40 protein-coding genes and 1 pseudogene (2 of these 41 cut by a window edge) are annotated in these 57,671 nt (G+C 43.8%); 7 read left to right on the forward strand and 34 right to left on the reverse strand.

The genetic code is table 11. From position 1 onward, the window contains the following. The 20 genes and pseudogenes from ISX59_RS09680 to ISX59_RS09775 form a co-directional block, all read right to left on the reverse strand. Positions 1–526: the beginning of a hypothetical protein gene (locus ISX59_RS09680; protein ID WP_032530408.1), read on the reverse strand. It extends 1,007 nt beyond the left edge of the window; 526 of the gene's 1,533 nt are visible here — the first part of the coding sequence; its start codon is at positions 524–526; its stop codon lies beyond the left edge, outside the window. A 40-nt stretch (positions 527–566) separates the two neighbouring features. Beyond that, entirely contained in the window at positions 567–1,523 is a 957-nt protein-coding gene (locus tag ISX59_RS09685) for a fimbrillin family protein (RefSeq protein ID WP_032543979.1), read from the reverse strand. Then, positions 1,520–2,587, reverse strand: a complete 1,068-nt coding sequence (locus ISX59_RS09690; protein ID WP_122296371.1) for a fimbrillin family protein — start codon at positions 2,585–2,587, stop codon at positions 1,520–1,522. Before ISX59_RS09690 ends, ISX59_RS09685 begins: the two co-directional genes overlap by 4 nt. Before the next feature lie 43 nt (positions 2,588–2,630). Continuing rightward, positions 2,631–4,202: a hypothetical protein gene (locus ISX59_RS09695; protein WP_220575859.1), complete on the reverse strand. Its 1,572-nt coding sequence runs from the start codon at positions 4,200–4,202 to the stop codon at positions 2,631–2,633. Between the two features lie 18 nt (positions 4,203–4,220). Continuing rightward, a complete protein-coding gene (locus ISX59_RS09700) occupies positions 4,221–5,147 on the reverse strand; it encodes a fimbrillin family protein (RefSeq protein WP_122296369.1) in 927 nt (308 codons plus the stop codon). A 15-nt stretch (positions 5,148–5,162) separates the two neighbouring features. Next, positions 5,163–6,218, reverse strand: a complete 1,056-nt coding sequence (locus tag ISX59_RS09705) for a fimbrillin family protein (RefSeq protein WP_032537458.1) — start codon at positions 6,216–6,218, stop codon at positions 5,163–5,165. A gap of 22 nt (positions 6,219–6,240) precedes the next feature. After that, complete coding sequence (locus ISX59_RS09710) at positions 6,241–7,233, reverse strand: fimbrillin family protein (RefSeq protein WP_122296368.1); 993 nt, start codon at positions 7,231–7,233, stop codon at positions 6,241–6,243. A gap of 24 nt (positions 7,234–7,257) precedes the next feature. Further along, positions 7,258–8,217, reverse strand: coding sequence for a fimbrillin family protein (locus ISX59_RS09715; protein ID WP_182424403.1), 960 nt, complete (start codon positions 8,215–8,217; stop codon positions 7,258–7,260). A 12-nt stretch (positions 8,218–8,229) separates the two neighbouring features. Then, entirely contained in the window at positions 8,230–9,231 is a 1,002-nt protein-coding gene (locus ISX59_RS09720; protein ID WP_122130680.1) for a fimbrillin family protein, read from the reverse strand. 16 nt (positions 9,232–9,247) lie between these two features. Then, entirely contained in the window at positions 9,248–10,186 is a 939-nt protein-coding gene (locus tag ISX59_RS09725) for a fimbrillin family protein (RefSeq protein ID WP_005808946.1), read from the reverse strand. Between the two features lie 27 nt (positions 10,187–10,213). Next, positions 10,214–11,191, reverse strand: coding sequence for a fimbrillin family protein (locus ISX59_RS09730; RefSeq protein WP_122296367.1), 978 nt, complete (start codon positions 11,189–11,191; stop codon positions 10,214–10,216). A 20-nt stretch (positions 11,192–11,211) separates the two neighbouring features. Next, positions 11,212–12,180, reverse strand: a complete 969-nt coding sequence (locus ISX59_RS09735) for a fimbrillin family protein (protein ID WP_005808949.1) — start codon at positions 12,178–12,180, stop codon at positions 11,212–11,214. Between the two features lie 28 nt (positions 12,181–12,208). Beyond that, the gene (locus ISX59_RS09740; protein ID WP_186993304.1) at positions 12,209–13,321 is read right to left on the reverse strand and encodes a hypothetical protein; all 1,113 of its coding nucleotides are present in this window, start codon (positions 13,319–13,321) and stop codon (positions 12,209–12,211) included. A gap of 18 nt (positions 13,322–13,339) precedes the next feature. Further along, positions 13,340–14,912, reverse strand: a pseudogene (locus tag ISX59_RS09745) (fimbrial protein). 26 nt (positions 14,913–14,938) lie between these two features. Beyond that, entirely contained in the window at positions 14,939–15,862 is a 924-nt protein-coding gene (locus tag ISX59_RS09750) for a FimB/Mfa2 family fimbrial subunit (protein WP_005808954.1), read from the reverse strand. A gap of 96 nt (positions 15,863–15,958) precedes the next feature. Next, positions 15,959–17,608 carry a DUF5029 domain-containing protein gene (locus tag ISX59_RS09755; protein WP_122330289.1) on the reverse strand — a complete coding sequence of 550 codons (1,650 nt, stop codon included), beginning with the start codon at positions 17,606–17,608 and terminating at the stop codon, positions 15,959–15,961. A gap of 234 nt (positions 17,609–17,842) precedes the next feature. Then, a complete protein-coding gene (locus ISX59_RS09760) occupies positions 17,843–18,979 on the reverse strand; it encodes a clostripain-related cysteine peptidase (protein ID WP_122330290.1) in 1,137 nt (378 codons plus the stop codon). Between the two features lie 4 nt (positions 18,980–18,983). Continuing rightward, entirely contained in the window at positions 18,984–20,096 is a 1,113-nt protein-coding gene (locus ISX59_RS09765; protein WP_005808957.1) for a DUF3868 domain-containing protein, read from the reverse strand. A gap of 14 nt (positions 20,097–20,110) precedes the next feature. Continuing rightward, positions 20,111–20,677, reverse strand: a complete 567-nt coding sequence (locus ISX59_RS09770) for a DUF3575 domain-containing protein (RefSeq protein ID WP_005808958.1) — start codon at positions 20,675–20,677, stop codon at positions 20,111–20,113. Positions 20,678–21,300: 623 nt separating this feature from the next. Continuing rightward, positions 21,301–22,515 (reverse strand): site-specific integrase, encoded by a 1,215-nt coding sequence (locus tag ISX59_RS09775; protein ID WP_005808960.1) that lies wholly within the window; start codon positions 22,513–22,515, stop codon positions 21,301–21,303. A 1,655-nt stretch (positions 22,516–24,170) separates the two neighbouring features. Between ISX59_RS09775 and ISX59_RS09780 the strand changes: the two genes are divergently transcribed. The 4 genes from ISX59_RS09780 to ISX59_RS09795 all read left to right on the forward strand — a co-directional run bounded on the left by ISX59_RS09780 (position 24,171) and on the right by ISX59_RS09795 (position 29,023). After that, a complete protein-coding gene (locus tag ISX59_RS09780) occupies positions 24,171–25,022 on the forward strand; it encodes a LuxR C-terminal-related transcriptional regulator (RefSeq protein ID WP_122296358.1) in 852 nt (283 codons plus the stop codon). A gap of 83 nt (positions 25,023–25,105) precedes the next feature. Further along, the gene (locus ISX59_RS09785; RefSeq protein WP_005808963.1) at positions 25,106–25,711 is read left to right on the forward strand and encodes a DUF3575 domain-containing protein; all 606 of its coding nucleotides are present in this window, start codon (positions 25,106–25,108) and stop codon (positions 25,709–25,711) included. A gap of 10 nt (positions 25,712–25,721) precedes the next feature. Next, complete coding sequence (locus tag ISX59_RS09790; RefSeq protein ID WP_220575860.1) at positions 25,722–27,851, forward strand: type IV pilus biogenesis/stability protein PilW; 2,130 nt, start codon at positions 25,722–25,724, stop codon at positions 27,849–27,851. Between the two features lie 5 nt (positions 27,852–27,856). Next, positions 27,857–29,023 (forward strand): hypothetical protein, encoded by a 1,167-nt coding sequence (locus ISX59_RS09795; RefSeq protein WP_005808973.1) that lies wholly within the window; start codon positions 27,857–27,859, stop codon positions 29,021–29,023. 245 nt (positions 29,024–29,268) lie between these two features. Here the strand turns inward: ISX59_RS09795 and ISX59_RS09800 are convergent, their stop codons facing one another. Next, positions 29,269–30,120, reverse strand: a complete 852-nt coding sequence (locus ISX59_RS09800; RefSeq protein ID WP_005776538.1) for a CPBP family intramembrane glutamic endopeptidase — start codon at positions 30,118–30,120, stop codon at positions 29,269–29,271. Between the two features lie 104 nt (positions 30,121–30,224). On the opposite strand from ISX59_RS09800, the gene ISX59_RS09805 reads away from it, so the two are divergent. Then, positions 30,225–31,271: a leucine-rich repeat protein gene (locus ISX59_RS09805; protein WP_005808974.1), complete on the forward strand. Its 1,047-nt coding sequence runs from the start codon at positions 30,225–30,227 to the stop codon at positions 31,269–31,271. 138 nt (positions 31,272–31,409) lie between these two features. On the opposite strand, the gene ISX59_RS09810 is transcribed toward ISX59_RS09805, so the two are convergent. From ISX59_RS09810 to ISX59_RS09825, 4 genes are all read right to left on the reverse strand, one after another. Then, complete coding sequence (locus ISX59_RS09810) at positions 31,410–32,477, reverse strand: hypothetical protein (RefSeq protein WP_005808977.1); 1,068 nt, start codon at positions 32,475–32,477, stop codon at positions 31,410–31,412. 20 nt (positions 32,478–32,497) lie between these two features. Continuing rightward, a complete protein-coding gene (locus tag ISX59_RS09815; protein WP_005808978.1) occupies positions 32,498–32,920 on the reverse strand; it encodes a hypothetical protein in 423 nt (140 codons plus the stop codon). Continuing rightward, a complete protein-coding gene (locus ISX59_RS09820; protein WP_005776534.1) occupies positions 32,917–33,480 on the reverse strand; it encodes an RNA polymerase sigma factor in 564 nt (187 codons plus the stop codon). The genes ISX59_RS09815 and ISX59_RS09820 overlap by 4 nt, the downstream gene beginning before the upstream one ends. A 196-nt stretch (positions 33,481–33,676) precedes the next feature. Beyond that, positions 33,677–35,290, reverse strand: coding sequence for an ABC-F family ATP-binding cassette domain-containing protein (locus tag ISX59_RS09825; protein WP_005776533.1), 1,614 nt, complete (start codon positions 35,288–35,290; stop codon positions 33,677–33,679). Between the two features lie 234 nt (positions 35,291–35,524). On the opposite strand from ISX59_RS09825, the gene ISX59_RS09830 reads away from it, so the two are divergent. Then, positions 35,525–36,112, forward strand: coding sequence for a nucleotide exchange factor GrpE (locus ISX59_RS09830; RefSeq protein WP_005776532.1), 588 nt, complete (start codon positions 35,525–35,527; stop codon positions 36,110–36,112). A 50-nt stretch (positions 36,113–36,162) separates the two neighbouring features. After that, on the forward strand, positions 36,163–37,347 hold the full coding sequence (gene dnaJ, locus ISX59_RS09835) for a molecular chaperone DnaJ (RefSeq protein WP_220575861.1): 1,185 nt from the start codon (positions 36,163–36,165) through the stop codon (positions 37,345–37,347). 735 nt (positions 37,348–38,082) lie between these two features. On the opposite strand, the gene ISX59_RS09840 is transcribed toward dnaJ, so the two are convergent. From ISX59_RS09840 to ISX59_RS09880, 9 genes are all read right to left on the reverse strand, one after another. Beyond that, positions 38,083–39,714, reverse strand: a complete 1,632-nt coding sequence (locus ISX59_RS09840) for a RagB/SusD family nutrient uptake outer membrane protein (RefSeq protein ID WP_032530392.1) — start codon at positions 39,712–39,714, stop codon at positions 38,083–38,085. A 15-nt stretch (positions 39,715–39,729) separates the two neighbouring features. Then, positions 39,730–42,474 carry a SusC/RagA family TonB-linked outer membrane protein gene (locus ISX59_RS09845; RefSeq protein WP_220575862.1) on the reverse strand — a complete coding sequence of 915 codons (2,745 nt, stop codon included), beginning with the start codon at positions 42,472–42,474 and terminating at the stop codon, positions 39,730–39,732. Between the two features lie 95 nt (positions 42,475–42,569). After that, on the reverse strand, positions 42,570–45,071 hold the full coding sequence (gene galB, locus ISX59_RS09850) for a beta-galactosidase GalB (RefSeq protein WP_220575863.1): 2,502 nt from the start codon (positions 45,069–45,071) through the stop codon (positions 42,570–42,572). A gap of 13 nt (positions 45,072–45,084) precedes the next feature. Then, the gene (locus ISX59_RS09855) at positions 45,085–47,334 is read right to left on the reverse strand and encodes a GH92 family glycosyl hydrolase (RefSeq protein WP_005808986.1); all 2,250 of its coding nucleotides are present in this window, start codon (positions 47,332–47,334) and stop codon (positions 45,085–45,087) included. Positions 47,335–47,396: 62 nt separating this feature from the next. Next, on the reverse strand, positions 47,397–49,469 hold the full coding sequence (locus ISX59_RS09860; protein WP_044299626.1) for a family 20 glycosylhydrolase: 2,073 nt from the start codon (positions 49,467–49,469) through the stop codon (positions 47,397–47,399). A 67-nt stretch (positions 49,470–49,536) separates the two neighbouring features. Beyond that, the gene (locus tag ISX59_RS09865) at positions 49,537–50,751 is read right to left on the reverse strand and encodes a cyclically-permuted mutarotase family protein (protein WP_032536301.1); all 1,215 of its coding nucleotides are present in this window, start codon (positions 50,749–50,751) and stop codon (positions 49,537–49,539) included. 10 nt (positions 50,752–50,761) lie between these two features. After that, positions 50,762–53,086 carry a family 20 glycosylhydrolase gene (locus tag ISX59_RS09870; RefSeq protein ID WP_044299624.1) on the reverse strand — a complete coding sequence of 775 codons (2,325 nt, stop codon included), beginning with the start codon at positions 53,084–53,086 and terminating at the stop codon, positions 50,762–50,764. Between the two features lie 19 nt (positions 53,087–53,105). Then, complete coding sequence (locus ISX59_RS09875) at positions 53,106–55,676, reverse strand: glycoside hydrolase family 2 protein (protein WP_044299623.1); 2,571 nt, start codon at positions 55,674–55,676, stop codon at positions 53,106–53,108. A 21-nt stretch (positions 55,677–55,697) separates the two neighbouring features. Continuing rightward, positions 55,698–57,671, reverse strand: partial view of a GDSL-type esterase/lipase family protein gene (locus ISX59_RS09880; protein WP_220575864.1) — the 3' portion only. 99 nt of this gene lie beyond the right edge of the window; the window shows 1,974 of its 2,073 coding nt (coding positions 100–2,073); its start codon lies off the right edge, out of view; it ends in the stop codon at positions 55,698–55,700.

A 57,671-nucleotide genomic window follows, 5' to 3' on the forward strand; every position in this document is an offset into this window, starting at 1 on the left:
TACCGGACAAAGCGGCCGGAGCTGTATTGGTTCCGTATGAATAGAAGACAAATGCATACGTCCCGGGCCTTAACACCCACTGTCCGGAAACACCTGCGGGAGTGGCTGTATTCGCTACAATCGAGGCAATGCCGGAAGCATTGGTACTATAAACCGCTGTACCCGCATAATTAGCAGCCGTTATGGAATTGTTTTTATAGGCTACAACCCGAAACTGCATATTGGCCATATTGCTACGCGTCTGCACCGGATTAACGGGAAGTAAAGATTCAATTGTCGTTTCTACATCATAGCCCGAATCATAAGTACTGTCCAAAGGCTGCACTATCTTTGTCAAAATCTCTCCGGAACGGGTAACCGCACCACCTAAAAACTCATCTACCCCATCTACTTTTACGTTGATAGATACCATCTCCCCATCTCCCTCTATCGGATCATGATGTCCCGAAGGAAATCTTTCATCTTCCTCCCTGTCACATCCTGTCACTGCAAGCAAAATCAAGAACAAAGAACATGAACGAGCCATTAGGCGAATCATACTTCTAAGTATTCCCGTTTGCGTCCTGTCAATTATGCATCTCATATTTATAATCAAAATTAGTATTCCCTTGAGTCCCGTAATCATTCACTGTCAAAGCATTCGTAGGTACCATCTGTATATCTGTAATCGTCAGAGATACATTGTAGTATGATCCGGCATCCAACGAACTGCCGAATCCCGTAATATTCAAAAAACGCACTTCACCGTCCACCGTCACAAGAACTGTTAATGTATTGCCGGCAAGTGGCTGTGGAGGCAGCAGGAAGTCATAGCTCAATTGCCCCCCGATCGCTATATCCACATTTGGATTATAAACATAGCCTGTTGCGACGGCAGTTCCTTCGGTTGCGCCGGCTACCGTAGCGATATTCAAATGACGTTGCAGATAAAAACTTGTATTATTAGATTTCAAAGTAATATTTTTGATATTACATGCCTTACTCTTATCATAATTCGTTCCGCGCAGCAATGTCAGTTTGAGCCGGGCATAAGCGTGTTTCATAGCTGTAAAGTCCACTTCCGGAGCATCATTATTAATCAGGCTTGCACTCCCCACAGGTAGCCCCTTCCCATAACACATATCTTTGTCCGCACTGTAAAGTTGCGCATTCAGGACGGCTGTTGTCGTATTATCTACAAAGGAAACGGATTGATAAGGATAATAAGCATACAAACTCACCCCGCGATGATCCACCTTCACTTCTGTAGAAGCCGTCCATCCGGTTGCTGTATACGTATAAGGCGCATCATACTGAGGAGGGTAACCTTTGTCACCGGTACGAAACAGTCCCAATCGATAAGTGGCGTTAGCAATCAGCCCACGCGTAGTCTCCGCACCGTATTCAGGAACAGCAACAGTCGATATTCCTATAGGAATCTGCCTGTCGGATAATACTTCGGATGAAGTATCCGTTGTAATCTCTGCCCCGCATGATATAAACAATCCGCACATGGCAATAAAAAACATATTATTAATTTTCATGACCAAAAACAGTTTAAAACAGAATTTGTATGTATAGTAGCCTCACCTATCAAGTCTCCCGAAGCCTCTTGGGGCGTAGGCCAGTCAACAGTAGAAACTCCATTCGCCCCAATGACGATTCCATGCGCCCCCTGTACGGTAATCTCAATCAAATATTTTTTCCCGGCTTCCAATTGAGACAATTTAGTAAGCGGAATCCCCAATGTATATACATCACCATCTACTGTAAGGTCTACTTTCATGCCACAGTCAGCTACTCCCAGAATGGTTCCGATCGATCCTAATGTGCAAGGCGCGATAAGGAAGCCCACCTCTACATAATCAGTTTCCAGTTCCGGAATCGTTTCGTTCACTTTCTCTGCGATTCCCGGCTCCGGAGTGGCTTCAGAGGCGGCATAAGTTCCGTTTGTAATATTCAGAGTAGTGTATGTCAACACATTGGATACTTTTATTTTTGACAGCTTAGCATCTTTGGTATACTTATGTCTGTTGACCTGAAAAACGACCCAGCTATAAGCATGCTCCATATTTAAAAAAGAAATATCTACAGGAGTTTTACTTTCTGCAGGCTGAGTAAAACTGGTCTCTTTGGCTATTCCGGTTCCCGGCCCATAGCACAAATCTTTCTCAGCCGAATACAGTTTTGACTTTAGAGGAATGGCCGTCCGATCCGTATAATCCAATCCGTTTTCCTTATCGGCATGATAAGGATAGATTGCCCAAAGGTTTGCATATACATCTTCAGCCAGTGACACTGTGTTTTCATCGTCAATCGGAGTCCACTTTCCTGATAGCTTGGTATATTTACAATTATTCCTGTCCGAATATTTCCGGCTGTTACCTGCATTCTTCGCCACATCGTCAGTCAAAAAGACCCCGATGGATTCTCCGTCATTAAGTGCGGCACGAGTATTGACCTTATACGGTTCGATTACACTCACGCTATTGACAGTGCAAGGTACGGTGGCATCATCGGGTATACCATCCATATTGTCATCCTGGCTGCAGGCGACCAAAACCAGTAGCAGACACCAAATCCTGATCAGATCATTTAAATTATTCATTATTCATTTTTTACGACATTACACTTCACCATTTTCAAAATTTTCATCTTTTGACGCATCTTATCGGGAATGCATCCCAATACCAATAATAGTTATTTTTAACAGCATAACTCTGATTAAACTCCAGATAATAGCAACGCTTATTACTGGCGCCCGTACTGCTTCTATAATACCCCGTTCCAGGCCAATAGTTTACATTATTTTTACCTCTGTTTCCCATTGCAGGCAGAAAAACTTTATCACCGCCAAAAAATCCTCCGCTCTTACCATTCATACTTCCAGACCTATATCCACTATTTCCCAGATTCTGTAACTGGTTGGCAGTCGGAGTACACCATGTTCCTTGGGGAGCAACCTGATAGCAAGGATCATTATTGGAAGAAAAAGAGCTTCCTCCATACGTATTATTACTGGAAGAGAGCGTATTCCAGCCGAAAAAAGATCCACCTTCTGTACCACTGTGATAACCACTTTGTGAAGACTCTAAATAAAAATTACTCCCACTCCTGTAAACGTTCCCTTTCGCCCACGTAGCTCCTCCCACAGTAATACCGTTTCCGGTTATCTTAACAGTTATCTTATAATTACCTCCTGCCACAAATTGACGTCCGGTGACATTAACCGTCACTCGGTTGTTGTATTGTATATTGCCAATTCTCAAAGTCGTGAACTTAATGGTTAATGTACGGTTGCTCTGAGGGAGCACCTTATATACATTACTATGAACCGTAGCCGCATTCAAGCTGCTCCAGGAAAAGTTTACAGCTCCTCCTGTGCCGCCTGTTGAAAGGGTTGCCTGACCGGCATTCCAGGTTATGTTATTGCTATTCAAATTGGATACAGTGGCTGCACATTGTTGAACCGTATTATTAGAAAAATCATTGGCCGTGACAGCCAGTTGGAGTAGAGCGCACTGACGTGTAAAGCTGATTCCTCCCAATGTAAACTCTCCCCTATCATCGGGAGCTACTACAACTCCTTCTTTCCGGCAAAGCATAAAATCCTGATTGTACGAAACGGTTGCGGACCAATTACCGGACAGCATCGCCGGTGTACTATTCACTCCATAAGAATAGCACACAAAAGTATATGTGCCCGGCCCCAATATCCATTGTCCGGCACTATTGACAGGAGTAGCTGTCTTGGCTACAATAGCCGCGACTCCCGAACCATTTGTCTTGTAAACAGCTGTCCCCGCATAATTAGCGGCAGACGAAGCATTTGTTCTGTAAGCCACTACACGAAACTGTACATTACCCAAGTTGGCACGGGTCGACACACTATTCTCCAATGGAACCGACTCCACTGTTGTCTCCACATCATATCCGGTATCATAAGTAGAATCCAAAGGCTGCACTAAACGAGCAACAGTTTCTCCAGAACGCGTCACTGCCCCTCCGTAAAATCGATCAACCCCGTCCACACTCAATTGTATCGGAACCATCCGGCTTTCATCCACAGCGGGCTGTTCTTCATCCGGAATCGATGGATAAAACGTATCGCTTTCCTGACTGCAACTCATTACGAGAAGAGAAAACGACAGGCTCAAACAAACCATTTCCATGTACCGTCTCATTCCGCCATTTACTTTTAGTTTATCTTTCAGTTGTATCATCTTTATTCTCCGTTTATGTTATAATTCCGTATCTATCGGAGTATTTCCTTGTCCGCCAAAATCATTGACAGTAACAGCCGCCGATGACAGGATGATTCCCACATCCGTAAATGTCAGCGATACTCCATAATATTTCCCCGAATCCAAAGAACTGCCTAACGTTGAAATGTCACAACTCCGAGTCACCCCGTCGACAGTGACAAGAATAGTCAATTTACTACCGGCAAGTGGTTGCGGAGGAAACATATACTCATATGTCACGCTTTTACCGGCGGCAATATTAACGTTAGGATTATGAACATACCCGGTAGTCACAGCGCTTCCTCCGGTAGCTCCGGCAGTTGAAGCAATATCGAGGCTACGTGTCAGGTAAAAATTGGCATTATTCGATTTGAAAGTAATATTCTGTATATTACATTTCTTAGTCTTATCAAATTTTTCCCCGCGGGTCAGTGTCAACCTCAACCGGGTATACGCGTGTTTCATATCCAGAAACTCAACAAACGGATTGTATACACTAACCGGACCTCCACCCAAGGCTCCACCTGCTCCATAGCAAATATCCTCTCCGGCATTGAACAGCTGTGCTTGCAGGGTCAAGGTAGTGCCACTTGCCAGTCCGGCATAATTTCCGGTCGCTGTATGATAAGGATAATAGGCAAAAAAAGAAGCATTCCGATAATCTACCTTGATTACATCATCAGATCCCCACTCTCCTCCTGAATAAATATGCTTCACATTGAATAAAGGCATATAAGTACCGGCAGTGGTCCGAAAAACCCCTAAAGCGTATGTATCATCGTTTATAATTCCGCGTGTTGAGGGCCTATCATCGGAAGAAGCGGACACTACAGCCAGTGCCTTCTCTCCGGACACCTTGTCTTCTTGTTCACAAGAGACTAATGCAAATAGGATGCAAATAAAAAATAATAGGTTTGTCTTCATACGTTTAATATTAAATTACAGTGCTCCTGATCCATTTTCTGTAGGATCCGACGCCCAATCTTCTGTTCCCACTTTACCACCATCAATAATGATCTCTGTTGTATCTTTAATAGTAGTGGCATCACCACCGTCAAATTCTGTTGATTGCCACTCTGTCGTGGTAACCTCCACTATATTAATCGGTATTCCCCCTCTGATATCCAATCGGACTACGTGGCGCTTTCCTGCTACCAGCCCGCCAAGATCCTCCAGTGGCACAATCACACTGAAATCACGTTCATCGATGGTCAAAGTCAGTTTCAACCCGGACGCGAGAGTCTGAGGAACAAACAGATAGTTACAAGTGGTATCTCTCGCCGCTTCTCCTACCCCCAATCCCGTGTCATGCATAGGTCCGGAGGTTGGATATGAATAAGAAGTAACATCCGTTGTGTTTTGCAGGCTCCCGTCTTTTATATCGAACGTCCCGGTGTCAACCATCGAGTCCCCGTTTTCCAATTCTATACGTACATTGGTTATTTTACACTGCAACGGATACCTTCCGTTACGAATCATCTCCAAAGAGAGCTGAGAATAAGGTTTCTCTAATAAAAATTCTATCTGTGGTGACAGATTATTGACTGTGACAGCCGCATTGTCTTTGGCATACCACCAATCCGCATCCTCCGTGTAAGCTTGGTTTTTTAATGTGGTCTGTGTAACTGCGGAAAAAGTAACTCTACCATATGGATAATAAGCACACAGACCGGCTCTTACCCCGCCCACCCAAACAGGGGTCTCTGACGTCCATTCGTCATCAGGCTGATAAGTGTATTTCACATTACTCTGAGGGATAACATAGTTAGCATCCGCTATCAAAAAAACTCCGATACTGCTCCCTTCAGGCAAGGGTTGAGCGGTGGCTCTTGTAGTCACATCCGCCTTGAACGAAGTGAATACGCTTAAAGGCACACTGTCCGTTTTTTCTGTCGGAAATAAAGTTCTTTCCTGCGAACAGGCAACCAATAATAACATCATTGCATATATGGCAGCCACAGAAGTATTTATATTCATATTGAGTTTCATAATCATGCTGTTCATTTTTGTATAATCATTAAGGTCGGGGAAGCGGTTCGTAATCTATACCTTCATTCAGTATTTTCTCATCCCAGTCAGTAGTGGTTACGGTCACCGATTTAATTGCAATCCCTCTCAATTTCAAAGAGACAACGTATTTTTTACCACTCTCGAAATCAGAGAGATCGTCTATCGGAATGATCACCGTTGCCGGAAATCCGCTTACATTCACTATAATGCTAAGCCCTTTAGTCGGTTCAAAAGGGTCAGGCAATAATTTTGTAGGAATCATAAGCAGATCAGCCTGGTATTTTTTAGTAGGACTGTCTAAAACATAAGGAAGGCCTTTTGTAATGTTATATCCACCCCTGAATTGTTTCTCCGTATCATCCGGATGGATGCCAACAGTACCACTCGTAATATCTATCACCGCTTTTCGAAACAATGAGTCGTTTGCCAAAGCCACCGAATTAATACTACATGTAGCCGGATAAGCATCTTCGACCCCTATATTCAATACTAAACGTGAATAAGCATGCTTAAAACGCATATTTACAAAATATTCCTTAGCATCAACTTCCTGGTTAGTCACATAATACAGTTCTTTTAAAACGTCATAGTTTTGTGTCTCCATAGGAATTTTAGTACGGTCCTTATAAAGCTCATCCACTGTTTCTTCCGTATAGGGATAATACCCGCACACATCCGCCTTCTCGCTACCTAAATAAATGGTACTCGCCTCCGACTCGGCTGTCCATTGACTCTCACCGGCATTTAGCGTATATTTTCTGTTATTCACAGGCGTATAACTCGTTTCGGCAGCCTGCCCATGACAAAACAAAGCAATGGAACTTCCGGGCGTAAAAGCTGCATTGGCACGGGTCTGTAGATTGCCTTCCACAATGGAAGCAGACGCAATCTCCAACTCAGTACGGGCTGTTTTGTCTTTTTTCCAATCCGGTAAGCTATCACCATCGCTGCACCCCAGTAACATGCAAACTAAAAAACTTATGTATAGTACTCCTTTCATAGTAGCTCAGTTTTAAATATGATTTTATTCAACAGGATATTTATCCCCGCCATTGACCTTATCATCTTCCCATTCCAATGCTTTGACGGTAGGCACGATTTCTGTTCCTTTGATCTTTAATCCGATAACATACTTCTCTCCCTGCCTGAACTCTCCAAGTTCGGAATACGGGATCTCCACGAGCATCTGTTGTCCATCTACCACAAGGCTGACAGACAGCCCGAATTGTCCTCCTTCCGCATCTGTCCGCTCAATTTTAAGCGGAACCGGAATCATCAATACACGGCGTACATAAGATCCGCCAACAGCCAATGTATAAGGTGAAGCCGCAGTTACTGTTGTCAAATCATAATTCCCTGTTTCCGAAGCCTGTATGCTTCCGTCAACGGCAATGTTAATAGTGCCTTTTTTTATTAAAGCAGAATTCATCAAGGTTATTTTACTAATTTCACAAGGCATGAAGTAGTTCTCACGACTGATCTTTAGCTCCACCAAAGAATAAGCATGCACCATATCAAAAGTAATCGCAGGAGTAAAACCATTTATCATTGTATTCAATGCATAATAGATATCTTCAGTATCCACATAATCCTGTGATTGTAATGGAATGACCGTCTTATCCGCATACGAATCTTTATAAGGGTAGTAAGCGCAGACATCAGCATCGTTACCCACTAAATAAATTGTATCATTAGCCGTCGGAGGTCCCCAATGACCTTCGCTGTAAACGTATTTACGGTTGTCAATAACTTTATATCCGCTTTCAGGTTCTGTGCCCGACAGAAAAATCCCTATGGCCCCTTCCGTCAAAGATACCGGATCGGGAGCTAAACGTGTAACCACCTCCTGCTTAATGACTGCCGAAGATACCTCGAGCGGTACTCGAAGTGCAGATGCTTTCCATCTCCCGTCATCCATCTCACTGTCATCAGAACAGCTACTCAATAAAATACCTCCCACCAGGATCAATAATAAACGTTTCATAATCTTCATATTCTAATTAAAACTGGTATCATAATCACTGCCACTGCCTCCGGTCCCTGTCTGCACCTCTGTCCAATCCCTGTCAATCAAGATTTTGTTACTCAGCAAAGTTAACTTTCCACCTTTGACAACCAATGACACAGTATATTTAGTACCTCTTACAAATGTGCTCAGTTTATCGACCGGAATAGTGACGGAATAATCCATGCCATCCACCGTAAGTGTCAAGACTACGCCTTCGGAAAAAGTTTGTTGGGGCAGCAGCCAGTCAAAACTCGTATCATCTGTAACCCCTATTGCAAATCCGTCTTTTAAACCGGTCGTCACAGTGTGAATATATTGAGGTGTTTGTGTTCCGCTTCCTTCGGTTCCGGTACTGATGTCAACCGTATTGGCTGTGATTATATTTCCGGCAGAAGCCTCTATTTTTGCTTTCGTTATCTTACACGTGTTCGGATACGTAGCATCCCGTACCACAGACAATACCAAACGGGCATACGCACGCTTCAATTCAAAATTCGCAGTAGGAGTCTTTTTCCAGACTTCATCTCCCCCACTGACAGCAAAACGCATATCTTTCTCCGCCGCATAAGTCTGCATTGTCAGGCTGGCTTCTGTTTTCAACGAACTATTTTTAAACTCTACAGAGTTATAGGGAGCATAAGCACATAGCCTGGCGTAAGTGGCACCGACATATATCACAGTAGAAGCCGGCTTCCAGTTTTCTCCCGCAACACGGTTATAACGAATATTTTCCAATGCCGTATAATCCGTCTCGGGTAAACGGAAAATTCCTAATGTTCCTTCAGTCATTTCTACAGCAGTAACAGCACGAGTGTCGACCTCTGCACCGGTTGTAGCCCGGATTTCAAGAGGTATCTCTCCGTTCTCACCCCCTACAGAGTCTGCAACCTCTACTTGTGAACAAGAGCTCCAGCCTACTATTAAAAGCCACATCAGCCACAAGCGTCTTGCCAAGTGAGAATCCGGATTATGCGTATAAAGTCGTTTCATGATTCATCCTTCCTTTTTATGGTTCCGGATTATATTCACCATCTACCGGTTGATTATCCCACGGAGTATCTTTCACACTCAGTTCAAGTGCAGTACCTTTTAGTTTCAGGCTGATCTGATGAATAATGCCTTTGGTTAATGCGCCCAATTTAGTATACGCAACCGGAACTGTCATCAGTTGACCGTCCACCGTCAACTCCAGTGTCACTCCTGTATCTCCATTGTTGGCCAATGTACAGGGAATCATCAGTACATTACTTTTTATAGTCCCCGATTCAGGAACCACAATGCCATCTGCCTGCTTTGCCACATTTGTCCAATAACTGAACGCAGCATTGATTTTAGTCGATGTATAAACCGCTGTTGCCAGGTTCAGCGTAGCATTCTCAATTATATTCGCGTTCTTTATGGCTATTTTAGTTACTCTGCATGTATTAGGATAATTCTCCCGGCTAAAGACAAATTCGATTTGCGAATAAGCATGTCCCATGATAAACTCAACGCTCTTAGCGGCAGAAGTACCATTCACTGTTTTCTTACCTGCATATACCAAATCAAGTTCGGCGTCAAAAATCTGAGAAGTCAAAGAAACAGCTTCTTTAGTTGCCAAATCTAATTTCGTTGTTTTCTTATAAGCACACACATTGGCATTCTCTCCACCCAGATAAATTGTTTCCGTGTTGGGTTTCCAGCCGGAGTTATAGTCATACTGTATATTGTCTTTTTTTACATAACTGGTTCCGGATTCGCCTTCCAGAAAAACTCCGATCGAACCTGATGTAAGTAATTGTGGCGTGACGGCACGTGTCTGCACGTCACCTGTTACAAATGCAGAAGCAATCTCTAAAGGAACTTTTTGTTCTTCTACCGGAAAATCATCATTACCACAGCCCGCCAGTAAAATCAGCGATAAAGTGGCTATTATAATTGGTTTCATATCAGACTTGGTTTTCATTACTATCCTTTCTGTTACAATCAGTTATTAATCTAAAGTCGCATCGTTATCACCACCGGGTACAACAGAGGTATCCCATGGATATACTTTCACTCCCGAAATATCTACTCCCGTACCCTTGACCTCCAGGAAAATGGTAGATAAATACCCGGCTTTCAGAGCTTTCAAAGTCTCGTACGGAATCGTTACCGAATATTCACTTCCATCAATTGTCAATATCAGTTGGGTATCGTCCTCAAAATCCTGTGGAGGAAACAATTTGCTGATACTTACATCCGTACTCCCTTGGGCTATCCCTGCTGTCCCCATAGCAAGCGCAGATGTATCCAGCGTCCAACCGGAAGCTGTGCTCCCTCCCAACTGTCCCGCATCCGCAGCGGATTTACTGATATCCATGCTACGTTCCACATAAAACGTCTTTCCGCTCGTTGCGGGTTTCATCACAATCTTGGTTAACTTGCACTTCAACGGATAAGTCGAATGACAAGCAATGCTGAACTTCACACCGGCATAAGCATGCTTCAGCAAAAAGGAAGCAACCGGATTGCGGTTATTGACTGCCGCTAAAGGAGCATCGGCATAACAAAAATCATTATCCGCCGTATTATCTTTCACTGTCAAAGCAGTAACCGTACTATTATCACCATTAAAAGTGACCTTACCATACGGATAATAGACATGCAAAGAGGCGTCCGTACCGCCAACATATAGTTTATCTGCCAAACTCCATCCGGTTCCGTCGTGAGTACACTGTACATCATATTGTTGCGGAAACGTAGCAGTGTAAGGTGCCGTGCGAAATATTCCTATACTGGCATTTGACAAAGCAACCGCACGTGTTTCAACGCCATTATCCTCAACGGTTTCCACTCTGACAGGAACATACTCGTCCTCCCCGCCGTTATCCACCGGATCCATCCCTCCGTTGCTACAGGCAATCAATACTATTGCCATCATCATATTTGCCAGAATGTGTTTCATCTTTCTCTGCTTTCTTAAAAACATATTTATTCCTTTCTGTCTCTTTATTGCGGCACAAACGGATCACCGGAGTCTCTGACTGCCTCTTCTATCCATTCCTCCACATCCACAGTTCCTATCTCTACTTCAGTGGGACGAATAATGACATCTATCTCATACTTTGTCCCTTCCACCATTTTCTTGTTCGTACCACAAAGCTCGGCAGCGCCAATCTTACCTTTCATCTCCTTTCCATCTACCATTAGTGTAAAAGAAAGATCCCCGGTGAAGTCAGCAGGCACTACCATATAATCCAGGACGGCAGGAGCTGCAACGGTTCCGATAGTTATCGGAACGGTATAGCTGAACATCACCCCCTGCACTCCTCCTTCAACGATCCCTGTAAACAGATCCAGTGTTCCGGTGATCCGTAAAGCCGCAGAAAATGTAAATGAGCTGATCTCACCGTTCCCGGTATACTCTCCTTTATTCAGAGCCACATCCGTTACTCCCCTGATAAAATTGAATCTCAGGAGCGAATAGGCTCTGCGTAAATTCAGCGTTACGGCACCTGTTGTATTCGAAGCCTTAAAAGGGCAATAATAGATTTCTTTTGAAGCCGCATAGAGCTCACTGTTCATCACCACACTACTTGTCCGATCCTCTTTATAAGGATAGTAAGCCGTCAGTTCCGCCGGCCCATCGATCAACACCAGTTCTTCCCCATCCGTCTTCCAGTATGGAGTTCCATATGTATATTTTCTGTTATGAATGGCTTCGTAGCCATTCGCGATATCTTTTTTCTGAAAAATCCCGATAGCGTCGGTTGCTGTAGTAAGCTCAGCAGCCGAACGCGTAAGTACCTCTAACCGCCCTGTTGAAACTCCTCCTATGCATAAAGAAGTGCGCTCTCCTTCTCCTGTCCTTCCGTCATCCGGAACAGCGCAGTCATACTGCGAACAGGAGAAGAGCGCAACACACAGAAGAATGCAGGACTTCTGAAAACAATCTATTTTACACTTCCTTATTATCATCGTTCTCATTATCTTTTTATGAAATCATTCAATTCACTTCTACATCCGGTGGAGTTACTATCCCATCGGGAACTTTCCAATCGGTAGGGACAGTAACCGTTCTTATACCAAAACTACCCGCTCCGTATGCCTCATCGGGAGTGTCAGCCCCCTGACTCAAAACATCTTTAATAACCACCGTATAAGCATTGTTACGTCGTAAATACTGCACATCATTTTTATCGATATTAATATTCACCCGATACCATCCCTTATAAGGAGACTTTTCACATTGCAGCAGCAGACATACCGCCTGTGTCTGTAGCAGATAGGGAGTATGAAGGGTACGCAACACCTCAGTGGCATACAAACCGCCTATGATACTGAATTGCTCCGGTGCATTTTTTTCATTTGCATAGGTCAACGGCAGGAAAGCCATATCCTGCGGATCATTAAATACAGGTATTACCGGTGAAACATTACGAAGCATAGCCGATTTCAAGAGAACCGTCCCCCTTTTATCCTCAGCCACCCGGACATCTATGCGTACGGCGGCACGCAGTAGCTGTACACTCATATCTTTCCCTGCTTCTTTAAATGTTGTTCCGCTCATAAGTAAACTGTTATCCGTAACGGTATATGTTCTGTCCGTTATTGACTGCAACGGCATATCTCCCCGGAGTTGCACCCGCACTGCATTTTCAGTCTGTCCGGAGCAATAAGTATCAAAATCCATTCCGGGAAAATAAGCAGAAGCATTGGCAAGCACCAATACATTATAATCCGTATGATTGTCGATGCTTCCACTTTCCGGTATAATCACCGATATTTTCCCTGTCTTAGCCAGATGATTGCCATCGACGGTTCCCTGCAAGGAACCGGCATACAACCCGTTGCCATGTTCATCGTAAATGAAAAATAAGAGCTTTACATCATTTATCACACTTTCCTCCGGACGGGCCACAGGTATTTTCCCTCCTGTATCGGATGCCCTTGTTTCCGGATCATCAGCATCGGGGATGGTATAGTTCAGCGTGAAAGCGACAGGCTTGACAGGCTGCATATCACGTCCCTCTTCACTTGAACAGGCTGTAACCCCCATCAAGCAAAATACGCTTAGAAGCATACATCCTTGCCGTATATTTCTTTTAAATCGTTTCATAAGCCAACTAATCTATGTTTAATTATGCAGTTCATCTTCCTGGCTTCCTCCGTTTCCCCAATCATCGGGAGAACGGTCTACCTGAGTCAGTTTATAATGCACTGTCAAATTCTTTACTTTTATATAGAAGTCATCGTCATAAGCCTCACCGGTGGCAAGGTCTCCATAAGACTTTTTGGCCTTTACGGTAAGCGTACCCGCAGTGACGGTTATCTCATAGCGTTCATTAGAGATTACGGCCGACACTGCACCGTCAGATACCTTTACAGGTGCAACCGTCGCATTACCGTTAACCGGACTCGACGCATCAAAACTCAACTCCCAGAAAGGACTGAACGCGACATCGCTTTCTATGGGAATGGATTTCAGCGAACCTGCGTAACCGGATAAAACGAGCTTCTTTGTACCCGAAGAGAACCAGTTCTCACGGTCAAAGTCAATTTCCGTATTCACGTCTATCCAGTCAATCACTTTCACATAGATATTCATCGGTACCCCCCGTAGCGGCATCGTCAGGATTGTCATACCCCGGACCCGAGACATTCATAATCTGAAAAGTGTACTTATGATTGCGCAATAGTTCAACCAGTTTTTTCGGATCGTCCGGATCCGTCAGATCAATCCGGTAATAAGTGACATCCGCATCGTCTCCATAAATTCCGCCTACCACCAAACGAGTGGTAGCCACTTTGTCGTTGCCGGCAATATATCCGGGCTGATCAAAGCCGTTATCCGAGTAATAAGTGTTTTCGTATAGATAGAGCGGTCCGGCAAGGGGCAAAGAAGACTCACTCTTCAAAAAAAGCTTGTCACCTATCGGGCGAACCCCTAATTTGGCGGGTAAAGTCGTTTTAACCACATTACGGGTCTTTTTCTCGTCTTCTGAACCTGCGGTAACCACTTCATAGGCCTCCTTTAACGGAGCCAACCTACCGCTATCCGCCGGGAAATAAGCATAAAACTCACGCAACTTAAAAATCACCTTACCATCGCTATCCAACAACTCACCCGGATTTCCCGTATGCGCGTCATCCACTTTTGCCTGTACAGCGGCTACCGAACGCAGCACCGGTACACTAAGCGTTTGTCCTACCGACTCTTTCGAAACAGTCACTCCTGACAAAAAACCATGCATAGGCAAACAGTCTATCCCGGACGGATTATTCTCCACTTTGGATACCATTTTTTCCAATAATGCATTCATCTCCATCCCTAAACCTTTATAGGCACCGCTACGCACCAACTCTGCATGGCTATTCGTAAATACATGCACTTCCAATCCTTCTCCCACAGGCATAGTCACCTGAAACGTATTTTTACCGGCAACCGGAGTTCCTTCGGATGCTGATTTCAGATACAGCCGGTTCCGGTCGGACACTCCCGGAGCAAATACCAATACGTCAATGCCATTGATCACCGTCTCTTTATTATCCGTCCCATCGGCTCCGGAAGCATAAGTGCGGGGAACATTCACACGGAGGTACATGTCTTTATCCGGGTTCTGAGAGATACTTTCGGAAGTATCATCCGAACACGAAACCAAAGCCACGGCCAGAAATACCATCAGTTGACATATCAGAATTCTTTTCATGCTATACTCTCCTTTTATCAGCTTACTTACATATTACTTTCTATTGCCGCCACTTTCCATCCGTTGACACGAACTTGCATAACGGGCTTCACATAATGTCCGTCAATCACCAAGTCAATATAATTGCCCGGAACAGAAGTCAACTCAATAGGAGCACAATCAAACGAAGCGACCTGTTCATCACGAATAAACACGTCTACTCTCAGGAACTTTCCTTCCGAAGAAAAAGAACCGAACCAGGGAGTCAGTACATTTCCGGTACTTTCTTCGTAATAACATTCAGGTTCAAGTATCACTTCGTCCGTATTTGCTTTATTATTATAATCTACACCACTACGCGTACCGTAAAGGTGGAACTTAAAATCTTCGGGGGAAGGAATAATACTGCTTGCGGCACGTGTTGCTCCTCCTTCTTCAACGACCTGATCCTCTACTGTCTGAGGAATCATTGTTATACGCGTACGGCATACGGCACGCACAAACGGAATAGTCACAATATTGCGGTTTTCACGCAGGCCGGCATCTATGGCAATGCGTCCGTACAACAGATCGTCTACAGGCCGGCAGATTCCGCTGCCGTCGGTAATTTCTTTTAATTTCACATACCCCTCTCCTATGGGAGTATCAGGAGTATCTACATAATCAATTGCCTCATCATATGTCCAGGCTATCAGTTCCAGACTGTCTATATCATCAAAGGTTTTCAAGAATCGATAAGGTTCGGTCAATCCTACTTCATCCAAACCTATTTCCAGTTCCCGATATTTATGCTTCTGTTTATAAAAATGAAGTTGCGTAGGAGTAGAAACCGTTTCAAAAAAACGATTGGCTCCACCATAAATATAGCTGAAATAGATGTGCATATATCCGGCACAAGCATCCATATCATCTTTAATACATGAATTCAGCAATAGGGCAACCCCCAGAAGTATCGGTAGCAGTTTCTTCATTTTAGTTTTGTATTCTTCTCTTTCCGAAAAAGAAAGAGATATAAACCGGAGCGGATTTTCCATCCGCCCCGGATCATATAAAAAAAGAGATTCTGATTACATATTTATATTGTTAACAACATATTTCCATGGCTTAACAACTACCTGTACAAGCATGTCAATATTATCCGAATTGATAGCATCTTCAATACTCTTGGCACCCAAAGTAGTAATAGTACCTGTAATATGATAGAATGTGTTGCGTTCGGTAATCTTCATTGAGGTTGTTTCGTCATCGCTATAGTTGGCAACATCAGCACGATAGTAACGTTTGTCGTTAGGTTTAATCGTAATAGCAGCTTCTTTCTTAGCTTGTTCCGTTTCACCTCTCAACGCAAGTTTATACGTCTCATTCGTTTCCAGGAACGCAACCAATGCTGTTACATTATCAGCCTTATCCCAGAAATCAGCAGCCAATTTATCATAGGTGACAGATCCGTCAGTAGAAGTAGCACCTTGGAAAGTGCCATCTGCCAAAGCTTCTTTCAACATTTGCTCCGTAATAGTCGGTTCAAGCAGGGTATGTGTACCGATATAAGTAGCCTGGGTAACTACCACAGTAGCACAACCGGCATTATCGGCATAGTTAGGAGTTACATAAAAATAAGGAGAATATAACTTGTCACTCTTAACGTATACCATCGAAGCAGCTGCAGGAGTACCTCCATCAGCCAGCGCCTTTTCACCAACAACCCATGTCAGACGATATTCTTTCGCGTCAGCATTGTATTCTCCCTTATTCAATGCAGGAGTCGTTCCAGGAACCTCCGCAATAGTAGGCGCAGATTCTTTCTCACCTGCAAATGCTTTCAACCAGCCTTCCACATCCCAGTCTTTAGCAGTTGCATCCGCGCTCTGCGGGAAATACCAGTCACGAGTCTGTGCTGTGAACGGAGACACACGTCTCGGGATACGCACTACGACAATACCATCAGGATCTTTAGTACTTGTCGGATTTTCCCATTCTGCATCTTTGATTTCCATCTTACCATAAGCCTCGTATACGGGGTTGGTAGTAACGGAAGCATTAAAGAATACTTTCGCTAATTCACGATTCAGAGGAATCGAAACTTTAACGGTAGATCCGTTCGGGATATTCGGGTTGGTAGGAATAGCCGATACACCTGCCATGATATACTTCTTAGTCTGCGTTCCGTCTTTAGCAACGGTCAGATCATTCAGGTAGCTCTTAGACAGATTAGAAATATAGGCACGGATAGCGGCTTCCGATTTGTCAGCCTGGTGTGCCAGTGTCTGAGCGGTAGCAAGGGTCATCTGAGGATCATTCACAATGACATAAACGCTATCTCCCTGACGTACGCCGTTAAACGTACACATATTTTTCTTCGTTCCGGGAGTCGCAACATCGCCCTCACCAATTGCGGTTGTCACACCAGTGTCTTCCGCACCATTGTCACCTGCCACACGCTTCACAGTCCAGTCACCTACTTTCGCGCCTTCATGCTGCGGATCATTTTCTTTGGCAAACAGATAGGCCACATACACGTTATTTTCAGTGCCTACTCCTTCTATTTCACCCTTATCCGCACGGGTGGCAGGAGCTGTAGAATTGGTAAAAGCAATGCTGATAGCATCAATCAATTCACCTTTTTGACCACCATTGTCAATTCCCGGTTCATCATCATTACTACATGCAGCCATTGCAAGGGCCGCCAATGTAAACGTAAATAATTTGTTTAATTTCATGTTACTAAAAAATTTAATTATAGATATAAGTTCGAATATTTTATACTCTTATCCGCTTTGGATATTCCTTTCTCCCTTCCGAATCGCGAAGGGTGAAAGGCAGAGAGAAAAAATGCGGATACTCCCTGTTCCATCGTTCTGTTAACTGTCACTGTCTGTTTCGTTAATCAAAAATTCCTTTCCATCACTTTTTAATTCTATTATTACCATTCACTAATTAATTTGAACTATATATTATTGCATTAACTTCAGCTTCTTTCTTTCGGTCAGCAATGCGGGAGCGGTGGCATCAGGTATATACAATGTCATGCCGCAATGATCGCCAATCGTAAATCCGCCCCGGCTCTGTGACATAAAGTTCTCCGTAGCCGCTTTATAGACTATCGCTTTCTCCAAGGCCTCATCAAAAGCGGCAGACTCTTCTGCGCTTCCAATCCTTTCCACATAGGCCGAAGCGTCATAAAAGAGATGTTGTCCATCCGGCAAACGATCAAAACTCTGTAAGCCGCTACGGTCTATCCACTCCCAACGTTCCACCCGGCTCTCGGCTGCATGAAGTTGCGACTTCAACATTTCCAAGCCGTTAGTCCGGATCACACTGATGGTAGCCGAACGGTAATCCCCTTCCAGATTGTTATAATAATCATAATAGGCGGCAGCCACTGCCGACAGATCCGCTTCCTTTTTATAAAGCAACGGAAACATTTGTTTGTATACCGGAGTGAAGCCCGGTGAAAGCATCTCGGCCGATGACCCGACCACATATTGTGTTTTATCTTTCAGTTCATAGGCTACCTCAAGTCCGGCCATGAAACAACCTTCGAAAAGGATGAAATTGAACTGGCCATCCGGGATGGCTGATGCAAAATCCTGTAAAGTCATTTCAGAATGATTATCCTTGACAACCGAACGGGTCATACCGCCCGGAACCACTGCCGTACCTACCGGCAGCCATCCGCTGGTATGAGAAAATACGATCAATCCCGGATCAACGGAAGGATACCGGGCCATAGCCTCATTAACAACCCGTGCAAATACGGAGGCACTGGCTGAATTCTCCTGCTTATACTTAGCCAATATTTTTGTTACCTTTTCTCCCTGTTCATCAAAACAAACCTCTAACAAGCGGGTACTATCCGCTCCTTTTTTATCCTGATAAATCAATAGATGCCCCGGAAACCTGTCCCATGCCTCTGCTAATGCTGACAATTTTTCGTCGGTCTCATCGGCTAAATCATTATCCCCTCCCATATAAACCAAAAGGGTACGATCAGACAGACGTTGCTCCAACAGACCGTCCGCTTTCTCACCGACTACACAACCGGCAAGCAACAAGCAGAGCATATATCCTATGTAATACATTCTTTTCATATTCTTATTTTACGTATCTAATACGACATGACACTCGCCGGAGCTTCGGAAAATATTCCCGCAGCAAGACTCCGAATGTTTTCCCTTTATTCAGCGTTTTCAAAGATTTTTTCCGTTGATTGTTATCTTTTACGGTACGCAGGATTGAAAGAATTTCATCACGCTCCGGAAGGTCGGAAAGTTCTATATCTTTCTCAAACTGTTCCCAATCTTCGCCTACCCATTCAACTGCGATCTCCATGCGTTCGCCATATTTATTTTCAAGAAACTCCTGAAGAGCTTTGGCACGCTTCTCGGCCAGACGTTCGTTATTCAAGGCATATCCTTCCGGGGAAGAGTAGCCGGTAACAGTGACTCCCGATATGGAATTCCGGTTATCCCGCTCAATAGAGTCCACCTGATTAACGAAATGCATCCAAGAGGCACGGTTCAACTCATGATCGGGAAGAATGCGCATTTCGTTAGTAGGGAAATAAATATCAGCTTCATATCCCGCCTGAATAGGAACCACCTTCCTATGGGAAGAGGCATCCGCAATCACAGGTGGCTGTTCAGATACATCCGGAACTACCCGGACGGTGTCACGAATCACAATAGTATCCACCCGCTCTACAATCAATGGGGGTATCTGCTCTGTCTGCATGGCAAAAGGTACCAAACGGGCATCACAATTGCAATTGGTATCCCGCATCCACACTTTCACATCTTCCATCCATGCCGCATAAGGAACTTCGATTCGATAATGGATGTAAGGCAAGGCGTGATCTCCCTCACGAAGCACAGTATAAGGAGGAATCTTCTCCAATCCCGAAGTAGTGCCCAAGGCCCGGCGTCGGCGATACATCAAATCGCTTTGAGGCCCATTGAGCACAATGGGAGGCAGCGACAACGAATCGGCGGCATTGCCCGAAGAGAGTAGCGGAAACAGATAGACCGTACAGTCCGGCGCCAGATGGACGCTGGTCAGGTCGACAGCCAGATCGACCAACAAGACAGAGTCCCGGCGTTCCAAACGATACACCTCTGTACGGACAGGCTGCGTAGATCTATCTGCCGCTAACACTGATAGAGAGATGAAAAATGAGAAACTTATGAAAAAAGCTTGCCTGATATTCATGTCTTACCCCTCCCCTACTTTAAAAGATAGATAATGGACACACCAACCTTGGTAGGGCCTACATAACCGGTCCGGTAATGATCGACACGCTCACCGCAGGTAGGACAATAAAACTTATCATAATCAACTTGAAGGTATCCCAAACCGATATCGACTCCGATATTCACCCGGTTACTGATAATCCACTGATAACCATAAGTAACCCCTCCACCATACAACTGACCTTCAAGCCGATAATCCTTCAGGATGCCAAAAGGAAGGTTACCGAAGTTGAAGATACCTCCCGTAGCATGCACGCCCAAATAATGCCCCTTGAAAACTTCACTCAGCCAGTAACGGTATTCTACCTGCCCGACCAAATGTTTCATTTTCCGGTTTTTAGCGTAAGTAAAAGGATTATATTGAATAAGACCGGCTACACTCATCTTTGAACTAAAAGCATATTCGACTCCTACATTCGGAGTAGCCGTGGCCCAGTAAAGACCATTGGTAGTCAAGCCCCATTGCTGAGCGCGCCCCATACAAGGAAACGCTAAAAGCAAAGCAACAACCACCCCCAATGTGCATAGTACCTTTTTCATATTTATGGTTTGTTTGATAATTAGGGGCTCTTTCTTATAATGAAAGGGAAAGCTTCAGAATTACCAACATAATCACCTGTAAGACAGAAAAATAAAAGAGTACCGATCCGGAAATGTTTCTGATTTTTTTTATTTTCAGAAACAATTGCAGGAAGTATGAAAGTAAAGCACTGATTCATAGAGCATTGCTTGATATTGACTCAGAAACGATTTCAGAAACATAGATGGAAAGGGCCGTAAAAGAGCAACACGAAGGATGATGTACAACCTGCATATATCTGATTATAAACAGATTAATCATCCTTGTGAATAAATAACGGCATGTGCCTGAAGCAGTGGGGACGGGCAGATGAAAACCGTTGGAAAAGAAATAGCGAGAAACCGGTGTATGCTTTCTTAGAAGAGTCTGTAGACAAAAAGAAGGTGTACAGGAGGATGTTTTTTTCTATATGGAAAGAGAAAATAAATAATTGACAGCAAAAACAAAAAAAACTAAAAAAAGATTTGCTTTATTAATAATTTAATATGTATCTTTGCAAAAGTTATTTGAGATCAGAGGGTATCTCACGGTTGGCTCTTTCATTATAAGAAAGAGTTTTTTTTGTCCTTTTCTCACCCCCTCTTTACCGAAGACAGTTTATCACTAACCGATTGGCCCTGTCAAGCCGCGTAGTATCTATACGATCCAAATAGATGCGTGTAGTCTTCTCCGATGTGTGTCCCATGCAGTCACTGATGACCGAGACAGGTATATCGTTCGCATGAGCAAGGGTCGCCCAGGAGTGGCGGGCCACATAAAACGTAAGCGGCACCTCCAACCGAAGCCTGTCACCCAATTCGCGGATCTGTTTATTAAGCTTGCGTTGCTGTCGGCGGTAATCCTGATAGCTGTCACCACGGCGGAGCATCGGGAGCAGATAATCCGATGAAGAATCGGCATAGCGGTCAATCAACTCACGCAAACCGTTTTCAACTCGTATCCGCAACTCTTGTCCCGTCTTCTGCCGTTTATAGCAAAGGTAGTCTCCTTGCAGATTTTCTTTATTAATATAGCACATATCTACAAAAGACATTCCACGCGTATAGAAACTGAACAGGAACAGATCACGAGCCAACTGCATATCGGCACGGGAAGCAGTCAAATCGACTTGCTCGATCCGTGCAATCTTCTCGCGGGAAATGGCACGCTTGGCAGTCACCTCTTCTTTAAGGTTCAGCCTCCGGAAAGGTTTCTGATCAGTATAAACCAAGTGGTCGGCACAGGCGCGATTGTAGATGGCACGCCACTGGCGGAGGTAAAACGAAATGGTGTTTGGCTGATTGCCCCGGTTGCGGAGGAAGTCGGCAAAGCGGTCGATTACTTCGGGAGTCAATTCTTCGAACGAGAAAGGACGGTCACCCACAAACAACTCGAACGCCCGGCGGGCACTACGGTAATTGGCGGCTGTGCCCTGACGCCCTTTATTTTCCAGACCGGCTATCACGGAGTCGGCGTAGACCAGTACCTGGGTCAAATCATTGTGATAGTTGTAGACGCGTACAATGTCGTCCACCGTATAAGCACTCCCCTTCTCCGCTTCCAGCGATTCGCAAATAGCTGTCAACTCCTTCCTTATATATATAAGGTATTCGTTGGCTTCGCGAACAGTGAGCAGGCGACGGCGATTGCCACCGGTATTCTCTACCATTTCTAAACGGGTGTTGAACTCTGCCTCCCAAAATCGGTAAGGCGTATAAATCTCTCTTTTCTTTCGATGGCGTATGATCTGTATCACGAGTGGATAGCTGCCATCACGACCCTCGCGCGAGCGATTGAGCCGTGGAGTGATGGAGGTCATCTTCTTTTTTACTTTTGAAAATTTTGCAAAAGTATAACAACGTCCACTATCAATATGTTGGCAGCTTTTTGACTTCACTATCTTAAAAAATCTTATACATTTTGTTTGTACTCCCCTCCATGAAGAGAGGAGCAAATGTAGCCCAGCCCCCGGAAACAACCTAAAAATAGCCGTTGCATTTTTGCAACACCTCTCTTTTTCAGGGTGTCGCAAATATGCAACACCGGATTTCCATCGATGAAATGGGCTATTTTTGAACTACCTGCATGATTTTCTTTATTTCACCGGGAAGAGAAAAAAATCTGTCCGGATAAAAAAGGCATGGATATTATGGGGTATCATATGATCTAAACTTTCGACTACCCGATTAGCACAACAAACAATAACCTACGCCATATACGCGATATATATGAAAAGTATATACACGATAAGAAAACATGAACCCCATATTACCTACTATTTGTTAATCAGAAGTTATCGAGACTTCAACTATAAATAACACTCAGAATGCTTTCCTTTCATTGAAAAAGCGCAGAAGCAGCACTTATCTTTGCACTGCAAAGCGTAATGTTTGCTCTCGTAGATCAATCGAATCACTTATTTGGCAATAGAATCTGAAAATTGTCATTTTGTATTTTCTATAGCTTATAGAATTCATTTTTTCCGTCCAAGTTCCAAGGTTAATCAAAAGAAGCTCAAGAATCCGTATCAGAGTAAATCGAAAAGAAAGCAAATAAGGCAATACGCAATCCACAAAATCGACATACGTAACCGATTGCAATATAAAAGATAAATATAATTCCAATTATAGATCATTTTCATATATTCAGAGAAGTCATAGACGAGAAGCAACCAGAAAAATATGCAGTGTTTTATGCCCCTTTTCCGAAAGAAAAAAGAGAGTTATCGGCTGCAAAGCAACTTGCCACCGGTTAGATGTTAACTTCCTGCCGGCACAAAGCTAACTTTCTGCCGACAAAGAATTAACTTTGTGCAATTACAAAGTTAACTTCCTATAGATAAAAAAGTGGATATCCGGTTCTTTTTTACTACCAAACTCTCTTTTCATCTGTCTTTATATCCCCGCAAAGCCCCTATTCCAAGAAAACGGAGCATTGCACGCGTCAGCAAAAAAGGAAATATCAAAGCAAATAGTTAGAATTTGAAGGAAAATCAATACGTCCTCTACACACTCTCAGAAGAGAATCCACCAGCCAATTCATATTTAAGCAAATCAGGAGTTCTACTTATCAAAAACATTTCTGAAAGTTTTCATTTTTTATCTGTATCTTTGCCCCAATTATATGCGGCCGGAGAAACAAATCGGTTTTAGCAACATAAACGATAGCCTAATCGTCATCAGAATCACCACCTCCGATAACCAAAGAAAGGCTATAATAGACTTACTCATTGGGGTAACTGTACCGTCTCAGGACGTGGTGCACTGCCATTGAGTAAGCAGGCTTGTGGTGAGCCTTGATGACGTATGGCGGGCGCACTACGTCTTTTTAATATATATATGTTTGAATTGATTTTGAAATTATTCACATTTATTATGGGGGAAAAAGGACGCTGTGAGAGTTTTGTCCACGGGACTCGCAAACATTGTGCGAATAGGACATAACCAACATCTGACATTGAAACCAAACATAAATATGAATCTTAAAAGCCTTCCTTTTCATAAAAGAAACGAGTATCTGCAAAGAAAATACCACCAGTTCAAGAATATAGAAAGTGCGGAACAACAAACGATCTATTACATCTATTATAGTACAGTGGTCTGCTTCAGTATCGGAATCCTGGCCGATCTTTGCGTCTACCTCATGCGAAATAACTTATTGCTGGCAATATGCAATATACTCTCCCTGGGATTATTTGCGTTATTCACTTATTTACTGATTCGGAAAAAAGCCCGGATCGTATCTCTACTAAACAGTGTTTTCTATACGATACAAGGCAATATACTGATCTCGATGTACAACCGTATCTACCTACCGTCGGAAGAAGCCGGATTCTTTTTGTCGCAGGACCTGATTATCGGAATGGTGACCTGCGGACTGGCTTCCATTTCCGTAAAACGCCACACGGTCATAATCCTATCCCTCTCACCGGTTTTACTCTACCTGGGCATCGGACTCTATACATCGTCCGGCCTCTACCTTATGAATTTTCCCAGCCTGACGGTAGCTTATATTTTTCCTCCGGTAATGCTCGCCAAGTTACAGGAAATATTGCGAAGCATGCACCGGCAAAAAAAAAGGATGACTTCCGAACTAAAGCTATGGGCGGCTTTCAACGCCCTGCACCTTCAACCCAGCAACAAAGAAATACAATTCTGCTGCCTGATATTGGAGAACAAAACGACAGAAGAGATAGCTGAACTTCAATATATAGCCCCTTCGACTGTGAGAAGCAACCGGAGCCGGCTCCGACAAAAATTACAGATAGGGCAAGAGACTGATTTACAGGAGTATTTATCAGAATTAATAAAAAAAGATTTCGATTAGTTGAAAAATGTAAATTAAAACCTCTATATTTGTCACCGACAAGAATAAACGACAGCACGCTTTAGACAGAAGTGAGCGCGTTTATGAATACATTTAATTTAAAACTAAATTTCCCCAACTTGTTGTGGGAGATAGCCGGATATAATTTCCCGTCTCTATTCGGGAAACGGGCTATACTCTTTATTTTCATAGCAATATCTTTTCAAGTATCCGCCCAACGTATGGCCATCAAGACTAATACGCTGGAATGGTTAGCGGCATCTCCCAATCTGGGAGTGGAATTCCCGCTAAACGATTGGATGACAGCCGAAATTTCGGCATCGGCTAATCCCTGGAAGATTACAGATAAACTTTTCTACCGTCATGGGCGCGTACAAGCTGAAGCTAAATATTGGCTTCGGAACCTGCTGGCGCGCCATTACATCGGTATCACAGGATTCTATTCCATGTTCGACGTAGGAATAACCCCCAGGGCATATTATGGAGATGCCGTAGCTGCAGGTGTCACGTATGGATACAACTGGATTCTGTCACGCCGCTGGAACCTTGAGGTTTCAGGCGGTGTGGGTGTGGCACGCTACAGGTTGGTGCGTTACCAACCGGGAAGCACTCACGGTGAACCGAATGAATCGGGATGGGCCCCCATACCGGTTAAACTAAGTGTATCTTTTATCTATATAGCCAAATAAAATAACCCTAATGAATATCAAAAGATTTTTGCTATTGGGGATAGTGACCCTATACGCCATTATTCCGGCATGGGGACAAGCCCAGAAAGTAGAAATACGCGGAAGCGTAATCGATGACGAAGGAGAGCCTGCCATCTCTATCGTAATCAGAGACCAGAATGAAAAGGGAGATGTATACGGCATCACAGACCTGGACGGAAAGTTCAAGATCATGGCAGATCCCAGTACGACCCTCCATTTCTCGGGCTTTGCCTACGCATCAAAAACAGTAAAACTTAAAGGAAAGACAACGATAAACGTAGTGATCTCGTACGAAGCATCGATGATTGACGAAGTGGTGATCACCGCCAAAAAAGTGGTGGACAAACTGCTACCGGAACCAACCGACATCGAGATCGTCGGAAATCAATACATCATCCACCCAAAAGTAAAAATTCCCAAAGAAATGTATAAGCCGAACACACGTATCGTAGTGCAACCGATGTTGGTGAATATTACCCGTAAAACACAGAGCCTGTTCCGCCCGGCAGTGGTGACCGGAAAGGAGTATGCCATCACATTGGAACGAATGATGGAATTCGACCTGAGCAGAGACCCGTTAGCACCTTTTCAGGAGAAAACGCAAAAGATTGATAAAAATGAAGTGATTGCCTACGTAGACTCCCTCTATATGGATAACCCGGACGATGAATGCCGGTGTGACATCTACATGTATCTGGTAGAATATAAAAAACTGGCATACAAAGATACAGTAGTGATAGCCAAAGGTACGGTAAATCCGATGCGTTTCTTTACGTACCAAGCGGATGGCATGAAAATCAGAGATGAAAAATACATCCCTAAACCTCAAAAACAACAAAGAGGCGACAGAGGAGAAGTGAAGCTGAACTTCCTGATCAACTCGGCAACGATAGACGAAAAGGATCCGAACAACCAAAGAGAACTGGAGAAAATGCGCTTGCGCCTGCAAGAAATAGAAAACGATCCGAACTCGGAATTCCTGTCGTTTTCCGTCAAAGGAGTATCGTCGCCAGAAGGTCCGTATCAGTCGAATCTGAAACTGGCACAAAAACGCACGGACAGTACGCTGAAACGTATCTTTGGTTTTCTGAACGGAGGTACTATAGACGCGATAAAAGACAGTACATATACAGAAGGAGTGGTGGCCTCATGGGAAGAGGTAGCAGAATTGATGGAACACGACTCACTGCCTACAGACAAGTTACGGGAAATCATCAATTGCTATCCGGACAACATGGCCTCGCAATACAGCCGGATCCTACGACTACCGGAATACCGGAATGTCATTCTAACGACTTACTTACCACGGCTGCGCCGGGTGGAATATAGTTTCAACTATTCGGTGATGAGATTACTGAACGATGAAGAAATACGCATAATGTATAAACAAGACTATAAAAAATTGGTACCCTATGAATTTTGGCGGATATACCTGAATGCCGATAATGACTCTACACGGGAAGTAATCTGCCGACAAGCACTGGAACAATATCCTAAATTTACGATTATGGCCAACGAATTGGCTGCATTACTGATAGAACAAAAGAAAGCAGACAGCAAATTGCTGGAACCGTTTGTCAGCAGATCGGCTCCCACAGAACTACTCTGTAATCAGGTAATCGCCTTAATGGACGAAAGAGCTTATAACCGGGCGGACTCCATTATAGACTTTTTGCCGGACAACGACATGACACAAGACGTAAGAGCCATCGTTGGAGCTTACAACGGGCATTTTGAGGATGCTTATGAACGGTTCGGAACACAAGGCGGCATAAATGAAGTGGTATTATTAATGGCCATGAAGCAAAATGAAGAAGCGTGGGAAAAGGCACAAGAACTACCGGATGAACCACTCAGCTATTATCTAAGGGCGGCATGTGCCAACAGGTTGGACAAAGTGAGCGAAGCATATGCTTTCATAAAACGGGCCCTGAACGAAGATCCGTCACTGAAAGAGATTGCGCAGATAGACGGAGACGTAACCGACCTACTGCAACAATTGGAAGAGGAAAAGAAAGAACAGAAGGAAAAAGCGGAGAAAACAAAAGAAAAAACCGAAACGGAAGACACCGAAACGGAAGAGAACGGCTTGAATGAAGAAAGAACGATAAAGCAATGAAGAATATGAGAAAGAGCTATAAAAGAATCCTGCTGTTAGGAGTCGGTTTCGGCTTATGCGGAACTCTGGCAGCACAAGAGCAAAAGCAAGATTCAACAGCGGGAAAAAACAATATAGAGGCCTCAGAATATTTGATACCCAAAAGAAAGGGAGCGGAAAAGTTCCATTCGAAGAGAGGGTCGGAACATCTGTTTTTCTCTGTCGGATCGGGCATCGGTTATCTGTTTAACGTAGGAGGCGGACAAACCGCTCACGGACCACGGGCATCATTCATGGCAGGCAATTGGCTGACTCCCGTCATAGGATTACGGGCCGGAGGGGAATATACACAATGGAAACAAGGAAATACGGATATGCATCTGGCAGGAGCCAATGTAGACTACCTGATCAATATCAGTGCATTTGCCGCCAGATACAACCCGAAGCGGGTATTCGAAGTGATCGGCGCTCTCGGACTCAGTTATCAGGCCACTATCATAAAAGACCAAAAAACAATCCATTCATACGGATTGAGGGCAGGATTACAAGGGAAACTGAATGTATCGTCTGCTTTTAACCTGTTTATCGAGCCACAACTGGCACTTTATCCGGACCGGGTGGACAACCAGCCATCGTGGAAAAGATATAACCTGGCAGGATCACTAATGGCAGGTATTACTTACAAACCGGCAGGATACACTACCCTGACCTTCCTTAAAGGAGGTTTTGCCTCACTGGCGGCCGGCACGGGAAACACCGGAAATGTATTGTTCGACACGGAATTCGCTTTAGGTAAATGGTTCGACAAAATTAACGGAATGCGGATCAGTGCCGGCAGTAGTACCGCCTTTTTAGATAATGAAGAAAGCGGAAGCAACCGCGATTTTAATATCAGCCTCAACATCGACTATCTGTGCAACCTCACAAGGCTTTTTTCCGACCGGGACAGCCACGTGTTCAACCTGACAGTGGCAGGTGGCATCGGGAGCTATTTTCCCGGAACGGAATCATCATCTTCCATCATCCTGAACGGCCGCATCGGACTACAGGGAGAAATCAGGTTGTCGGCGCATACCGGGCTTTGGCTGGAACCCCGAATCAATATATTTAAAGACAGAAGTTATCGGGCTGACCTTCAGGAACCCATACGGGGAACAGTGGGGTTAATGGTGGGAACAACGTATAAATTTTAGAATAAGATTCACCCCCACATACTTTATGCTCTCTCTTATGGACAAATTAATATAAACCTACATTGATGCAAGTGTTATAATGGCTGTTGTACAGCTTTTATTTTGTTTTGTTTGTGTTTAATAGTGCGCAACAAACTTACTGCGAAGTAAATGCGTCCTTGCTTTTCCACTCTGACTTACTGTGAAGTAAATGTGGTGTTTGTTTTATCAATGTCCCAGAGTTCAGCGGAACATGGGACATTTTTTTATTGTTCAAACCACCAGATTATGAGCAGTGTAAAGAGCGTTGCCAATGCCGTGCAAACCAGCGAACCTTCAAAACCAAATGCTCCTCCGTTGATCAGATTATTTGCGGGCAGGCGAAGTGAAAACAAGGTTTCACAGAAACGATTGCCACTGACTTCAAATCCAAGCACGGGCCCTTGAATCCAGTTCCAAAAGAAATGAAGCGAAATTGGAAACCAAAGGTTACGGGTATAAAGATAGGCAGCTCCCAGTAATAATCCTCCCAACACCAGATTAAGCATAGGCAAAAAAGCCACATTGGGATTCATCAGATGGAGCAACGCAAACAAAAAGGAAGAGATGAAAAGAGAAATAAATTTATTGAGTCGCGTACGCAATAAGCGCCCCAGAATATATCCGCGCATCATAGTTTCTTCGACAATGGCAACCATAGCGAAAAACAGCCCGCTCAAGAACAGATCGCTCCAATGAAAATGAACACCGACAACCTCAATCTGACCGGTCAGCAAACAAACAGCAAAGCCAATGGCATAGATAAGCACTGCCATCAAAAAGCCGTATAAGATGTCTTTACCACGTCCTTTCAGACTGAATCCTAAATCGGAGAAGGGACGATGATCCAGAAATTGCATAATCAGGAAAGTAACAACAAACACGCTCAGCAACATAGCTCCCTCCCCAATAAAGAAAGCCCCCATTCTCCACTCTTTTAATACAGGGATAGAACTCAGGATAATCCCAAACAGAGGTATAAGAATATAGAAACCCACCAGAAATAATGCAATACTTGCAAATGCCGGAATTCCTCCCGAAGAGGGGATCGGACTGTTCTCTTTTTCTTGTTGTTCCATTTTGTTAATTTATTAGTTGAAGGACAAAAATAACTATATTTTCCTAAAACTCTCAACGAGATAAAGTATGATTCGCTATATTTGTCTAAACATTTATCATAAATATGAAAATAAAACATCTGTTTATAGGAATAGCCCTTGCTGCCAATCTATTTGCAGCTACGGCACAAGAAGTTAAGAAAACATATTTCGTCAGCAAACCGGGAACTCTTATTTCGATGATGACGGAAGAAGAAGCAAACCAGGTGACTCACCTCACTCTGACAGGAAAGATCAACGCAGTGGACTTCAAGCATCTGCGCGATGAATTCAAAAATCTGCAAGTGCTCGATATAGCGAATGCAAGTATCAGTATGTATTCGGGAAAAGAAGGTACGTATCCGGATAAATTCTATATTTACATGCCAAACTTTGTTCCGGCCTATGCTTTCTGCAAGATGGAAAACGGCATTGCCAAAGGGAAACCGACCCTAAAGAAAGTGGTTCTTTCGGAAAAAATCAAGAACATTGAAGATGCAGCCTTTATGGGATGCGAGAACCTGAACATCTGCCAGATCAAAAAGAAAACTCCTCCCAACCTGCTGCCGGGAGCTTTGGCTGACAGCATCACTGCAATCTTCGTACCACTGGGAGCAAGTGATGAATACCGGCTGAAAAATCGTTGGGATAACTTTGCGTTCATTGAAGGCGAACCATTGGAAGCTAAAATAGAGGTAGGTGCTTTGAGCACACTGGAAAGTGAAATACAAAAAGCAGGGCTACAACCGAAAGAGATCAACTTCCTGACCATCGAAGGCAAACTGGATGCAGCCGATTTTAAACTGATACGGGATTATATGCCGAATCTGGTTGCCGTAGACATCGAAAAGACCAATGCGACAGCTATCCCGGACTTCACTTTCTCACAAAAAAAATACCTGCTCCGCGTTCGTTTACCTCATGGACTGAAAAGCATCGGACAGCGGGCTTTCAGCAATTGCGGACGTCTGTGTGGAACCGTGGAATTGCCGGAAAGCATTACAGCCATCGAATATGGTGCTTTCATGGGATGTGACAGGCTACGCTACGTAGTTGCCAAAGGAGATAAAATCACAACCATAGGAGACAATTTATTCGGGGAAGGGAAAAATAAGTTGATTTATAAACGATAAAAAAACGGGAGCATATCAAAAAACTCACCACAGAGGACACTGAGGAACACAGAAGGAATTTTAACGACACGAATAATCTGTGGAAATCAGCGCAATCTGTGGTGAGAGGACCTTTGACACAACTTCACTCCTTCTTGTTCATCGCTTTTTTATCCAATAACCTATACCCAAAAGAATAAGCAAGCCGGTGAGGATAAAGGCCCAGATGTTGGGTACGCGCGACTCGGCAGTCAAAAGATATTCGCCTGCCAAAAGACGATAGGCATCTACTTTCCAGACCCAATGACCATCCTCCCTAAAGGTTGTATTTGCCGAAAGCATTTGTCCGGGCATATTGAGTTCATATTGAATCACCACTCCAAATAACTCAACGGAACGTGTTTCCTCATCAAATTTTTGATCCACTTCCTGCTGTTTTTCTTTATAGAGAAGCGAAAAGCAATCAGTATGAAAGTGAGTATCAAGTAATTGACAAACGAGTGCCGGAGAGAAGTCCGGATCATCATTCTGAGGCCGATATGCCTGATACAATGAATCCTTAGCCGCATTCAGGCGTGAAAGATAGTCACCCTGCTTCAGGTCAGCTATAAAAGGCCGCATCACTTCAAGACTTAATTCATAGAGACTCCGGTTGTACCATTGAACAAATTGTCCTTCCAAACGATCGAGCACTTCTTTCATCTCCAATCCGTTCATTCCCCGATACGCAGTGTCGTCGCCCTGAAACCAAAGTTTCTGTTCCGACTCGTTCAGATAGTTTTTCAGAGGTACAGGCCCTTTTTCTGTCAGTTCGGGATAAACACCGTTATAGGTATAATACGTATAGAACCAACGGAAATGTTTGGTCAGTGTTTCCCGCGGAGTCACCAAAGGACGAAACATCGGATCTTTAGGCCGGACCTGCTCCGAAAATAAGTCGACAGAAGCCTGCTCCCTGCTGGCACACACGTTTATCTTTTCCTTCTCTCCAAAATAATTATGCATCCGGACAGAATCAAAACGCATCACCGTCCAACCGGAATCCAATGAGAACATAAAAGGATTTTGTGCCCGATTTCCGGCCATGAATGCAGAATCGCCAAAGGCATAAACCTCCCTACGAGCCGATCCATCAGGAAAAACCTGGGTTTTCACTTGATAATAGGTGGTGCAGGACACCATTGAAACGGCCAGCAACAATATCGGTAAAAGATTTTTTGTTTTCATACGCATCTATTTTTTAAAGATCACTCACTCTTCATTATCTGTTTATACTGAGTATAAAGCCGTTCTCGTTTAAGCATTTCCCTTTTCCGATTACGGGATGCGGTAAAGAAAAGTTCCTGCTTCTCTCCTATCGTCAAACCTCTATGCTCCAGACTGCCTGTGAAAGTATTCGATTGATAGGGCTCCGGTATGATGATTACTTCAGACGAGGGAAATGAATCAACAGACATCGTTTCTGCTACCCATATCGCCAAGAGCAAAGTTGCAGCAATGCCCGAACACCAGGCAACAAGATTCGGTCTGCGCTTGGCCGGACTTCTGAAAGAAGCCGCCTTGACAGCACGCATAATATCTTCGGTCAATGCCTCCGGATTTTCCAGAATGGGGGGTGTCTTTTTTAACTGTCCCAACCACCTTTCATAATTAATTTCTTCCTTTTTCATCTTTCTTTATTTATTTCATTCAACTTCTTACGGATACTCTTCCGAGCGAGATAGAGGTTTGTTTTGATCTGGATCGATGTAAGTCCGGTAATAATCTCGATCTCTTTGATTTCCAACTCTTCTATATCGCGCAATGTAAATACCAGCTTCTGCTTAGGAGTCAGTTGTTGCATAAAGTACAGGATATGTGCTTTCAACTCCCGGTTGACTAACACTGCTTCGACGTTATCATCGGAAAGAATGGGCAACTCGGAAAACGCAATATCGGAAAGCGCTCCGGCCGGCGAGTGTTGTAAAACCCGCAAACGATCATAACAAATATTACACGCCACCCTGTAAAGCCAGGTCGCAAAGCGAAATTCAGGACGGTATTTGTCCAACGAAAGCCAGACACGCAGGAAAGTCTCCTGTACCATATCCCGCGCTTCCTCTTCATTACACAACAAGCGGAATGCCAGGCGAAAAACAAAAGTCTGATACTCTGCCACAAGCAAAGCAAATGCACTTGCATCTTGCTTCCTGCTCCTTTCTACTAATGCCTGTATTTCCTTTTGTTCCATAAGCCACAGTATATGTTGTTTATATATGATACGTAATAAATGGAGAAAGGTAAAATAACGATGAATGATAAACTATGAACGATGAACAACAGTAAACGATAAATAAAGTGAATACGAACAAAAAAACGATGAACAGGCGCCCATTCAGGCACAACCTGTTCATCGTTAATCGTTCATCGTTCAAAACCGTACATCATTACTTGTACATCTTGGCTCTCAGCTCTTTGATGTGATCGGAAGTAATGTATTCGTCGTATTCCATCATCTTATCGATAATACCGTTCGGAGTCAGCTCAATCACGCGATTGGCAACGGTCTGAATAAATTCGTGGTCATGTGAAGAGAAAAGGATATTGCCTTTATAGGTTTTCAGGTTGTTGTTGAATGCCTGAATAGACTCCAAGTCGAGATGATTGGTCGGAGTATCGAGAATCAGACAGTTGGCATTGCGCAACTGCATACGGGCAATCATACAACGCATTTTCTCACCTCCCGAAAGTACACTCACTTTCTTCAGTACTTCTTCACCGGAGAAAAGCATACGTCCCAGGAAACCTTTCATATAAACTTCATTACCCTCGCCGTATTGGCTCAACCAGTCGACCAGATTCAAATCAGTATTGAAATATTCGGTATTATCCAAAGGAAGATAAGCAGTTGTAATTGTTACCCCCCAGTTGAAATGTCCTGCATCAGGCTTCATATGACCGTTGATTATCTCAAAGAAAGCAGTCATCGCACGCGGATTACGGGAAATGAACACAATCTTGTCACCTTTCTCCACATTGAAGTTCACGTCGTTGAACAATACAACCCCTTCTTCGGTCTTCTTGCTCAAACCGGAAACTTCCAATATCTGATTGCCCGGCTCACGCTCCGGAGTAAAGATGATACCCGGATATTTACGGGAGGAGGGTTTGATTTCTTCAACATTCAACTTTTCGAGCATTTTCTTACGACTGGTAGTCTGCTTGCTCTTGGCAACATTGGCACTGAAACGGCGGATAAATTCTTCCAGTTCTTTCTTTTTCTCCTCAGCTTTGGCCTTCTGGTTCTGCTGCTGACGGAGGGCCAACTGACTGGATTCATACCAGAAACTGTAGTTACCGGCAAAAAGATTAATTTTTCCGTAATCGATATCGACCGTATGTGTACAGACAGAATCGAGGAAGTGACGGTCGTGACTTACAACCAACACGGTATGTTCGAAATTAGAGAGATACTCTTCCAACCAGGTAACAGTCTCCATATCCAGGTCATTGGTAGGCTCGTCAAGCAACAGGTTATCCGGATTTCCGTATAATGCCTGTGCCAGCATCACACGCACTTTTTCCTTACCGCTCAATTCACCCATCAATGTATAATGTTTATCTTCTTTCACACCTAAACCGCTCAACAACATAGCTGCGTCACTTTCAGCATTCCATCCGTCAAGTTCGGCAAACTTCTCTTCCAGTTCGGAAACCTTCAGACCGTCTTCATCAGTAAAATCTTCTTTGGCATAAAGGGCTTCGCGCTGCTTCATAATATCCCACAACACGGTGTGACCCATCATTACGGTATCCATTACCGTATAAGCGTCCCACTTAAAGTGGTCCTGGCTCAATACCGAAAGGCGTTCGCCCGGACCTAACGTAATGTTTCCGGTAGTCGGGTCGAGGTCACCGTATATCGTACGGAGAAAAGTTGACTTGCCGGCGCCATTGGCACCGATAATACCATAACAATTTCCACTTGTAAACTTCAGATTTACATCATTAAACAATACCCTTTTACCAAACTGTACCGAAACGTTTGAAACTGTAATCATTCTATTATTATTCCTTAATTTATTTATTATCAAATAATGCGGTGACAAAGGTAGACATTTTTAGTGAATAACGAACTATCAGTAATGTGTCAATCTGACATAAAAGTATTACCTTTGCTGCGTTTTTTGGCAAAACAAACAAACTGGCAAAGTTTTTGCTGCAAAGCCAATACATTAAAATGCCGTATTGACATGAAACTAAATCCGTTTAACAAGAATAAAAACAGAATAGATATGGACCCAAAAGAAAAAAAAACCAAGAAAGAAGAAGAGTTGACAGTAGACGATATTCAGGATACCGTTGAAGGACAGTCGCAAAACGAAGAAACCACTGAGGAAAGCACACCGCTGACCGCAGAGGAGAAACTGGAAAAAGAACTGGAAGAAGCCCATAGCCAGATCGAAGATCAGAAGGACAAATATCTCCGTCTTTCGGCTGAATTCGATAACTACCGTAAACGGACCATCAAAGAAAAAGCAGAGTTGATTCTGAACGGTGGTGAGAAGAGCATCAAAAGTATTCTGCCGGTAATCGACGACATGGAACGTGCACTGACAACTATGGAAACGGCTACGGACGTAGCTGCCGTAAAAGAGGGTGTTGAGTTGATATATAATAAGTTCCTGTCTATCCTGTCGCAGGATGGAGTAAAGGTTATCGAAACCAAAGACCAACCGCTGGATACGGATTATCACGAAGCCATCGCTGTGATCCCTGCTCCGACAGAAGAACAGAAAGGTAAAATACTGGATTGTGTACAGACTGGATATACCCTTAACGGCAAAGTAATCCGCCATGCAAAAGTAGTTGTGGGTGAATAACCGGAACACGACAAACTTGCTAACATAATTAAAATCAACGAAACTAAAATATGGCAGAAAAAAGAGATTATTACGAAGTGCTGGAAGTCACGAAAGAGGCAACAGTCGAAGAAATAAAGAAAGCATACCGGAAAAAAGCCATCCAATATCACCCGGACAAAAACCCGGGTGACAAGGAAGCAGAAGAAAAGTTTAAAGAAGCAGCCGAAGCGTATGACGTACTGAGCAATCCGGATAAACGTGCCCGCTACGACCAGTTTGGTCATGCAGGAATGAGTGGAGCAGCCGGAAACGGCGGACCGTTCGGAGGATTCGGTGGCGGAATGTCTATGGACGACATCTTCTCTATGTTCGGTGATATTTTCGGCGGCCATAGCGGCGGCGGATTCGGTGGTGGTTTCGGAGGCTTCGGCGGATTTGGAGGCGGAGGTTCTCAACAGAGAAAATTCCGTGGCTCAGACCTCCGGGTGAAGGTGAAGCTGAATTTGAAAGAGATCTCTACAGGAGTTGAAAAGAAATTCAAACTAAAAAAATATGTACCTTGTTCGCACTGTCACGGAACAGGGGCAGAAGGTAATGGCGGTTCTGAAACTTGTCCGACCTGTAAAGGCAGCGGTTCGGTAATCCGTAACCAGCAAACCATCTTAGGAACCATGCAGACACGTACTACGTGTCCTACTTGTAATGGCGAGGGAAAAATCATTAAAGACAAGTGTAAGGTTTGTGGTGGAGAAGGTATCGAATACGGTGAGGAAGTAGTAACAGTAAAAGTTCCTGCCGGAGTAGCAGAAGGCATGCAACTCTCTATGGGCGGCAAAGGAAATGCCGGAAAACATAACGGTATCCCGGGCGACCTATTGATTTTGGTGGAAGAAGAGCCACATCCGGAGCTGATTCGTGATGAAAACGATCTGGTATACAACTTATTGCTGAGTTTCCCTACAGCAGCTATCGGAGGTGCGGTAGAAATTCCAACCATCGACGGAAAAGTGAAGGTAAAAATCGAAGCAGGTACACAACCGGGAAAAGTGCTCCGACTCCGCGGTAAAGGGTTGCCAAGTGTAAACGGTTACGGCACAGGAGACCTGCTGGTTAACGTAAGTGTATATGTGCCGGAGACACTGAGTAAAGACGAAAAAAGTACTTTGGAAAAGCTGGAAGAATCGAAGAACTTCAAGCCAAGTACTTCAATTAAAGAAAAGATATTCAAGAAGTTCAGAAGTCTTTTCGACTAAGAAGTTTCACCACCGATCACACTGATCTACACAGAGAATATCTCATAAAATCTGCCCGGGTATACGTCGAAAGATGTAAGCCCGGGCAAATTTATATAAAACAGAATACCGGATAGTTGGATAGTATCCCGATGATTTATCAATCTGCCACCCTTTATTACATCCCGGCTTCAAAAAGACATAAAACATGCTGTTTGAAAAACGCCACATTTCTTTTTTGAGACACATCTGGGAGAAGGAAGTTCCCTCAAGGGGACTTTGCAAGCCGAAAAGCCGGGATTGAAGGCTTCGAAAGCCGGGATTTTGAGAGAATAGCGCCGGGCTTTCCGGAAAAAGAAGTAAGCATTTTCACAAAACGCTTACTTCTTTCGGGACAAATGCCTACTTCTTTCAGAAAAATCTCCCCATGTTTTTCCATATTACCCATATTCTTCACAGTCGAAAGCCGAAAAGTGACGAAAATTTCCCTGGTTGCTACTCCGAAACGAACAAAGCAAAAATGACAAATAAGCGGATATTCGGGATAATTACTGTCTATAGGTTCTGACTTTCACCGAAAGTAACGTGATTTTATCTACTTATTTCTCCATTCAGATGACAGAAGTAAAATCACTGATTTCCTTGGGAGACGTTTTTAGCCACACTGTTTAAGAATGGGCCGAAAAAGAGCAATCCAGGAGAAGTTGAAATATCATTTTGGCAAAATGTCAGAAACCGTTTGTGTGTTTTGCAATTTTAATACCCCGGATTCTGTGTCAGATTGGGATTCATCAAACGGATTTTCTCCGGAATAGGAAATACTGTGGTATATCCACTTTCCTCACCCGGAAGCCGGGGCCTGCTTGTATAAGCACGGGTATATTGGCGAAAACGAACCAAATCTTGCCTGCGCCAACCCTCCCAGGCAAACTCTAATTGACGTTCCGAAAGCAAACTTTCTAATGTAGCTGTCCGGAAAGGAGCATTCACACGGGCGCGAACAAGATTCAGTTCTACATCTCCATTTTCTCCGTTACGGACTTTGGCCTCACTCTTCATTAATAAAACATCGGCATAACGATAGAGTACAATATCATTTTCCATCAGTTTACCATCTTTTGTGGCGGTTTCATCAATCTCATACTTTTTCATCCGTGCGCCTGCGGTCTTTTCATAGGAGGTATTAGAGATATCGACATCCACCTTCCAAGGAAAATACTCCAGCAAAGTACCGTCATCGAGTGTGATGACCTTTCCCTTCAAATCGTAAACAACACCTGCAAAATAACATTTATCAAAACGGGGATCGACAGTTTGGGTATCATACCCAAAGGTTCGAAGTACTTCCACAGTAGCGCTTGAACCATTCTCTCCTCCCAATCCGTAGGCCTTGGCATGATTATAGTGACGGGAACGGAAAAGATATTGCATCTGGTTAGTATATAAAGTCTTACTCATTGGAATGGTAAAAATATTCTCGGCAGAAGATTCATTGTAAACAGCAAAGTTTGCTTCATAGTTATCTTCCAGACGATATCCCGCCGCAGTAATGGAATCACAATATGCCTCCACCGTTTGCCAAGCATTGAGCCGGTTGCCATCTACTTCAAAATAGATGTCTCTTCCATCGGGATATTGTGTATCGGTCCAGTTATCATCCGCATATATCTCAGCATTCAAGACAAGTTTGGCAAGCAAGAAATGGACTACAGGACGGGTAATCCGCCCATAATAACTGCCGGAACGATTGCTATATGTTTGCGCCAATAAAGGGGCAGACTCCTGTAACTCCTTCACAATAAAATCAAAAACTTCTTTACGGTTGTTTTGTTTCACCTCTTTCAAAGGTATAGCAGATGAGAGAATTAGAGGAACACGTCCGAACAAGTCCATTAAATGATAGTAATACAAAGCACGGAAAGCACGAACCTCTGCCCGGTAAGCAGGAAGTTCCGTGTCATGGTGAGTCTCCTGATAAGTATCGATTCGTTCAAGTGACTGATTGCAAAGACCTATAACCTTATATAAATATTCCCACGTAGCCTGAATAGCATCATTATCGACTCCCCAACGATGAAGAAAAAGTCCCTGCCAGAATCCTCCATCATACCAGTCACCTCCACGGGTAGGCATAATAGCCTCATCGGTGGTAAAGGTATTCAGATCGTAAATTCCCCTGCCGGTGCCCTGCAACCCCTGACTATCACTATAACCTCCTATGTTATTGTATAAGGAAGCCACTGCATTATAATACAAATCGGTGAGACTCTTGTAAGCATCCTCTTCGGGAATCTTGTCTTTAGGATTTTCATTCAGAAAGTCATCGCATGAAAACAGCAGACTAAACATCAGGATACAGACAAAGGAATATATATAGTGCCTTTTCATAATTAATCCTCCAAATTAAAAGTTAATACTCAAACCAAGCGTATAGGTACGTGTTAAAGGATATCCCCGTTTGTCATCCACTCCCAAAGTAGAATTAACGGTAGAACTGTTGATCATAGGTGACAGACCGGAATATCCGGTAATAGTAGCCAGATTATTGACAGTCAGTGCGAGACGGAGGGACTGGACGTATTTTTTCCACTTCGACACAGGAACATTCCAGCCTATCGTAACATAATCGAAGTTTACATAATCACCTTTCTCCAGCCAATAGTCCGTAGCGGTCTGGTCTTTGATATTACGTCCGGGAGCTTTCTTCATTACATTGTAATCAGGGAAAATATTCATATTCATGTAGGTCAGTGAAGTACCGTTATAGATTTTATGACCGAACGCCCCGTTTATCTGTACTGAGAGATCGAAACGCTTATAGCGAAAACTGATATTGGAGCCAAGCAAAGTCTTGGGCACCGCCTGACCTGCCACATAGCGGTCTTCTCCATCTTCAAGGCTCACCCCTCCTCCGTTCAAATCGGCAATGTCATACGTATACCCACCATTGCCATCGGAAATAAGCCCTTTGCAATGAGGCAGGTAGAATACCCCTAAGGGTTGTCCTATCATCTGATACACAATATGATTATATCCACCATGAAATCCGGCTCCGTCCAGACTTGCCAGGCTTTTATACTCAGGTGCCGAAATATTCTCTCCACCATACATTCCACTTAATGAAAGCAATTTATTTTGCTGGAAAGTGACATTAACATTAATGTTCAATTCCATGTCGCGGGTCTTCAAAGGAGTGATGCCGACAGCAATCTCCGTACCGCTGTTGCGCATGGAACCTATATTTGCCAAAAGAGTGTTATAGGTAAAAGGCGGCACACTGACATTATAAAGATAAAGCATATCAGAGGTCTTGGAATTATAGTAGTTCAAAGAAAAGAGTAACCGGTTGCCAAACATACCAAGATCCGCACCTGCATTAAAAGTACGCTTTACTTCCCATTTCAAATCGGGATTGGTATTACGCATATTACCCAAAGTAACCACCTGTGAACTACCAACAGGAACAACTCCGTTAGGCTTTACCAGATTAAGCGTCGTATAAGAGTCGATGCCACTCTGATTGCCGGCCAGCCCGTAACCGATACGGAATTTCAGATTATCCACCAATGAAATACGTTTCATAAACTTCTCTTCACTGACAACCCAGGCAGCCGACACGGATGGAAAAAAGCCCCATTTATGATTGGCACCAAACTTGGAAGAAGCATCGGTACGGGCATTCACCGTAAGGATGTACCGATCGTCAAACGTATAATTGAAGCGACCGAGAAAAGATGCCAACCGCGGCTGTTCAAAATAAGAGTTCGTTCCTTCCCAAAGGCGAATGGCACCTGCCTGAAGGTTGTTATAACCAAACTGATCGGAATTGAAATTGGTCACAGTGGTGTAAAAACCGCTATAAGTCTCTTTTTGAAGTTCCGCCAGGGCCAGCACATCAAAATAATGTTTATTCCGGTTCTTTTTATAGGTCAACATCAGATTGCCAAGCAGTGATTCCATTTTCCGGGTACCTTTATATGCTTGTCCGTGTGCCCATACAGATGTAGGCAGATACTGGGAATTTTCAACAATATTATAAGTATAAGAACCAAAAAGAATCAGTTTAAGCTCGCGCAGTAAGTTAAAGGTCAGCCGGGCATGAGTACTGATATGTGAAGTCGCATCATGATCTTTCACTTCCATCCAGGCCAAAGGGTTAGTGATCTGGCTGGCATTGGTAATCTGATCCCAGGAACTGGTTTCCGGATTACGGTGATTGGGATATGTAGGATTAAAAGTTGCAGCCGAATAGAATGTTTTTTGAAGGTCAAACAAATTATGGTTCTTTTGGATAGAGCCAAACATACCTAACTCGCACACCAAGAAATCATCAAAAACATGCTGGGTCATGTTCATATTCGAAGTGAAGTTCTTCATATCCTCGTTCAATATAATGCCCTGACGATCCATAAAGCCCAACGAAACACGATAGCTTGAAGCATCCGTCCCACCATAAAATGCAACATGATGATTCTGTTGCAGACCTGTTTGCTCTATCTCCTTCAAAAAATTGGTTTCATTCCCTTTATCAAGTATTGAAATGCCCTGTTGCTGCGCCAGATTGCGAAACTCACTGCCGGAAAGCATCTCCAGATTTTTGTATACGGAGGATATGCCGAAACTACCGTTATAGCTGACTCTGGTTTTGCCCCGAATTCCCTTCTTGGTAGTGATCTCGATAACACCTGAAGCACCACGGGAACCATATTGTGCTGTCTCCGAAGCATCTTTCAAGATAGTAAAGCTTTCTATATCGGTAGGATATATAGAAGTCAACATACTGAGATCACCAAACACACCGTCAACAATAATCAGAGGGTCGTTACCACTGGTCAGTGAAGTGGTTCCCCGCAAACGTACGGCATCCAAAGCAGCCGGACCATTGGTTCCTTTTTCTATGGTGAGTCCGGGAACACGTCCACGGATAGCCTCCAGAGGATTGGTAATCTGGTCCTTATTCATTCCTAACCCCGTAATTTTTTCTACCGAACCGGAAATATTCTTTTTATTCCCGGTGGCGTATCCTACAGTAATAAGAGAATCTGCCAGCCAAACAGGCTTATCCTGTGCTTGCAAAACAGAGCTGGTAAACATCAAAAATAAAGCTAAGACGAATGTTGGTATGTGAATGATCCGGTATTGTTTCATACTATCATTATTTAAGGTTTGCATATAAAATATAACAAAAAAAGAGGGTATCTGGTTGCCCGGATCCCCTCCTTTCTTATCTTTATCTGAACGGATTATTTACTCTCGATCACCAATGTACCTTTTTTCAGGCCCTTCGCGGCAGCCTCGAGTGTAATCTTTCCTGCTTTCTCGGTAGATTGCACAATAGCTGTCATCATGCCACTGAACACTTTCATCTTCGGAGTCTGGAATGACTCGAGTGAAGCCGGATTACCATTGGCTCCTGCACGATAGGTACCTGCCCCTTTCACCTTGAAGCTGATTTCATTGTCGGCCAACGGGCAAAGATTACCATCTTTATCAACCACCTTAACCGTTACAAACGAGAGGTCCTTACCATTAGCATCGATCACACTGCGGTCTGCCACCAACTCAATATGATCGGGCTTGCCGGCAGTATGAATTTCTTTTTCCGCAACGGCCTTACCATCCTTGTCATAAGCGACTACTTTCACGGTACCCGGTTCATACTTCGTATCCATCCACATCAGACGATAACGCTGCTGACGTTTGAAATTGGCGACAGAAGCAGAATCACCACTATTATGTACCGTAACCGAAAGGTCTTTTGTGCGTTTACCCTGGCTCTTACCGTTGATAAACAGCTCGGCCGAAGGATAGTTGGTATATACAAATACAGGGGTCACTTCACCTTCACGTCCTTCCCAATTCCAGTGAGGCAGGATGTGCAAGGTTTCCGCATCTTTATTCCAGTGGCTGCGGTAGAGGTAATAACGGTCTTTCGGAAGTCCGGCAAGGTCGATAATCCCAAACAATGAAGAGTGACTGGGCCAATCAGTATAATACGGAGTAGGCTCACCTAAATAATCGAATCCGGTCCATACAAATTCACCAATGCAATAAGGCAGATCTTCATGCTGGATAAAATCATCTTCAGGAAGATTGGACCAACCACAGTGTTCTACATCATACGATGAAGACTGGTGGTCGTCATATTTCTGCATGGCACGACGTACCACCGGGAACTTGTAAACCCCACGTGAACTGACAGTAGAAGCAGTTTCGCTACCCAAAATAATCTGTTGCGGAAGTTTCTTGTAATTTTCCTGATATTTGTGAGGGCGGTAATTGAAACCGGCTACATCCATCACGGCAGCCATGTTGTTATTAACCACAGCATCAGGCGCATCCATACCCTGAGTAACGGGACGTGTAGGGTCTTCACGATGGCAGATGTCTTGCAGGAAACGTGAAAGCTTCGGTCCACGATCGCCGTTCCACTGATCCGGCACTTCATTACCGATACACCACATAACCACACTTGGATTGTTACGATACTGATGAATCAGATTCACCAGATCTTTTTCTGCCCATTCATCAAAAACTTTATGATAACCGTTCTGCACTTTGGCCGCTTTCCATTCATCGAATGATTCCGCCATAATCATCATACCCATCTCATCACAAGCCTTAATCAACTCAGGAGCGGGCATATTGTGTGAAGTACGGATGGCGTTACACCCCATATCCTTTAGGATACGGATCTGACGGCGAATACCGGCTTCATTGGCGATACCTCCCAACGGACCGAGGTCATGATGATTGCAAACACCCTTGAACATGGTTTTCTTTCCATTGAGGAAAAAGCCTTTGTTCGGAATGATCTCAATGGAACGGATACCGAACGGAGTAGTATATTCATCCTTCAAAGTGTTGCCTTCGTACACTTTTGAAACCGCATTGTAAAGGTTAGGAGTATCGGGAGTCCACAAAGCCGGAGCAGTAACAACAAAATCCTGTTCAAAAACATTGCCGTCGAACTGACTGCCCTGCTTTTCATTAGTTGCCACAACCTTACCATTCTTATCCTTCAATTCGGTGACAATACGGTATCCTTCAAATGTTTTGCCTGCAGGTATATCGAGTTTTGTCTTCAGATTGACCTTAGCAAAGTCGTCCTTCACTACCGGAGTGGTCAACTGAGTACCCCAAGTAGGAATATGAGCATCTTCATTCACTACCAGATGTACATTGCGATACAATCCCGCACCGGGATACCAACGTGAAGATTCGTTTTCGTTTTCAAGACGAACAGCCAGTGTATTCTTTTCACCCGGCTTCAAATAAGGGGTGGCATCCACATAAAAACTATTGTAACCGTAAGGCCAGTAACCGGCCTCTTGTCCGTTGATATAGACATGAGCATGGCTCATAGCACCATCAAAAACCAAAGTAGCCTTCTTACCTTTACTGAATGAAGGGGCCTCAAAATCGAGACGATACCACCCTACACCTACAAAAGGAAGCCCACCGGTACGTCCGGCATGCTCCATCGCCTCTTTTTGTCCATCTTGCGAAATAGCCACATTCTGCTTATCGTTATTGATACTGAATGGACCATAAATAGCCCAATCATGGGGTACCGTTACCGATTGCCACTTTGCATCATCATAAGTGGAGTTACTGAAGTCTTTATTGTCTTCACGGGTAAACTTCCACCCTTTTTCAAAGGTTTGTTCCGTACGGACCTGTGCACATACCAACAGCGGCACAGCGAGCATCGAAGCAAATGCAATTTTGATTTTCTTGTTCATGATTGATTTGTTTTTATTTTAATATAAATTCCATTGTTCCGGCATGCACCAACTCCTCATGGCTGATACGATAGCCTGCATGTTTCTTTCCGTTCAACCTCACCTCTTTGATCAGATCGGCATCATTTCCGGGACGAACAGCCGTAATAACCAATTCTTTTTCTTTGTAATACTTCGGATCAAGCCGAATAGTCACTTTGTCGAAAGTAGGTGTAGTCAGTGTATAGTCGGGCATTCCCGGACAATCGGGATAGAGACCTATCATACTGAAAATGGCCCATGCCGACATGGTTCCGGTATCATCATTACCGGGAATACCATTAGGCTGGTCGGTGAAATATTCGGCAAGCAAACGTTTTACCTGTTTCTGAGTACGCCACTCTTCTCCTTTGAAGTAGCTGAACAAATAAGGATAGGCAATATCCGGTTCATTAGCCGGATCATACAGCCCCTCATCAAAAACTTTCTGCAATTTATCCACAAACTTCTTTTTACCTCCCATCAGACGGGTTAAACCTGCAATGTCATGGGGAACATAAAAAGTGTAGTTCCAGGAATTGCCTTCATGAAAACCGGGACTGGGAGCAAAATTGGCACCCTCCATCGGGTCGAACGGAGAGTAAAATGTTCCATCGGGTAAAATAGGACGCAATGTACCAAATTCTTTGCTGTAATAATGTTTATAACCCAATGAACGGTCATAGAACAATTTTGCATCTTCTTTCTTTCCTAAAGCCTGAGCAAAACGAGACAAGGCATAATCGGCAATATAATATTCAAGTGCATGCGAAACAGAATTGTCATACTGCTCTGTCAAAGGCACATATCCTTTAGCAATATAATCATCGATATCGGGACGCATCAGATTATCTTTACCCGGAGTCGTAGCGGACTTATACATGGCTTCATAAGCTGCCTGTACATCAAAGTCACGTAAGCCTTTCATCCAGGTATCTACGATAACGGGAATACTCGGATCACCCTCCATAGTAAGCGTTTCACGGCCGTAAAGTTCCCATTTGGGCAGCCAGCCGTGTTCTTTATACATATCGACCATCGTGCGAACCATGTCCAGTTGGCGATCAGGGAAAAGCAGGGTCATCAGCTGATGTACGTTACGATAGGTATCCCAGAGAGAAAACACGGTATAACGATTTCCCTTCGTTGTAAGGATCTCACTGCCTTCCATAGCCGGATATTGTCCGTTCACATCCTGCAAAATATTCGGATGGATCAGCAAGTGATACATAGCGGTATAGAACACTGTCTTCTGCTCTTTCGTGCCACCTTCAACGAGGATACGCGAAAGATCGTCCTCCCACATGGAACGTGCTTCGGCACGAATCTGATCAAATCCTTTACCAGCCTGTTCCTTATCCAGATTAAGACGGGCATTGGCTATGCTGACAAAGGACACTCCCATGCTTACCTCGATGGTTTCGCCTTCTTCGGTATCGAAAGTAAACCATGTACCAATGTCATCGCCACTCATCTCCTTGGTATAAGCAGTATACAATTTATTCTTGCCGGACGTATTGTCCCATTGGGCTTCTACTGTCATCGGACGCATCTTTTTCCAGTAGCCACGGGCACGAGGGACTTTATTGATACGCATTACAAAATAAATGGGAAACACAGCTTGCGGATTATAGCAAAAAGTACCCAGCAGTTTAGTCCCCTCTATCTCACGCTCATTGACAAAACGGACGGTAGCTCCCGTTTCATTAGTCAACCCTTCGCCAAGATTCAGCAAAATATTACTTTCTCCTTTAGGAAAAGTGAAACGAGTGATTCCGGTACGTAAAGTGGCCGAAACCTCATTCTTGATTCCGTATTTAGTCAGGATATTCGAGTAATAACCGGGCGTGGCCTTTTCGTCTTTATAAGCACTTCCGTACTGTAAATAATCGACGTTCAGCTTTCCGGTTGTAGGCATCAGCAGTAGAGAGCCCAACTCCGGACATCCCACTCCACTCAGATTGACGTGTGAAAATCCGGTAAAATAAGCATTGGTATGTTCATAAGGAGTAGACCACCATTGGCTGTCTTTATCTATTTTATTACCAACGGACTTTCCTCCCATCACATTGAAAGGGACAACCGACATCATGCCTTGAGGACAGATGGCTCCGGGATTCGTTGTTCCGTAATTCGTTGTTCCGATAAACGGGTTCACATAATCCACCGGACTCTCTTGCGCAGAAGCTACTGCTATGGACAGCCAAACGGCTGCAAGTGATACTAAATAAGGTAGTTTCTTCATTCTTTCAATACTCTATATTTATCTAATTTATACGTTCGGTTTTACCGGACCTGCGGAAAGAGTTACTTTACAACGATTTCGTCTGTAAACACCCATCCCCCGAATTCCTCTCCGGCACGAGCCTGGTAACGGACATAACGTCCTTTGGCATTTCCGTTCCATGCATAGTTCTTAAATACTACAGCATCCGATTTAACCACTTCATGCGTCTGACGGCTCAGCTCAGTGAAGTTTTCTCCATCTTCCGAGACAGAAATTATCACTTCGACAGGCAGAAATACTTCAGGACCCACTACCTGCATAAAATCAGCACCAATCAAATGCAGATCTGTCGATTCTCCCATATCGATAGTTACGTCCAAACGATCGCGGGAAATAAATCCCTGCCATGCCCCGTCGCTATAGGTCCAACTCCCACGGATTCCATCAGTCAGGGTTTTATCACCTTGTGCCGGATAAGACGAATTGTAGGGAGCATTATATTTTACGGTCTTGCCCAATGCAAGATGCTGAACCGGTTGCGCTGCTTCCGGCCGATTGCCGATCTCCTTTTTCAAATCGAACGGATGATATCCTTTGGATTGTAAATATCCTACAGCCTTTAAAGCACGGGGACGAAAATCAGTCCATGATTTCCGTTCAGGTGCAGACCAAGCCACTTCGGCCAACGCAAGAATACGAGGATAAATCATGTATTCACAATGCTCGTCAGTCTGAATATATTCTGCCCAAAGATTGGCTTGAACACCATAAATCAATTTTGCTTCATCGGGTGTAAGCGAAGCGGGAATCGGATTGTAAGAGTATACTTTTTCCAATGGCAGATATCCTCCGATGGCTTCGGGCTGAGAATAAGGAGCATCCTGATAACTATCTATATAACAGTGCGAACCGGGAGTCATAATCGCCTGATGACCGGATTTTACGGCATCGATACCACCTTGTTCACCACGCCATGACATTACAGTGGCATTAGGTGCCAATCCACCTTGCAGAATTTCATCCCATCCCAGTAACTTGCGGCCATGGGCATTGAGGAATACCTCCACACGATGAATCAGATAACTCTGTAACTCATCTACATTATCCAGTTGCTCATCCTTCATGCGTTTTTGGCATTTAGGGCAGGTTTTCCAAGCAGCTTTTCCGGCCTCATCACCTCCAACATGAATGTATTGGGAAGGGAAAAGCTCCATAACTTCCGTCAACACATCTTCAAGAAAAGTAAAGGTTTTCTCGTTTCCGACACAAAAATCGGCATTCTTATAAGGCTCTCCTGAACAAGACAGTTCCGGATAGGCAGTCAGAACCTCTTCCGAATGGGCAGGCATCTCTATCTCAGGAATAATAGTAATATGACGTTCACGGGCATAATTGACCAATTCACGAATATCATCCTGCGTATAATAACCTCCGGAAGCACCGGGAGCATCAAAACGACAATATTTCCGCCCACCTTCATTCCACCATCTTTTCCAGTTGGCTTCCGGACGCCAGGCAGCAAGTTCCGTCAATAAAGGATATTTCTTAATCTCGATACGCCAACCGGCAGCATCGGTAAGATGCAAATGCAGGCGATTGAGTTTATAATAGGCTAAAGCGTCTATCTGCTTTTTCACAAACTCCTTAGAGCGAAAATGCCGTGAAACATCGAGCATCAGCCCACGGTATTCGAAACGTGGCGAATCCTGAATCGTTGTAGCCTGAACTGACCAGGCACCCTCCATTGCAGGTTGAGCCATTTGCAAAAGAGTCTGAACACCATAGAATAATCCGGCACCGGAAGTAGCCTGCACTGTTATTTTATGCGGAGTTACCTCCAGTGTATAGCTCTCGGGAGAAGATAACTGAGGATTAGCCTTCGTTATCATAAGAGAGACCACGTTATCTTTCGTTTGCTTTTTACCGTTTTTGAAATGGATAGGTAATGTCTCCAGATAATCCATCAACATTTTCTTCTCTTCACCTTTCAGGTTGGTATACAGCTTAGTGTCACCGGTAAATAGAAAAGTACCGCTACCTTGCTCCATCCGGAGAGGAATAGGAATGACAGACTGCGCTTTCACACCAGCTGTTGCTATCATCAAACCGGCTGCAAGCAAGAAAGTACAAATTTTCATTGTAGGTTTTATCATGATATGATTGGTTTTAGTTTTTTGTTTTCAATGTACAAATATAAGTAAAATGTCAGATTATCTGCAATCAGTCAATCATTATCTTAACTATTTCCGGGGTACGGATTCCCGGCTTCAGCTCACCATTGATATTAAAGAAGGTCTGTCCCTGCCCTGTCAATGCAGCACCGGCACGGGCAACATCTTCACCCCGAACAGCCTCTTCCCACTTATCCCGACGTGTATTATAAATCAAAATCCGGTCATTAAAACGATACCATCCTGCCGGATGCAACATATACTTTTTTGCTTCCAACTTCAGACTGTCTACAACAGTTTGCTTGCCATTGGCCACGGCTGTCTTCATCATTTCCTCGCGCTGAAGAGCAGAAAAGAAAATATCTTTGTTGACTCCACCGGTACAAAGTATCAAACTGTCCGTCAGTGCTATACCGGCTCCACCACCCAAAGCGACAGGCACAGAATCATTGCCAACCGGAACAGATACCGACTGCCATTGTTGCAAAGATGGAGAATAGCAATATCCGTCAGTAGAAAGGCTTGCAGACCGTCCATCGGATGCACCGGCAAAACCTCCCCATAAATATAGAAGGGTTTCCCCCTCTTTACGTTGTCCTACACATACCGGTTGTACACGGGGAGAACCCGGAAAATCGGGAAGCCTCTGCCATCCGGTCTCCGGGCTACTCAGACTGAGGCAATAAAGTGCATTCGAAGGTTTACCATCCACATTGCCTCCGGCTACGAAAAGTGTATAATCCACTACTGAACCGCTCATATTATCCATTGTACAAGGTAAAGAAGGTAGTGTATCTACAATCACAGTCTGTTTATCGTCAGTCAAAGAAAGGCGGTAAACAGCAGATAAGGATCCATTTTCGTTCGATCCACCCACACAAACTACCCCTTGAGGAGTCGAAACCGAAACTCCATAAGCAGCAGCAACAGGCAGCTGACCGACTTTTCTCCATATGAAAACTGAGTCTGCAGAAGCGTCAGCGGCATAAATACCTTGGTAGAATTTCTTCTTTCCTCCTTCGGCTGCCGGCGTTTCCGGAAAATTACATCCGCCGGCAATCAATAACTCTCCCTGATAGATGCCGGCATAACATGCCGATACACCCAAAGAAAAACCGGGTTCTCCTTCGGGGAATCCGGTCATTTTCTGCACGCTAATCCCTTCTTCATTAGGCGCAACTTGCCGGGAGCTGCACGAAGCAACCATCCCGGCAAGTAAACATCCAATGATAGAAAGAAAACGAATCGTTTTAGTTTCTGTCATTTCTATTTTTTCAATTCAACGTAATTTCATCTACAAATAAGAAGCCCGGATTACCTTTACCACCATGCCATGCCGGAATGGAGTGTTCCGACGTTGCAACCACTTTCACATAACGGGTTTTTACCGGATCGAAAGTCAATTTGTGCTCATAAAGCCCATTACGGTCGGTCTCTTTCATCTCGGGATATGCTTCAGAAGCAACTTTAGTAAAAGTCTTATCATCATCTGAAACCTCAATTGAGAAAGAACGTGCATCGAATACCCAGTCCCCCTTTTCAACACAAGTAGTGATAGCTACACTTGAAATTTCGGTAGGTTGCTGCAAGTCAATTGTTACATCCATATCATTCTTATAGAATGCGATCCAACGGCCGGTTTTGTAGTTACCATTTCCTTTCAGTCCGTCTACTAATGTAGAAACACCACCAAATTCATATTGCTTGTTTACAGGCTGATTAGCTTTAATAGGCTTTGAAGTAGATTTACTGAAAGCAATCTTTTCAGTCAGCATTTTGCTGTTTCCGGTAGGACGAACAGCAACCGCCTTTAAAGTACAACTTTCCTTAATCGTAAGAATACTGTCACATACGGGAGAAGCTGCCGTAGGCTCAGTTCCATCTAATGTATAATGGATGGGAGCACCGTCAATAGTAGTCATCACTACATCTACTGCTCCTGTAGCCGAATTAGCAACAAACTCGGATTTCACATCAAATACATGTTTGGCATAATTATATCCTTCAGCTTCATATATATTAATCAATTGTGGCAAACGGGTCAGGAAGTTTTCATAATTCTTCTTTTCAGGATTAGACCATTGCACCTCTGCTAAAGCAGCCCAACGCGGCAACACCATATACTGAGCCTGAGAGAAAGTAGGAATGTATTCCGTCCAAAGATTAGCTTGTACACCAATAATATATTTTTGCTCTTCCGGAGTCAATGAAGAGGGCATTGGCTCATAACTATACACTCTCTCCAAAGGTAAATAACCACCAATAGCCAAAGGTTCATTCTCAGTATCTTTGGTCTGATAGTAGTCAAAGTATAGATAAGTGTTCGGAGTCATGATAACATCATGTTTCTGCTTGGCAGCCTCGATACCGCCACCTTCACCACGCCATGACATCACGGTTGCATTCGGAGCGAGTCCACCTTCCAAAATTTCATCCCAGCCGATAATCTGACGTCCGTGCTCGTTCAGGAATTTTTCTGCATGGTTGATAACAAAACTCTGCAAATACTCTTCTTTTGAATGCTTAGCATCACTCTTGATTCCCAAAGCTTTGATACGAGCCTGACACTTCGGACATTTCGCCCATTCACTCTTCGGACATTCATCACCACCAACATGAATATATTCAGATGGGAAGATATCCATAACTTCTGTCAGTACATCATCGATAAAGGTCAGTACGCTGTCGTTACCTGCACACAATACCTGATCGGATACTCCCCATATCTTCCAAACTTCATACGGACCACCGGTACATCCCAAATGGGGATAAGCAGCCAATGCTCCCTGCATATGTCCCGGAAGGTCAATTTCCGGAATAACAGTGATATAACGATCGGCAGCATAAGCTACGATTTCTTTTGCTTCTTCCTGAGTATAGAAACCACCATAAGGTTTTCCATCATATTCTCCTGAATTACGTCCGATTACAGTTTCCGATCTCTTTGAACCGATTTCTGTCAACTTAGGATATTTCTTGATCTCAAGTCTCCAACCCTGGTCCTCTGTCAAATGCCAATGCAAACGGTTCATGTTATGCAAAGCCATCATATCGATATATGTCTTTACTTCATCTACTGTGAAGAAATGACGTCCCACATCAAAATGGGCACCACGATAGCTGAAACGAGGATGGTCGTTGATTTCTACAGCCGGCAATGAAGGAGTTGTACCAATGGCAACCGGAATAGACTTGCGTAACGTCTGGATACCATAGAATACACCGGCTTCAGTGGGAGCAGCAATGGTTACACCATCTGCATTCACACTCAACTGATAAGCTTCAGGGTTCTCTGATTCCATACCCAATTTAAGCAGAATAGCACCTTTACCTTCAGTTCCAGCTTCAACTGCATAATCCTTACCTGTAGCTTTCTTCAGATAATTCGCCAGAAATTGGGCATTACGTTGCATCTTCTCATTTCCTTCCGGATAGATGATTTTCACACTACCATTCAATGTAAATGGTTGGCTTTGAGCAGTAGTAATTTCCTGAGGTAAAGGAATTACCTGGTAATTAGCTGTAGTCTCTTTGTCGTTACACGAAGAAATAAATCCCGTGAGCGCCAGTAAACCGGCAATTTTAAAAAGATTTCTCATACAAATTATTTAATAGGTGTTAGTTATAGGTATCTCGTACATGTTTCACTGTAATATTTTGCTGTTCTCCTTTCTTAATATCCGGAGACGTAATCGTTATCTTCTTGTTTTCCCCCGGCAACAGATCAAAGAAATTATCACTGAAACGGGCGCCCTGAACAGGAATCTGGATAAATACATCTTTAGCCAGCTTAGAAGACGATAAGGTCACTTCACACTTACCATCGGATTGCTTTACTTTCATAGAAACATTTGTTTGGGGCAACTCCAAATCCTTAGTCTTATTAAAGAAATAAACCTCTTCAGCTATTTTCTTACCGGTTTTATCTTTCAAAGCAAGTAGTAAGAAACTGTTTTTACGATGTTCCGATGTCACCCACTCACTCAACGGTTTACGAAAGACACAAGAAGAAACATTCGCCGGAACCTCGACTGCCCTGACAACTTCCTTATCTAATGTCTTGCCATTAAAGTCAATCACTTTCATTTCAAGTGTAAGTTGACTCTGTTTCTCCAACAAATCAGATATCAGATAAACACTCAAACTATCACCTTCTTGTATCGCATTGACCAGCAGTGGTGCAAAAGCTCGCTTTGCCTGATAGTGCAATGCCTTCCAATTGCCATAATAGTCTATACTTGACCAGGAAACGACAGGCCAACTATCATTAAGCTGCCAGTATAATGTCCCCATACAATAAGGCCGGTTGCGACGATGTGCTTCCATGCCATGGCGCATACCATGCCCCTGAAGTACAAGTCCGATATATACAAAGTCTTCAAACTTCTCAGGAACAACATAATCACGCTCCATATAAGTTCGTATCAAATCGTTACCGATACTGCTTTTCTGGTGTCCGTTCATTACCTCCGATTCAATCTGATAATCTTTCGTAGACGCAAAAGTAGCAATCGTCTTCATTTCAGGGAACGACTGGAAACCGAATTCGCTCATGAAACGAGGCAAATCGGTATCTAATGACTCAAAAGGCTTTTTGCCATACCACACACCCCAGTTATGACTATCGCCCGTGCCCCAGGACTCCGGACGTCCCCAATTTGCGAAATAGGGAGAAGTATGTTTGTAGAAACGCCCTTCATCAAGTTCTTTCACCTTTGCAGGCAGCAATCCCCGGAATAACTTATCATATCCCCGGAACATGTTTTCATATACTTCCGGAGTATAATTCTTTTGCCATCCCCAGTATTTTAATCCTTCCAGAATTTCATTATTCCCACACCACATGGCGAGTGAAGCGTGGTTTCGCAGACGTTTGATATTATATTCCGCCTCCTCTTCCACTCGCTTCAAGAAAGTAGGATCACTTGGATAGGAAGTACATGCAAACATAAAATCCTGCCAGACAAGAATACCATTTTCATCTGCCAGATCATAGAAACGATCGTCTTCATAAGTTCCCCCACCCCATATACGAACCATATTCATATTAGCCTCTTTCATATCTTGAAACAGAGTCCTATAACGTTCGGTAGTTATATTGGGGAGCAACGCATCATCAGGAATATAGTTTGCTCCTTTTGCGAACATCGGGATGCCATTCACCTCAAAATAAAAAGATTCTCCATCTTTGTCTTTTTCGTTCACTACGCGTATCGTACGAAGGCCGATTCGATGCTGCCGTGCGGCGACCGTTTTGCCATCACACACCACCTGCACTGAGAAATCATATAAATGAGGTTTCCCCCACCCATTGGGCATCCAACGCACGGGGTTCTGAATATCCAATGGAATTTGGACTTGATTAAAACCCGGTTTTAATGTTACATTTTCCTTTACCATCACTTCCTCTCCTCCTTCCAATGAATAAGAGATCAAGACCTCAGCAGGCTTTTCTTTCTCAGAAATACTATTAATTTCCAATTCATTAGAGAGTTTTGCAACCTGATCTGTCAGACTAAGCTGCTTCACATGAAAATCTGCAATAGTAGCAACATCATAAAAACGAAGAGTAACAGGACGCCAGATACCGCTTGTAACCATACGGATTCCCCAATCCCATCCATAACTATAAGGAGCTTTCCTGGTAAATACACTAAGACGTTTTTCGTGGTGATCATTATCTGCCGGATAATTAAATCCATTGGAGGACCACTGTGGAAGGGTTTGTTTTATCGGAGAATGAAAATAAACATGCAGCAGATTCTCCCCTTTACGTAATACTTGTTTTACGGGAACTACATAGCCCACAAACATATTATCTGATTTCAGAATCAGAGAACCATTCAAATAAACATCCGCATAAGTATCCAGTCCCTCAAAGGAAAGCTGGGCGGCATCTCTCTTCAACTGCTCTTCTGTAACGACAAAACTGGTTTTATATTCCCAATCCTCATTTTCCACCCACTGAATCTTCTTTTCATTGGTACCATAGAACGGATCGGGTAGCAATTTATGATGAATCAAATCCTGATGAACAGTGCCCGGGACAGTAGCTGGTAGCCATTTTTCTGTCCCCACCTGTGAGAATGACCAATCGTCATTCAACATTAACACATCCGAAGTGTCCCTGTTTTGCCCATAAGCTAAACCGCAACAACATACAAGTCCATACAATAATTTTTTCATCATAAACTGCTCTCTTTTTCAAGTTTATCTTCCCCAGTCCGTACGGAACGTAGATGCCGGTAAACCATCACCATTGACCAGATTGGCCCGGGTGAAAGGCTGCCAGCCGTAACGTACACGAAGAGGATTCTTCACTTCTTTACTATATACTTTTATTTGATTTCCTACAACTTCGGCTGTAGCCGGATAATAAACATCCTCTGTTTCAGCCACTTCGAATGTCCGTAACGGTTTCCCATCCGATGAATGCATACCTTCAGCACAATCAAATGACACGTAAGCAGCACCATCACGGAACTCTACATTGCGGAACATCGGCCCCGAAGGCGTTACATTCTTCTTTCCATAAGTCTGATTCAAAGCCCAATGTGCCAAACGCTCCCCAACAGGCTGTTTGTGTTTGGGGTGTACATCAAGCGAATCACCCAGGTCACTCGATACTGCCATACCTGTATTAGGAATCTCATACATCATTCTGCGCTGGCTATCACGGAACCATGGCCATGACGGACGATTGATGCTTGACAACTGCACATAATAAAATGGCAAATCTTTATTTTCCCAGTTTTTACGCCAACTTTCAACCAATAGTTTAAACAATTTCTCGTGTGCCTCACGATTATGTGCATTCGATTCACCCTGATACCAAATAATACCTTTAATAGGATATTGTTCTAAAGGACGGATACCGGCCTCATACAGGTAACAAGGTTCATAAGGATGACGTTGCTGTTTGCTATCCGCCTTTTTCACATTAAGAGCGGCACGACCGCGTACCCAGTCTTGGATAAAGTCATTTTGAGTCCAGTTACGTAATATAGCCGGAAATTTATATTCCAATGTATTACGGTCTACCCATGCTTCGGTAGGCGAACCGCCGATTGCGTTACAAATCAATCCGACAGGTACCTTTAGACTGTCCTGCAGCATTTTACCAAAATAGTAAGCTACCGCAGAGAAAGAACCGGCAGTAGCAGGCGAACAAACTGTCCATTCGGTATCTTTATAATATTGCAGATGATTTAATGAATCCAATACGGACTCATCCCATTCAACAGCATCTGTACGCCAGCGCGCCTTCATATCGAACAAACGAATCTGACCATTGGCGGCTTGCGGAATATCCCTTTTAGCAGTTTTACTCCAACCAAGATAGAACTCCATGTTCGATTGTCCGGAACAAAGCCATACCTCTCCGGCTAATACATTATTGAAAGCTTGTTTCTGCTTTCCCGCAGAAACAGTCAAAGTATATGGGCCTCCAGCCTTCAAAGGCTGGAGAGTGATCGCCCAATCACCATTGGAAGCAGTTTTCACAGACTGTTTCTGTTTAGCTATTGCTACAGTCACTTTTTCTCCTGCGTTTGCTTTGCCACGGATAGTCAGAGGCTGCCCATGTTGAAGCACCATATTGTCAGTATACAGTTCAGATAAGTGTAATCCACCGAAATCTCCCGTAATCGCAGAATATACCGTTTTCGCAAGAATGCCGGCACCCTCTACATTAGGATGTACAGCATCCGGAAGAAGATACGGATACGGATAAAGCGGCGCATGGAAATCTATCAACTGAACCCCGGCATATTTAGCTATTGTCTCGATACTTTGCTGAATTTCTCCATGCCAATCACGGGTACCCGACTCAAAACGAGGATGACGATCGGCAATCGGTGTCAGTCGGGCAATAATAATATGACATTTAGGATTAACAACACGGAAAGAATCAATCAATGCCAGATAATCTTTCACGAAATGATCACGATAGTTCGGCCAGTCACGAGGATCCGTATCATTGATTCCCAAGTGAATAACAACAATATCACCGGCAAAGGCAAGCGCTTTTTTAAATTCTTCCTGCTGCATGTAAGGGCGGTGTCCTTTATTTAATAAAGTAGCCCCTGATTTTCCGAAATTTCCAACTTCATAAGTATCGCCCAAAAGTTGCTGCAACTGTGAAGGATAAGAATCCGTTGCCGGATTTGGAAGAGTATACCCATA

The organism is Bacteroides sp. FSHCM14E1 (assembly GCF_019633785.1).
GTDB lineage: Bacteria > Bacteroidota > Bacteroidia > Bacteroidales > Bacteroidaceae > Bacteroides > Bacteroides hominis.

What these genes read in the sequence shown, in the direction of transcription:
- ISX59_RS09795 (WP_005808973.1), top strand. Translation starts at nt 27,857, where the DNA reads ATGAGAAAGAGCTATAAAAGAATCCTGCTGTTAGGAGTCGGTTTCGGC.
- ISX59_RS09705 (WP_032537458.1), bottom strand. Translation starts at nt 6,218, where the DNA reads ATGATTATGAAACTCAATATGAATATAAATACTTCTGTGGCTGCCATA.
- ISX59_RS09725 (WP_005808946.1), bottom strand. Translation starts at nt 10,186, where the DNA reads ATGAAAACCAAGTCTGATATGAAACCAATTATAATAGCCACTTTATCG.
- ISX59_RS09865 (WP_032536301.1), bottom strand. Translation starts at nt 50,751, where the DNA reads ATGACAGAAACTAAAACGATTCGTTTTCTTTCTATCATTGGATGTTTA.
- ISX59_RS09810 (WP_005808977.1), bottom strand. Translation starts at nt 32,477, where the DNA reads ATGAAAACAAAAAATCTTTTACCGATATTGTTGCTGGCCGTTTCAATG.
- ISX59_RS09815 (WP_005808978.1), bottom strand. Translation starts at nt 32,920, where the DNA reads ATGAAAAAGGAAGAAATTAATTATGAAAGGTGGTTGGGACAGTTAAAA.
- ISX59_RS09800 (WP_005776538.1), bottom strand. Translation starts at nt 30,120, where the DNA reads ATGGAACAACAAGAAAAAGAGAACAGTCCGATCCCCTCTTCGGGAGGA.
- ISX59_RS09695 (WP_220575859.1), bottom strand. Translation starts at nt 4,202, where the DNA reads ATGATACAACTGAAAGATAAACTAAAAGTAAATGGCGGAATGAGACGG.
- ISX59_RS09730 (WP_122296367.1), bottom strand. Translation starts at nt 11,191, where the DNA reads ATGTTTTTAAGAAAGCAGAGAAAGATGAAACACATTCTGGCAAATATG.
- ISX59_RS09780 (WP_122296358.1), top strand. Translation starts at nt 24,171, where the DNA reads ATGAATCTTAAAAGCCTTCCTTTTCATAAAAGAAACGAGTATCTGCAA.
- dnaJ (WP_220575861.1), top strand. Translation starts at nt 36,163, where the DNA reads ATGGCAGAAAAAAGAGATTATTACGAAGTGCTGGAAGTCACGAAAGAG.
- ISX59_RS09710 (WP_122296368.1), bottom strand. Translation starts at nt 7,233, where the DNA reads ATGAAAGGAGTACTATACATAAGTTTTTTAGTTTGCATGTTACTGGGG.
- ISX59_RS09820 (WP_005776534.1), bottom strand. Translation starts at nt 33,480, where the DNA reads ATGGAACAAAAGGAAATACAGGCATTAGTAGAAAGGAGCAGGAAGCAA.
- ISX59_RS09855 (WP_005808986.1), bottom strand. Translation starts at nt 47,334, where the DNA reads ATGAAGAAACTACCTTATTTAGTATCACTTGCAGCCGTTTGGCTGTCC.
- ISX59_RS09830 (WP_005776532.1), top strand. Translation starts at nt 35,525, where the DNA reads ATGGACCCAAAAGAAAAAAAAACCAAGAAAGAAGAAGAGTTGACAGTA.
- ISX59_RS09735 (WP_005808949.1), bottom strand. Translation starts at nt 12,180, where the DNA reads ATGATAATAAGGAAGTGTAAAATAGATTGTTTTCAGAAGTCCTGCATT.
- ISX59_RS09765 (WP_005808957.1), bottom strand. Translation starts at nt 20,096, where the DNA reads ATGAATATCAGGCAAGCTTTTTTCATAAGTTTCTCATTTTTCATCTCT.
- ISX59_RS09770 (WP_005808958.1), bottom strand. Translation starts at nt 20,677, where the DNA reads ATGAAAAAGGTACTATGCACATTGGGGGTGGTTGTTGCTTTGCTTTTA.
- ISX59_RS09785 (WP_005808963.1), top strand. Translation starts at nt 25,106, where the DNA reads ATGAATACATTTAATTTAAAACTAAATTTCCCCAACTTGTTGTGGGAG.
- ISX59_RS09755 (WP_122330289.1), bottom strand. Translation starts at nt 17,608, where the DNA reads ATGAAATTAAACAAATTATTTACGTTTACATTGGCGGCCCTTGCAATG.
- ISX59_RS09740 (WP_186993304.1), bottom strand. Translation starts at nt 13,321, where the DNA reads ATGAAACGATTTAAAAGAAATATACGGCAAGGATGTATGCTTCTAAGC.
- ISX59_RS09715 (WP_182424403.1), bottom strand. Translation starts at nt 8,217, where the DNA reads ATGAAACGTTTATTATTGATCCTGGTGGGAGGTATTTTATTGAGTAGC.
- ISX59_RS09685 (WP_032543979.1), bottom strand. Translation starts at nt 1,523, where the DNA reads ATGAAAATTAATAATATGTTTTTTATTGCCATGTGCGGATTGTTTATA.
- ISX59_RS09870 (WP_044299624.1), bottom strand. Translation starts at nt 53,086, where the DNA reads ATGAGAAATCTTTTTAAAATTGCCGGTTTACTGGCGCTCACGGGATTT.
- ISX59_RS09805 (WP_005808974.1), top strand. Translation starts at nt 30,225, where the DNA reads ATGAAAATAAAACATCTGTTTATAGGAATAGCCCTTGCTGCCAATCTA.
- ISX59_RS09845 (WP_220575862.1), bottom strand. Translation starts at nt 42,474, where the DNA reads ATGAAACAATACCGGATCATTCACATACCAACATTCGTCTTAGCTTTA.
- ISX59_RS09720 (WP_122130680.1), bottom strand. Translation starts at nt 9,231, where the DNA reads ATGAAACGACTTTATACGCATAATCCGGATTCTCACTTGGCAAGACGC.
- ISX59_RS09760 (WP_122330290.1), bottom strand. Translation starts at nt 18,979, where the DNA reads ATGAAAAGAATGTATTACATAGGATATATGCTCTGCTTGTTGCTTGCC.
- ISX59_RS09700 (WP_122296369.1), bottom strand. Translation starts at nt 5,147, where the DNA reads ATGAAGACAAACCTATTATTTTTTATTTGCATCCTATTTGCATTAGTC.
- ISX59_RS09840 (WP_032530392.1), bottom strand. Translation starts at nt 39,714, where the DNA reads ATGAAAAGGCACTATATATATTCCTTTGTCTGTATCCTGATGTTTAGT.
- ISX59_RS09875 (WP_044299623.1), bottom strand. Translation starts at nt 55,676, where the DNA reads ATGATGAAAAAATTATTGTATGGACTTGTATGTTGTTGCGGTTTAGCT.
- ISX59_RS09750 (WP_005808954.1), bottom strand. Translation starts at nt 15,862, where the DNA reads ATGAAGAAACTGCTACCGATACTTCTGGGGGTTGCCCTATTGCTGAAT.
- ISX59_RS09790 (WP_220575860.1), top strand. Translation starts at nt 25,722, where the DNA reads ATGAATATCAAAAGATTTTTGCTATTGGGGATAGTGACCCTATACGCC.
- ISX59_RS09860 (WP_044299626.1), bottom strand. Translation starts at nt 49,469, where the DNA reads ATGATAAAACCTACAATGAAAATTTGTACTTTCTTGCTTGCAGCCGGT.
- ISX59_RS09825 (WP_005776533.1), bottom strand. Translation starts at nt 35,290, where the DNA reads ATGATTACAGTTTCAAACGTTTCGGTACAGTTTGGTAAAAGGGTATTG.
- ISX59_RS09775 (WP_005808960.1), bottom strand. Translation starts at nt 22,515, where the DNA reads ATGACCTCCATCACTCCACGGCTCAATCGCTCGCGCGAGGGTCGTGAT.
- galB (WP_220575863.1), bottom strand. Translation starts at nt 45,071, where the DNA reads ATGAACAAGAAAATCAAAATTGCATTTGCTTCGATGCTCGCTGTGCCG.
- ISX59_RS09690 (WP_122296371.1), bottom strand. Translation starts at nt 2,587, where the DNA reads ATGAATAATTTAAATGATCTGATCAGGATTTGGTGTCTGCTACTGGTT.